At 63.0% G+C, this 57,671-nt stretch carries 34 protein-coding genes (2 of these 34 only partly in view); 23 read left to right on the forward strand and 11 right to left on the reverse strand.

Annotation, left to right across the window (positions count from 1 at the left end):
* From ACYQ2I_RS00850 to ACYQ2I_RS00865, 4 genes are all read left to right on the forward strand, one after another.
* A protein-coding gene (locus tag ACYQ2I_RS00850) for an ExbD/TolR family protein (RefSeq protein ID WP_460165088.1) crosses the window boundary here: on the forward strand, nt 1-310 show its 3' portion. The gene continues 125 nt to the left of window position 1, outside the view; the window shows 310 of its 435 coding nt (coding positions 126-435); its start codon lies beyond the left edge, outside the window; it ends in the stop codon at nt 308-310.
* Between the two features lie 42 nt (nt 311-352).
* Nucleotides 353-4,366 carry a hypothetical protein gene (locus tag ACYQ2I_RS00855; RefSeq protein WP_460165089.1) on the forward strand — a complete coding sequence of 1,338 codons (4,014 nt, stop codon included), beginning with the start codon at nt 353-355 and terminating at the stop codon, nt 4,364-4,366.
* Nucleotides 4,363-6,099: a B12-binding domain-containing radical SAM protein gene (locus ACYQ2I_RS00860; RefSeq protein WP_460165090.1), complete on the forward strand. Its 1,737-nt coding sequence runs from the start codon at nt 4,363-4,365 to the stop codon at nt 6,097-6,099. Before ACYQ2I_RS00855 ends, ACYQ2I_RS00860 begins: the two co-directional genes overlap by 4 nt.
* Nucleotides 6,100-6,546: 447 nt before the next feature.
* Entirely contained in the window at nt 6,547-6,753 is a 207-nt protein-coding gene (locus ACYQ2I_RS00865) for a hypothetical protein (RefSeq protein WP_460165091.1), read from the forward strand.
* A gap of 144 nt (nt 6,754-6,897) precedes the next feature.
* On the opposite strand, the gene ACYQ2I_RS00870 is transcribed toward ACYQ2I_RS00865, so the two are convergent.
* Together ACYQ2I_RS00870 and ACYQ2I_RS00875 are read right to left on the reverse strand one after the other, a co-directional pair.
* On the reverse strand, nt 6,898-8,262 hold the full coding sequence (locus ACYQ2I_RS00870; RefSeq protein ID WP_460165092.1) for a Gfo/Idh/MocA family oxidoreductase: 1,365 nt from the start codon (nt 8,260-8,262) through the stop codon (nt 6,898-6,900).
* A 290-nt stretch (nt 8,263-8,552) separates the two neighbouring features.
* Nucleotides 8,553-9,047 (reverse strand): CBS domain-containing protein, encoded by a 495-nt coding sequence (locus ACYQ2I_RS00875; RefSeq protein WP_460165093.1) that lies wholly within the window; start codon nt 9,045-9,047, stop codon nt 8,553-8,555.
* A gap of 238 nt (nt 9,048-9,285) precedes the next feature.
* Between ACYQ2I_RS00875 and ACYQ2I_RS00880 the strand changes: the two genes are divergently transcribed.
* Nucleotides 9,286-9,969: an ABC transporter ATP-binding protein gene (locus tag ACYQ2I_RS00880; protein WP_460165094.1), complete on the forward strand. Its 684-nt coding sequence runs from the start codon at nt 9,286-9,288 to the stop codon at nt 9,967-9,969.
* Between the two features lie 50 nt (nt 9,970-10,019).
* The gene (locus ACYQ2I_RS00885; protein WP_460165095.1) at nt 10,020-13,427 is read left to right on the forward strand and encodes an FtsX-like permease family protein; all 3,408 of its coding nucleotides are present in this window, start codon (nt 10,020-10,022) and stop codon (nt 13,425-13,427) included.
* Nucleotides 13,428-13,506: 79 nt separating this feature from the next.
* Here ACYQ2I_RS00885 and ACYQ2I_RS00890 read toward each other — a convergent pair whose 3' ends face one another.
* Nucleotides 13,507-15,930, reverse strand: a complete 2,424-nt coding sequence (locus tag ACYQ2I_RS00890) for a glycosyl hydrolase family 95 catalytic domain-containing protein (protein ID WP_460165096.1) — start codon at nt 15,928-15,930, stop codon at nt 13,507-13,509.
* A 526-nt stretch (nt 15,931-16,456) separates the two neighbouring features.
* Here ACYQ2I_RS00890 and ACYQ2I_RS00895 point away from each other — a divergent pair.
* Together ACYQ2I_RS00895 and ACYQ2I_RS00900 are read left to right on the forward strand one after the other, a co-directional pair.
* Entirely contained in the window at nt 16,457-17,389 is a 933-nt protein-coding gene (locus ACYQ2I_RS00895) for a radical SAM protein (RefSeq protein ID WP_460165097.1), read from the forward strand.
* A 215-nt stretch (nt 17,390-17,604) separates the two neighbouring features.
* Nucleotides 17,605-19,644, forward strand: coding sequence for a DUF2325 domain-containing protein (locus ACYQ2I_RS00900; RefSeq protein WP_460165098.1), 2,040 nt, complete (start codon nt 17,605-17,607; stop codon nt 19,642-19,644).
* A gap of 109 nt (nt 19,645-19,753) precedes the next feature.
* Here ACYQ2I_RS00900 and ACYQ2I_RS00905 read toward each other — a convergent pair whose 3' ends face one another.
* The 6 genes from ACYQ2I_RS00905 to ACYQ2I_RS00930 all read right to left on the reverse strand — a co-directional run bounded on the left by ACYQ2I_RS00905 (nt 19,754) and on the right by ACYQ2I_RS00930 (nt 27,444).
* Nucleotides 19,754-20,680: a ThuA domain-containing protein gene (locus ACYQ2I_RS00905; protein ID WP_460165099.1), complete on the reverse strand. Its 927-nt coding sequence runs from the start codon at nt 20,678-20,680 to the stop codon at nt 19,754-19,756.
* Nucleotides 20,681-20,887: 207 nt separating this feature from the next.
* Nucleotides 20,888-21,619 carry a hypothetical protein gene (locus ACYQ2I_RS00910; RefSeq protein WP_460165100.1) on the reverse strand — a complete coding sequence of 244 codons (732 nt, stop codon included), beginning with the start codon at nt 21,617-21,619 and terminating at the stop codon, nt 20,888-20,890.
* A 200-nt stretch (nt 21,620-21,819) separates the two neighbouring features.
* Nucleotides 21,820-22,887: an aldo/keto reductase gene (locus ACYQ2I_RS00915; protein ID WP_460165101.1), complete on the reverse strand. Its 1,068-nt coding sequence runs from the start codon at nt 22,885-22,887 to the stop codon at nt 21,820-21,822.
* 299 nt (nt 22,888-23,186) lie between these two features.
* Complete coding sequence (gene rimI, locus ACYQ2I_RS00920; protein WP_460165102.1) at nt 23,187-23,708, reverse strand: ribosomal protein S18-alanine N-acetyltransferase; 522 nt, start codon at nt 23,706-23,708, stop codon at nt 23,187-23,189.
* 647 nt (nt 23,709-24,355) lie between these two features.
* Nucleotides 24,356-26,248, reverse strand: coding sequence for an ASKHA domain-containing protein (locus ACYQ2I_RS00925; RefSeq protein ID WP_460165103.1), 1,893 nt, complete (start codon nt 26,246-26,248; stop codon nt 24,356-24,358).
* Nucleotides 26,224-27,444, reverse strand: a complete 1,221-nt coding sequence (locus tag ACYQ2I_RS00930) for a LysR family transcriptional regulator (RefSeq protein ID WP_460165104.1) — start codon at nt 27,442-27,444, stop codon at nt 26,224-26,226. Before ACYQ2I_RS00930 ends, ACYQ2I_RS00925 begins: the two co-directional genes overlap by 25 nt.
* Nucleotides 27,445-27,634: 190 nt before the next feature.
* Between ACYQ2I_RS00930 and ACYQ2I_RS00935 the strand changes: the two genes are divergently transcribed.
* The 12 genes from ACYQ2I_RS00935 to ACYQ2I_RS00990 all read left to right on the forward strand — a co-directional run bounded on the left by ACYQ2I_RS00935 (nt 27,635) and on the right by ACYQ2I_RS00990 (nt 44,433).
* The gene (locus ACYQ2I_RS00935; RefSeq protein WP_460165105.1) at nt 27,635-28,303 is read left to right on the forward strand and encodes an OmpH/Skp family outer membrane protein; all 669 of its coding nucleotides are present in this window, start codon (nt 27,635-27,637) and stop codon (nt 28,301-28,303) included.
* A 187-nt stretch (nt 28,304-28,490) separates the two neighbouring features.
* Nucleotides 28,491-29,366, forward strand: a complete 876-nt coding sequence (gene lpxC / locus ACYQ2I_RS00940; protein WP_460165106.1) for a UDP-3-O-acyl-N-acetylglucosamine deacetylase — start codon at nt 28,491-28,493, stop codon at nt 29,364-29,366.
* 94 nt (nt 29,367-29,460) lie between these two features.
* Nucleotides 29,461-30,279, forward strand: coding sequence for an acyl-ACP--UDP-N-acetylglucosamine O-acyltransferase (lpxA, locus tag ACYQ2I_RS00945; RefSeq protein ID WP_460165107.1), 819 nt, complete (start codon nt 29,461-29,463; stop codon nt 30,277-30,279).
* Nucleotides 30,280-30,328: 49 nt separating this feature from the next.
* Nucleotides 30,329-31,462, forward strand: coding sequence for a Gfo/Idh/MocA family protein (locus ACYQ2I_RS00950; protein ID WP_460165108.1), 1,134 nt, complete (start codon nt 30,329-30,331; stop codon nt 31,460-31,462).
* 604 nt (nt 31,463-32,066) lie between these two features.
* Nucleotides 32,067-32,726, forward strand: a complete 660-nt coding sequence (locus tag ACYQ2I_RS00955) for a hypothetical protein (RefSeq protein WP_460165109.1) — start codon at nt 32,067-32,069, stop codon at nt 32,724-32,726.
* Between the two features lie 241 nt (nt 32,727-32,967).
* Nucleotides 32,968-34,314: a trypsin-like peptidase domain-containing protein gene (locus ACYQ2I_RS00960; protein ID WP_460165110.1), complete on the forward strand. Its 1,347-nt coding sequence runs from the start codon at nt 32,968-32,970 to the stop codon at nt 34,312-34,314.
* A gap of 279 nt (nt 34,315-34,593) precedes the next feature.
* Entirely contained in the window at nt 34,594-35,928 is a 1,335-nt protein-coding gene (locus ACYQ2I_RS00965; protein ID WP_460165111.1) for a Gfo/Idh/MocA family protein, read from the forward strand.
* Between the two features lie 280 nt (nt 35,929-36,208).
* The gene (locus ACYQ2I_RS00970) at nt 36,209-38,977 is read left to right on the forward strand and encodes a PD-(D/E)XK nuclease family protein (RefSeq protein WP_460165112.1); all 2,769 of its coding nucleotides are present in this window, start codon (nt 36,209-36,211) and stop codon (nt 38,975-38,977) included.
* A 170-nt stretch (nt 38,978-39,147) separates the two neighbouring features.
* Nucleotides 39,148-39,846: an SOS response-associated peptidase gene (locus ACYQ2I_RS00975; protein WP_460165113.1), complete on the forward strand. Its 699-nt coding sequence runs from the start codon at nt 39,148-39,150 to the stop codon at nt 39,844-39,846.
* Nucleotides 39,847-40,002: 156 nt separating this feature from the next.
* Nucleotides 40,003-40,995, forward strand: coding sequence for an NADPH:quinone reductase (locus tag ACYQ2I_RS00980; RefSeq protein WP_460165114.1), 993 nt, complete (start codon nt 40,003-40,005; stop codon nt 40,993-40,995).
* A 343-nt stretch (nt 40,996-41,338) separates the two neighbouring features.
* Nucleotides 41,339-43,201, forward strand: coding sequence for a DUF5060 domain-containing protein (locus ACYQ2I_RS00985; protein ID WP_460165115.1), 1,863 nt, complete (start codon nt 41,339-41,341; stop codon nt 43,199-43,201).
* Nucleotides 43,202-43,362: 161 nt separating this feature from the next.
* Nucleotides 43,363-44,433 carry a mannonate dehydratase gene (locus tag ACYQ2I_RS00990; RefSeq protein ID WP_460165116.1) on the forward strand — a complete coding sequence of 357 codons (1,071 nt, stop codon included), beginning with the start codon at nt 43,363-43,365 and terminating at the stop codon, nt 44,431-44,433.
* 15 nt (nt 44,434-44,448) lie between these two features.
* Here the strand turns inward: ACYQ2I_RS00990 and ACYQ2I_RS00995 are convergent, their stop codons facing one another.
* Together ACYQ2I_RS00995 and ACYQ2I_RS01000 are read right to left on the reverse strand one after the other, a co-directional pair.
* Nucleotides 44,449-46,059, reverse strand: coding sequence for a glycoside hydrolase (locus ACYQ2I_RS00995; protein ID WP_460165117.1), 1,611 nt, complete (start codon nt 46,057-46,059; stop codon nt 44,449-44,451).
* A gap of 175 nt (nt 46,060-46,234) precedes the next feature.
* Nucleotides 46,235-48,928, reverse strand: coding sequence for a glycosyl hydrolase (locus ACYQ2I_RS01000; RefSeq protein WP_460165118.1), 2,694 nt, complete (start codon nt 48,926-48,928; stop codon nt 46,235-46,237).
* Nucleotides 48,929-49,416: 488 nt separating this feature from the next.
* On the opposite strand from ACYQ2I_RS01000, the gene ACYQ2I_RS01005 reads away from it, so the two are divergent.
* The 3 genes from ACYQ2I_RS01005 to fliD form a co-directional block, all read left to right on the forward strand.
* Nucleotides 49,417-51,729, forward strand: a complete 2,313-nt coding sequence (locus ACYQ2I_RS01005) for a beta-galactosidase (protein ID WP_460165119.1) — start codon at nt 49,417-49,419, stop codon at nt 51,727-51,729.
* Nucleotides 51,730-52,122: 393 nt separating this feature from the next.
* Nucleotides 52,123-55,275, forward strand: a complete 3,153-nt coding sequence (locus tag ACYQ2I_RS01010) for a flagellin N-terminal helical domain-containing protein (RefSeq protein WP_460165120.1) — start codon at nt 52,123-52,125, stop codon at nt 55,273-55,275.
* A gap of 312 nt (nt 55,276-55,587) precedes the next feature.
* Nucleotides 55,588-57,671, forward strand: partial view of a flagellar filament capping protein FliD gene (gene fliD / locus ACYQ2I_RS01015; RefSeq protein WP_460165121.1) — the 5' portion only. It continues 676 nt past the right edge of the window; the window shows 2,084 of its 2,760 coding nt (coding positions 1-2,084); its start codon is at nt 55,588-55,590; its stop codon lies beyond the right edge, outside the window.

Genomic DNA, 57,671 nt, shown 5'->3' on the forward strand with positions numbered 1-57,671 from the left:
ACTGCCCGTCAATCTGCCCGACGCCAGCGAGGCCCAACCGCTGATCGCCAAGCCGCGAGAACTGTTCGTCAACATCGACGAACACGGCCGGTACTTCGTATCGGGAAAGGTGCTTTCGCTCGCCGAATTGGAGACCGTCTTCCGTGAGGCCTGGGCGAGCAACCCGGGCAACACGTCGGTGATTCTGCGGGCGGACGAACGTTGTCGCTTGCAGGCCGTCGTCGCCGCCATCAATGCTTGCAAAAAAGCGAACATCGACGATTACCGGCTGGCCGCACAAAAACCGACGTCCACCGAGGGCGGACCGTAACCGAACGCCGTCCGGGGCGCCGGACGATCGAACCGAAACGCCATGTCGTCTCCCAACCCCCGAAATCCCGAAAAGAGTCGCAAGCGGCAGGTGATCCGCCGGAGTGAGCCGGTAAACCTGGCCGACTTCGACGAACAGCTCTGGCCGATCAACCTGGCCGTGCTCGTGTTGGCCGGGTTGGTCGCGGGGGTCGTCTACGCCACCACCGACGACTTCTTCGATCCGCGAATTCTCCACAACGGAGTGTTCCGGTTGTCGATCGTCGCGTTGTTGGTGGCCTTGGTCTTTTGGGCGACGGCCTTCTTCCGCACGCGGACCGCGCGTCGCGTTCAGTTCTGCGTGATTCTCAGCCTGGTCATTCACCTGTTGTTGGTCGTGTTCTTGCGCGAGCAATATCTCGAGCTGGTCGAACGGTGGAAAGACGACCAAGTCGCCGCCGTCGAAACGGACGAGCCGTTGACCGTGCCCGAGTATTTTTCGGAAACGCTCGAAAATCCCGAGGCCGTTCCCGACTTCGCGAAGCCGGTCGAAACGGCGACTCCCGAGGCCGACGCGCAGCGATACGAAGTCGCTCCCGAGGCGGTCGAGCAACCGCCGACGGTCCCGCAGCCCGAGGCGACCGAGCGAACGCCCGCCCCCGAACCGGTGCCCGCCGTGTTGCCGCGTGCCGAGCTTTCCGCCCCGCGCCGCGTCGAGACGCCGACCAATCCGCCCAAGCGCCAGGTTTGGCAGCACTTGCCGCAGCCTGAAGAACCGCAATTGACGCCCGAGACGCCGGTTACTCGATCGCGCCCGGCCCGCGAACTGTCGCCCCGCGCCGAGGCCGAACGCCGCGAGACGGTGCCGCGTTTGCGTCCTCAACCCGAGTTGACCGAGACGACGCCCTCGGCACTTCAGCCGCAACGTGCGGAACTGGCGCGCCCTGCACCGCGCGAACCGGAGCCCGTTCAGCCGACGACGCCGACGCCTACCCGCAAGCTCTCGGCGCCGACGCCTCTCAACGCGCCGACTGCTGCCGAAATGGCCGCGGTGACGCCTTCACGATCGCAACCCGCACGATCGGTCGACGCCGCCCAAGCCGCACCCGAGCGACGTGAGACGTTGCCTGCGCCGTCGGCAACCCTGGCCGCCTCGCCAAGGCTGCCGCAACCGGCCGTCGAAGCGGCCGTCGGCCCCCGGCGGACGACGGGTGAAGATCGCGGGACCGCCCCCTTGAGTCGCGGTATCGCGACCGGTTCGCGTCAAGCCGCAGCAGGCACCGTCGCGGCAGCTTCCCCGGCATTGTCCAATCTGCCGCCGGCAGCGGGGAACGCCGGCGGCGCGACGCGGGCGCTCGAGGCCTCTCAGGTCGCCGTCCAACGCCGCGCATCGATCGGTTTGCCCAATACCGAAGGCGCGGGAACGGAAAGCGGCGCGGAAAGCCTCAGCGGACTACTCGCCGGAAACGCCCCGGCGATGACGCGCCGCACGACCGGTGAGCCGGGCGCCGAACTGATCGGCGCCGCCGGTGCTCGCGCAGCAACCCAACCGACCGGGCGACGCGGCCTGCCCGCCCCCAACCCCGGCATGATCGCCGCCGCCGCTCCGATGACCCAGCCGGTCGGACGCGGCACGGGCGCCCTGCGGGGTGCACAGCCGCGCTACGAACCGCGATCCGGCGGTGTCGCCCGCGAGGAAGCACGCGTCGGGGCGGGAACGCTCGTCGGCGGTTCCGGCGGCGCAGGTAGCGGCGAAAGCGGTACCGGCGCGGGAAACATCCTGGCCGCAGGTTTGGGACCGGCCGCTTCGGGTTCCGGCAGCGGAACGGCGCTGCGGGCGGAATCGGGCGAAGGTGACGCCGCGTCTCTGGCGGGCATCGGGCGCATCGGATCGTCCGGAAGACGCCGCGCCGCAGCCTCGATGGGACTCCCCGGCGCCGAACTGCTCGCCGCCGCCGAATCGGGAACCGGAGTCGGCGCCGGATCGGGTAGCGGCGCCGCCGAAGGAGAAGAAAGCGGCAGCAGCGATCACGGCAGCGCCGCCGGCAACGCACCGCAAGGTCCGAACGCCTCGGCCTTGGCCCTCGCCGGACCGGCCGGAGGCAATCTGCCTGCACTCCCCTTGGGATCTCCCCAAGGACAAGGCGACGTCGTCGGCCTAGGCACGATCGGCGGCAGCCTCGGCGACGGCGGCACCGGCATCGGGAATCGAGCCGCAGGAGAAATCGGCGACGCGACGGCGGCCGTCGCCGCACTCGGCGGAACCGGCGGCACCGCACGGCGGCGCGGTGCGGTCGGCGCGGGCAATCTGCCGGGCTTGATCGCACAGGCCCGACCCGTCACGCAACCCGGAGCGAGCGAAGCGTCGGGAACCGGCGGCGAATCGGGTTCGGCCGCGACGGGTGCACTCGACGGAAACGGGACCGCGACACTTGCCGGACCGCGCACAACCTCGCCCGACGTGCCGATCGCAGGAAGTGAAGGCGGCGGATCACCCGGTCCGTCGTTGCTCGCCGGCGTCCAAGCAGGGCCTCGCCGTTTGACGGGCGAAGGTACGGCACAACCGATCGCCGCAACGACCGGCGGCGGGCCGATCCGGCGACGTAGCATCCCGGGTATGCTGCCGGGAATGGACACCTCGGCCGATCTCGTCGGCGCGCGGGCGACCACATCCGGCGGAAGCGCCCCCTCGGGTGCGGGTCGAACGCCCGGTGCGCGGGACATCGGCCCGCAACGTCGCGAAGGCGGCCTGACGGTCTCCCTCACCGCCGAAACGGGAATCGCAGGCATCAGCGGACCGGCGGGTTTGACGCCGGGATTGACCGGTCGCCTCGCCCGAAGCGAAAGCGACATCATTTCACCGCTTCGCAGCCGCGCGATGATTACCCGTCGCGCCGCCGGACTCCCCGGATTGGCCCTCTCGACGAAGGCCGTTCCGTTGGAAGCCTACCGGCAGCGCATGCCGAGCGAACGTCTCGCGCGGGCGAACGAACTGGGCGGCGGTCCCGAAACTGAACGCGCCGTCGAACTCGGACTCGACTTCCTCGCCCGCATCCAGTTCCCCGACGGCCATTGGAGCCTGAACGCCGTTCCCGAGGAGTCCGGCATCGATCCCGATACGTTCCACACCGGGAACATGCAGGGCGACACGGCCGCAACCGGAACGGCTCTATTGGCGTTCTTGGGTGCCGGGTACACGCACTTGGAAGGGAAACACGCCGACACCGTCAAACGGGCGCTCGCCTGGCTGCTTGCAAACCAGGGCGACAACGGACAACTCTTCCGCGGTGCGAGCGACGCCAACCCCTTCACGCGAATGTACGGCCAGGGGATCGCCACGATCGCTTTATGCGAGGCCTACGGGTTGTCGCAAGATCCCGCCCTGCGGGAGCCGGCCGAAAAGGCGATCGGCTACATCCTCGCGGCACAACATCCCGACCTGGGCGGATGGCGGTACCAGCCCCGCCGTGAAAGCGATACTTCGGTGACCGGCTGGCAATTGATGGCCCTCAAGAGCGCGCAGATGACCGGCATCGACGTGCCCGAAGCTGCTTTCCGCCGTGTGGGGCACTGGCTCGATCTCGCTCAGGCGGAAGACGGCGCCCGCTACCGTTACAATCCCTACGCCGCCGACACCGACGCCCAACGCCACGGCCGCGTTCCCAACCGCGCGATGACCGCCGAAGGTCTCTTGATGCGGATTTACCTGGGTTGGCAGCGGGATCACGAACCGCTGCGCCGCGGTGCCGAGTTCTTGCGGGCGAACCTGCCCGCGATGGGGTCTTCCTCGCAACCGCTGCGCGACGTGTACTACTGGTATTACGCCACCCAGGTGATGTTCCAAATGCAGGGCGAATACTGGGAGGAATGGAACGGCCGCATGCGCCCCCTCTTGGTCGACACGCAAATCACCGAGGGGCCCTTGGCGGGGAGTTGGGATCCGCGGCAACCGGTCGAAGACCCGTGGGCCGATGCCGCCGGACGCTTGTACGTGACCTCGCTCCAATTGCTCACGCTCGAAGTTTACTATCGCTACCTGAAACTGTTCGATACCCTGCAAGAAGAATCCCGACCGTGAGCGCGTTCTCATCTCGAAGCGCCGGCACCGAGCAAGCCGTCGCCCCCGAAATTCGCGTTCTCTTCGCCGCCTGGGGCTGGCCCAGCGGAACATTGGACGTCGGCTCGTGGATCGCTCGACGGAACCTCGCAACGGTGCGGATCGTTCAGCTTCCCGACCCCGAAGACGCCGGCGCTCCCTTCACCGGCAACACCCCCGTTGCCGACGAAGACGTCCTCGGTCCCGAGATGTGCCGGCAACTGGCGACCTTCCGGCCGCACGTGGTCGGTTTTCGGTTGATGGCCGGATATCTTCCTGCGCTCGAGCGGGCGGTAGCCGCCGTCCGCAAACGAAGCGACGCGGAAATCGTCGTCGGCGGCCCGACGGCCACGAGTCATCCCGCAGAGGTTCTCGAAGCGGTCGGGTGCGACTACGTGTTCGCCGGCGAGGCCGAAGAGACCTTCTCCCAGTTCCTCGAGTTCGCCCGGCGTCCCGGCTCCCGCGACCTCGTACCCGCGATTCCCGGGTTGGCTTATCGGTACGGGGGACGCGTGTACCACAACACGCTGCCCCGCGACGGATATGGTCGTTCGAGCCTCGATGTTCCGGTCATGAACCGTCGATCGGCGGATCGCGACGATGTGCCGCCCCTGTCGCGGGCGTGCCTGCAGAACGTGCTGCGTCCTGTGGCTTCGCGCGAAACGGTGCAGGCCAATCGGCTCGACTTCGGATTGCTCGTCGGCTTTCGGCGGCCGTTCGACAGTCTCTTTTTTACCGGCGGGCGCGGTTGTCCCGGCCGGTGTGCCTTCTGTGCGAATCTGCACGGGCGCGAGGTTCGCGCGAAGACGGCCGAACAACTGATCGACGAAATCGCCGCAGCCGATCGCGCCGTCCAAGAAGGCCGGTTACAGCTCGAACGCCACCGCCTGTTCGAATTCTGTCGCGGCTCGAAAAGGCAAAACGACCTGCTCGCCTGGGCGGCGATCTACGACGAGGATTTCTTTCTCGCGCGACGCCGCGCGATTCGGTTTTTCGAACTGTGGGCCGAAAGCGAGCTCGCCGCGCGCTACCGGGTGAGCGTGCAGACGAACCCTTGCAGCCTGCTCGACGCGCGAGGCCGTGTCGATCCGGCCGTTCGCCGAATCGTGGAAACGGTACACCCGATGATCCAGCTCGGGGCCGAGTCCTTTCATCCCGCACTCCTCGCCCGCTGGCAAAAACGGCACACCGCTTCGCAGTTGGAAAACGTCCTCGATGCACTCGAAACCTGCGGCTGTGATTACACGATCTTTCACCTGTTGACCGACTTCGAAAGCACGGCCGAAGAGGTCCTCGACGCGTTGTACCTTCTTGTGCGGGCGGCGGGACGATACCGAAACATGCGAATCGCCTCGAACCCGTTCACGCTGCCGTTGTTCGATTCGGCAACGCGGCGTCGCTTGGAGTTCCGCAGCGACTGGGATTCTTCGCGCGTGCGATCGTTCGCCGACTATGAACGCGAACATCCCGAATGGATGGACCCCTTGGCCGCGGGCTTGGCCGAGACGACGTCCGCCGATCTGCATTGGGCGCTCTACCCGCCGCTTCGGAACAATGCCTTGGCCGATGCCTGCGCCGCGGCACTGGCATATCTGCGTGAACAAGCCGCACGTCGTGGTACGACAACCCGCAAGGCGCAGCGCCTCCTCGCACAAGCCGAATGGCTGGTCGATCGCGCTACGGAACTACGCTTTGCCGGCGGCGTCTTCGGTTGAAGCGATTCGTCCCACGTCGCAGTGTTTGTGTTTTCTCCCTCGTCCCGATCGGCCGGGGGCAGCCCTTCACCCTTTGAGCAGGGTGTAGGGTTTCAGTCTTCCGCGCAGGGGGTGACAAACGTCACCGTTATTCCGTTTATTCCGCACAAAAAGTGGTTCGAAAACGCCGTTGCGTAATACTCACCACAAAGCAGTAATAACCGTGGTGTTTCAAGGAATTTGCATGTCGGAAAGAAGCGGCTCTTGATTAAACTGAAAGTCACACGCGGCGGCGAACGCGATCTTTTCCGGTGCGTTTTCCGGCCGGTCGGCGTTCGTCGACTCTTTCGGCACGGTGGTGAGAAAGGCGTTCCCGACGACACGCGCGCCCTGGTCGGGGCCGGCGAAGTCGTCACTCGAATACGATCCCTTGAACGATAGAATGTGCCGAAATTTGTGAGGTGCGTGATGAAGTACGTCGTCGGTATTCTCGGTGCGGTGCTCGTTGCCGTGTTGATCAGCCTGCCTCAAACGTCGGCGGTCGCCGGCGGTGATGCGCCGGCAATTCGCTCCGCCGATGCGCAAGCCGTTCAAGTCGCGTCGCGGTATCATTATCGCGGTCGCACGACGGGCTTCTTCCATCGCGGCGGTTCGGGTCGCTTCCTTTGCGGTTGAGCTTTTTTCTGACCGACACGCCCAAGCGCCCGACCGGGGCGACCTTGTGCGAAGACAAGCAACGGCCGAGCTTCCCGTATGGAAACTCGGCCGTCTTGCGTTTCTTACCGCGGCGGACACGTTCCACCGATCACGCGACAACGATCAATACTCCCGATCCTTCTTGATGCCGGGCATCGGTTGCGGATAGAGACCGTTCTCTTCCAGGTGGATCGGCGCTTCCGAGTCGAAGGTGAACTTGTCGACGTCGGGGGCCATTTCGTGCGGGCAGTTGAGGATCGCGTCGCGCGTGATGATCTGCCCGGTGTGCGCCGCCATTCGGCCCATCGAGGTCACCAGGCTGGCTTCGACGCCGCGCGGAACCTCGTTGTATTCCTTGTCGTTGATGACGGCGTCGACCAGGTCGTCCCATTCCCAATCGTAGGGACTGCGCTCAGGCTGCGGATACGCCCAGATCAGATTCTCATCGGCAATCACGTGCCCTTTGAACGTGCGGACGCGGCCCGGCGTATGGGCGTTTGTCGAGATGATGCCCGTCCCCTTGCTGCCCAACGCGTAACTGGCAAACTCGTTGTGACACCCGGCCATGTTCCGGCCGTAGTAGAACAACTTCGTGCCGTCGGGGAAGGTGTACTCGACCGAGTACGTATCGAAGTTTTGATCGACCGAATCGCCGCGATAGTGACGTCCGCCGAGGGCTTGCGCCTGGATCGGCCACTGGCCTTTCATCCAAGAGCACTCGTCGATCTGGTGGATGTAGAAGTCGCTGTACACGCCGCCGCTGGCCCAAATGAAGCTATGGAACTGGCGGATCTGGTACATCAGTTCGGACATATCGGGCGGGCACTTGCGGGCATTGGCCGCGGGACCGCCCATCCGGTACGCCCGCATCGCGATGATATCGCCGATTTCACCGTCGCGGATGCGCTTCAGCAATTCTTGTCGGCCGCGGCAGTGACGGACCATCAGGCCCACGCCGACCTTGAGGTTCTTTGCCGAGGCCTTTTCGGCCAGGTCGAACATCCGCTTCGAGGTCGGCCCGTCGACGGTGACGGGCTTTTCCATGAACACATTCACGCCCCGCTCGATCGCGTAGGTGAAATGGACCCAACGAAAGGCCGGCGGCGTGGCGAAGATGGCGATGTCGACGCCCGGTCGCAGGCAATCCATCGCCTTCTTGTACCCGTCGAAACCGATGAACTTGCGGTCGTCGGGAACGTCGACCTGATCGGGCCGACGATCGCTCAGGGCCTTGAAGCTACGGTCGAGTCGATCTTGGAAGACGTCGGCCATGGCGACCAACTTCACCGGCGCCGCCTTCACTTGGAAGGCGTTCATCACCGCCCCGGTGCCGCGTCCGCCGCAACCGATCAACGCGATCCGAACGGTGTTGTCTTCAGCGGCGTGAACGCGCGGAATCGCCGTGCCGACCAGCGTCGACACGGCAGCCGCCGTACCGGCGGTCTTCAAGAAACGACGACGCGACGTGCCCGATTGCTTCTCACTCATGAACAAACTCCTTGTGGAACGGGACCGAACCGACCGACGGCGCCCGAGGGGGCGCAGCCTGGAACGTCGACCAGGAACAGGGCTACGAATTCAGGGCGAGACGACCGGGGTGGAAGGCATGAACGAAAGGAAGGACAAAAAAACGTCGCAGCGTTCAACCGTCGATGCTCCGGCCGCCGCCGGAACCGTCTATTGTGGTCGGCGCCGCAAGCATGTCAACGATCGACGCTTCTGAAGCAAGCGACCGCACAACGGCGAATTCTACGCACGTCGCCGCAAACCGGCAGGCGTCAGCTTTGAATGTAGTCTTTCATGAACTTGTTTTCGACGGCCAGGCGATCGTGCTGCACCTTCACGATATCGCCGATCGAGACGATGCCCACCAGCTTGCCGTCGGCCATGACCGGCACGTGACGAATTCGATTCTGGGTCATCAACCCCATGACCTTTTCGACCGGATCGGAGGGTTGGGCGGTGACGACGACGCGGGTCATCTTGTCTTCCACCCGCATCTCGTCGAGTTTGCGACGCGCGGTCGCACAGGTCCGCAAGATGTCGCGCTCGGTAATGATCCCCAGGATTTGTTCGCCCTCGTCGGGATCGCGTCGCACGACCAACAACGAACCGATGTTGTGCTGCACGAGCTCACCGACGGCGTCCTGAAGCGTGGCGTCGGGCGCGATCACGTACACGTGGCTGCCCTTGGCCAACAAAATGTCTTTGACGGTCATGACGTGCCCTCTGCTTCGCGAGTCGGCCTGATTTTTGACGTTATCGGTTGTCATTATTTTATACCTTCCTTCGAAATACCGCTCAAACCCAATGTCGGTCTACGATTTCGGCCGACTCCCACCGCAGAGGCTTCCCGACGTTGCGTCTTTCCTTGTATCGGCCTGCGAATCTTTCCACAATGATAGGCGCAAGGAATGGGCGAGCCTACCTTGCTTCTTCTTTTTGCCGCTACGAACCTCTGCCCGAAGCGGTTCGCAGCCCGACGTTTCTCTTTGTTTGCGGGAGGCTGCCATGGCCGTCTTGGAAGTCGAACACGTCGTGAAAGAATACCGATCGGGATCGCGCGTGTTGCGGGTACTGGACGATATTTCTTTCTCCCTGAATTCGGGAGGCAACCTGGCGATCGTCGGGCCCAGCGGCTCGGGAAAGAGTACGTTGCTGAACATCATCGGCGGACTCGATCGGCCCACGCAGGGCGCCGTCCGCCTCGACGACGATACACCGGCAACGATGCACCCCGAAGCGCTGGCCCGCTTTCGCAATCGGCGGGTGGGTTTCGTCTTTCAGGAACATCACTTGTTGCCCCAGTGCACGGTGCTCGAAAACGTCCTCGTGCCGACGTTGGCCGACGGGGCCCCGACGAGTGAAGACGTGCGACTAGCCGAAGAATTACTCGAACGCGTCGGACTGCAAGATCGCACAGCCCACTTGCCCGGCGAGCTTTCCGGCGGCGAGCGTCAACGGACGGCGATCGCCCGCGCCTTGATCCGCAAGCCCGATTTGCTCCTGGCCGACGAGCCGACCGGTAACCTCGACCGTTCCACGGCCGACCAGGTCGCCGACTTGTTGCTGGAGCTTCATCGATCGCAACAAGCGATTTTGATCGTCGTCACGCACAGCCTGCGCTTGGCCGAGAAGATGCAGCGCACCGCCGAGTTGGACGCCGGCAAGCTGAACATTTCCGTCCCCTCATAACCGCGTGCGGCGCGCGTTTCTTTCCCGCCGCTCGAACGGAGACAACCCCGATGAATGCATCGCGCTGGTCGTTGGGTCGGTTCGTGATCGCCTCGTTGCGTACCGACGGCATGCGGCATCTGGCCGTTGCCGCAGGGGCCGCCGTCGCTTGTGCCGTGCTGGTCGGTGCGTTGATCGTGGGCGATTCGATGCGCGAAAGCCTTCGTCGTCTTGCGATCGATCGTCTCGGGAAGATCGATACCGTCGTCACGCCGGGTCGTTTCTTCCGCGCCGAACTTGCCGACGAATGGACGCAGACCGACCCGGTGCAACGCTTTTTCGAGGCCGCCACCCCGGCGATCATGATCGACGTGGGCATCGACAACGCCGAAGTCGATCCGCCGCGACGGGCGAACCACGTGCGACTGGTCGGCTGCCGGCCGCAGTTCTACGCGGCCTTTCCACAACAACCGCACACGCTTCCCGGCGGGCGAGACATCGTGTTGAACGAAGAAACCGCCCGCCTGCTGCACGTCGAAGTAGGCGATCGCGTCATCCTCCGGTTACCGCGCGTGCGATCGATTCCTGCCGAAAGCGGATTGGGGCGGCGAACCGAACTCGTCCGTGCGACGCCCGTCACCGTCGTCGACATCATCCCCGACGAGGGGTTGGGTCGCTTCGGAATCGAGCCGTCGCAAACTGTTCCCCGGTTGGCCTTTGCCGATCTGGATTGGCTCGCCGATCACCTGGAACAACCCGGCAAGGCGAACACGTTGATTCTCGTCGGCCGGAATGCCGAGCAACCGGCGAGTGTCGACGCCCGCGGGCTGGCCGCCGAGGCACTCTCTCCGCTTCCGCTCGATTACGGCTTGCGCATCACCGAGGACGATCGCGGCTTTTTCCAGATATCGTCGGACCGTTTGATTCTCGACGGTCGCCTGGATGCGGCCGTCCGCGATAGGCTCTCACAACACGAAGTACGTCCCGTCTTCGTCTACCTCGCGAACGCGATTCGCTGCGGCGACAAAGAAGTGCCGTACTCCATCGTCGCCGCCATGCAGTTGGACATCGATCCGCCCTTGGGGCCGTTTCTCGATCCGGCCGGTAAGCCGGTTTCGACGCCCGGCGACGACGAAATCGTGTTGAACGATTGGGCGGCGCGCGAACTCGGCGCCGCGATCGGCGATGAGGTCGAGTTGACGTGGTTCGCTCCCGAGACGAAAGACGGACGCTACCTCGAAGAGCATGCAACCTTGACCGTCTCCGGCATCGTCGCCTTGAAGGGAGCCGCCGCCGATCCGACGCTGACGCCCGAAGTGCCCGATATCACCGACCGCGATTCGATCGCCGACTGGGATCCGCCGTTTCCCTTCGATGCCTCGAAGATCCGCGATCAAGACGAAGCCTACTGGGACGCGCACCGGGCCACCCCCAAGGCGTTCGTCTCACCGGCGACGGGTAAACGCTTGTGGGCGAACCGTTTCGGCGAGGCGACCTCGCTGCGCGTCGTCCCCAGTCGGCCGATGACCGCCGATCAATTGGCCGCCGAAATGCGGCTCATCCCGCAGGCACACGGCTTTCTGCTGCGTCCTGTGAAACGCGAGGCGCTGGCGGCGTCGGTCGGTACGACATCGTTCTCCGGCCTGTTCCTGGGCTTCAACATGTTCGTCATGGCCGCCGGGCTGATCTTGCTGGGGCTGCTCTTTCGGCTGGCGGTCGAGCGCCGCGCAAAACAACTGGGAATCGTTGCGGCAACCGGCTGGCCGCCCCGCCGAATCGCCCAATGGCTCGCCGCCGAAGGCGTCGTCGTTGCGGGAGCGGGCAGCGTCGTCGGCGCGATCGCCGGCATCCTGTATGCGAAATGGATGGTTTGGGGCCTCACGCATCTGTGGACCGGCGCCATCGTAACGCCCTTCCTGCGCTATCACGCGAAGCCGGTGTCGATCGTCGGCGGTGCGCTTGCCGGGTTCCTCGTCGCGATGAGCGTGATCCTTTGGCAGGTTCGCGCCGCCTCGCGCCGATCGCCCAAAGCGCTGCTTTCGGGAGAATGGGGCGGTGTTTCGCTTCGCCGTGGACGGCCCCTCTTTCGCCGAGGCGTGGCGATCCTTTTCTTCATGGCGGCCGTCGCCTTGGGCTTCATTGCGATGGGAACCGGCAACGAACAAGAGCAAGCCGGTGCGTTCTTCGGCGCCGGAATGCTCGTACTGGTCGCGTGGTTGGTTTGGTTTCACGCGAGTCTCCTCGGCGGGGCCCGCGCGGCGACACGTTTCCGCTCGTTGGCCGCCCTGGCCGCACGCAACGTCGCCCGCCGTCGAGGTCGTTCCGTCGCGACCGCCGCCTTGGTCGCCTCGGCCTGTTTTCTGATCACGGCGATCAGTGCCTTTCATCTCGATCCCGAGGGAGAGCTGGGATTCGACGGCGGTGCAGGCGGATTCCGCTACTACGGCGAAACCGATCTGCCCCTGTACTTCGATTTGAACGTGCCTGAAAACCGCACGCGGCTCGGCTTTTCGAAGGCCGACTCGCAAGCCCTCGCCGCCGCCGAGTTCTATCAACTGCGGATGCGTGCCGGACAACAGGCAAGCTGCCTCAACCTGTACAAACCGACCGAACCGCGCGTGCTCGGTGTGCCCGATCGCATGATCGGTCGCGGGGGCTTCCGCTTTACGAAGACGGCTGCCGACTCGCCCGCCGAGCGCGAAAACCCGTGGCTGCTCTTGCAACGCCCCGCCGTCACCGACGCCGAAGGCGTCCTGCATGTACCCGCGATCGTCGACGATGCGACGGCGAAGTATTCCTACCACCTTTGGAAAGGCGTCGGCGAGCATATCGACGTGGTCGATACCAACGGACGCATCGTTCGCCTGGAAATCGTCGGACTGCTGGCCAACAGCATCTTTCAGGGTGATGTGCTGATCGGCGAACCGAATTTCAAGGCGGCGTTTCCCGGTGTCGGCGGATACCGCGTGATCGTCGTCGAGTGTTCCGAGGCCGACGCCCCGCTCGTGCAACAAACATGCGAGCGCGTACTGGGCGATTACGGCCTGGCGTTCCAATCGTGCCGCGACCGCCTGGCCGCCTTCTTCGCCGTGCAAAATACGTATCTCCTCACCTTCCAAATGATCGGCGGATTGGGCCTGCTGCTGGGCACGTTCGGCTTGATCGCCGTTCAATTGCGGAACGTGCTCGAACGACGCGGTGAGCTGGCCATGATGCGCGCCGTCGGGTTTTCGCCCAAACGCTTGGCGCGGATGGTTCTCTGGGAAAACACGCGGTTGCTGTTCGCCGGGTTGATCGGCGGCATCGTCGCGGCGATCGTCGCGGTCGCGCCGCACCTGGTCGACGGTCGCGCCGAACTCGCCTTCGGCGCCGTCGTGCCGTCGCTGGCGGGCGTCGTCGTGGTAGGCCTGGTCGCCGGTTGGATCGCCGTGCGGGCGGTGACGTCGATCGATCTGCAAACGGCCCTGCGACGCGAATAGCCGCTTGCCGTTCATCAGGCGGGCCTGCGCCTTTTGTCGGCGCAGGCCCGGCGTCTGCTTCGTGTTCGACCGCCGCCGATTATTCCAAGTCGCCGTCGACGGCCAGCGTATCGCCCGCCTTCAATTGCACGCTTCGGCTTTTCTCACCGTAGCGTAGTGTGAACGCCGTGTCGCGTGTGGCGTGCAACACGGCCCGCACGAGCTTGCCCTGTTCCCAGGTGATATCGACCTTGCAACCGCAGCGGGTGTACAAGCCCCGGATGGAACCCGAAGGCCATGCGGCCGGCAGGGCGGGCAGAAGATCCAAGCGATCCGTCCGCGAGAACGCAAGCATCAAGGCCACGATTTGCGGAATGCCGCCGTTGCCGTCGGTGTTGTAGATTTTCGCGTGCGGCTCGTGCGATGTGATCAGGCTGTGATACATCGACTGCTTGACGCCCATCACTTCGAGTCGGCTGTACGCCTCTTCGGCCAACCCCAGGTAGGCCGCCGAGATGCCCGCCTGAACGCGTCCGAACGACGACTGCTCGCCGCCGCCGTCGGCACCGGCAATCTTGGCTTTCACGCTCAATTGGGCGGCTTTTCGCAATTCGGGCGAGGTTTCGAAGATCGGGTCGAACGTCTGGTAGCAGCCGACCAGTTGCGAATGGTGACGATGCCCCGGAGTCAATCGTCCGTCGGGCCATTCGGCCAGTTGCCCCTGATCGTTGATCGGATACGGCGGCAGCTTCGCCAGCAGCGATTCCCAACGCGGGACGTTTTCTTGTTCGATGTTCGACTCGCGGCACACGGCGATCAGCTTGCTCAGCACGAAGCGGGCCAAGGCGATGTCCATCGTGGCATTGATGCCGCAGCCCGTCTCGGGGTTGTACGACGGGTTGAACACGACGTGCCCGTTCTCGTCGACCTCGGTGAGGAAGTCTTCATAGAACGCGGCGATTTCCGCCAAAAGCGGCACGCAACGCTTTTCGAGAAACTCCCGATCACCGGTGTATTCGGCATAGTCGACGAAGAAGACGGCAAGCCACGGCGCACCGCCGGTCCAGAAGATGCCTTGCCAGGTTCCCCAGTGCAGTTGCAGGCAGCAGTTCGACGCCCGCGAATTGCTGAAGAAACCGTCGCATCCGTAGATCGCCTTCGCGTTCGTTCGCCAATCGGGATAGAAGCTTTCGATCAGTCGGAAGTAGCCTTCCATCAAGTCGGGCATGTCGCAGCTCAGCACACCCGACATGGCCGCTTGGATGTTCGTATCGAGGGTGAAGTCGCCCGACCAGTTCGGTTTCCACGTGCCGGTCCAAATGCCTTGCAGGTTCGGCGCCAACTCGCCCAACGAGCACAACACCATGTACCGGCCCGCGTCGAACATTTTTTCGGCCAAGGCGGGCGGAAGCTTTCTCTCCGAAGCGGCTTGGGCAAACAAGTCTTCGACCGGCAACCGCCGCGTATCACCGCACCCCAGATCGAACGTCACGCGATCGAAGAGGGCCGCTTGCGCCTTCGCGTGCGGATCGAACAATCGATCGTAATCCATCGACACCTCGGCCAGCGACGCTTTCACCTGCGGCAACAGGGCCGTTGCCTGTTCGGTCGTGCGATAGGCCACTACCGAACTGTCGGCCAACGGCGGATTCGGCCGGTACCGGCCCAAATTCTCGACCGCAAAATCGGGATTCTCGGGCGAGTAGTTCCAGGCCTCGCTCTGTTCTTTCGGCAGCGGCGTCTTCCACGGTACGATGCGGGCAATCAGAGTGACGGCGTCGGCATCGTCGACGTGCAACACGTTGTCTTCGACCGAAGTCTTGCCGTCGGTCGCGATGCGGACGACCGTATCATATCCGCCTTTGCCGCGGGTATAGACGTTGTGATACGTCACGTACGCGGGCGAGACCTGCTGCGTCGAGTCGATCCCGTCTACCTCGATCCGATCGAAGACCAGATCGCAGCGACCGGGCCCCTTGAGCCTTGCCACGATCAGGTTGTCCGTCCGCGACACGAACATGCGGTACTCGGTGCGGCCCTGCGGCGTTTTCCAAGCGACGACGACCTCGCCGGTGCGGAAGTCCTCCGTGCGACGGTAGTCGGTCACGTCGCCTTCGATCGTCCGCCGAATGCGGATGAACGCGCCGGGATGGTATGGATCGGTCCATATCAAACCGGGAAAGCCTTGTTCTTTCCCTTTTTCCATCAAGAACGCGATCGCCTCGCGGAACTTGCGATTGCGGACCATTTCGCGGACTTGGGGTACATACTGCGCCAACCGCGGCACGATCTCACGACTGCCCAGCGGCAGGAACAAGCGGCAATGGTTCAAGATCAACGTTTCGTCGCCGGGTTTGCCGTAGATCAACGCGCCCATCCGGCCGTTGCCCGCAACAAAACCGTCCTGCCATTTCTCTCCCGGCAGACGGCTGTACGCGCCTCGCTCGGGTATCGTGCCGGCCCGGGCCGACGCGGCGACACACACGGCCGAAACGACGGCGACGACGACGTGACGACAGCTCATGGCAGAACCTCTTCTTGTTCGAAACATGAAGTGGAAGGATAGAAACCCGAAAACCGTGAGGCGATCATCGATCGATCACAGCAGCGCTGGGCGGGGGGAAACACACTCCGAGTGGAGGGCCGCGTCCCATTCTGACGTCGGCGCTTCCCGCGTGCCAGCGCGTAGGCGTATGCCTTCGTCGAAAAGATGCACATCCGGCAGCGCCGCTTTCAAATTGCGGCACGGCACATCGACCGCATGCAGGCGACCTCGGTGAACCGAAGCCTTCTTTGGTGCCCCTGTTTCCGAGGGAAGATGTCTAGTTCTCGCGAAGGAGCGAATGATCTCACTCCCATTTTCTTCAACCGGTGCTGTTGATAAACTTGGTGCCGGGCACAAGGTCTCGTCAAAACCGGCGCGTTCGATACGTTGACACTCCGGTTTCGGGGGCAGACGGTTCCGATTTGCAAGTTCGTGCTTGGGATGGGTGATTCGCTCCTGTGAATCGCTCGTGTGAATCGCCGCGTGCCGAGGAAGCGTCTGTCGGATGGCTGTTGAGGATCTCGTCTGGGAACCTTCCTATCGCCGCCTTTGGGCGTCGGCTGAACTACGTCGCCGAGTCGAAACTGCCCGCGAAGCCTTGCGCGCTTGCAGCTTGTGCGGCAGGCAATGCGGTGCCGACCGGCTGGACGATACCAGGCGATGGGGATTCTGTCGCACCGGCGCTCGCGCGTTGGTGGCGAACCATTTTCCGCATCACGGCGAGGAACGCTGTATCAGCGGTACCCGCGGCTCGGGAACGATCTTTTTCGCGAATTGCAATCTGCGTTGCATCTTCTGCCAGAACTTCGACATCAGTTGGTTTCCGGCCGGCTTGCCGGTCGATGCGGAACGTCTTGCCCGCATCATGCTCCAACTGCAAGAACAGGGCTGTCACAACATCAACCTGGTGTCGCCGTCGCACGTGATTCCGGAGATTCTCGAAGCCGTCGAGATTGCCGCGGGCGAAGGCCTGAAGTTGCCGCTGGTGTACAACACCGGCGGCTACGATGCGCCGGAGGGTCTCGAACTGCTCGACGGAGTAATCGACATCTACATGCCCGACATCAAGTTCGTCGATCCACAAATTGCGCATACCTTGGCAACCGCCGAGGACTATTGGGATGTGTGTCGACGCGCCGTTACCATCATGCACCGGCAAGTGGGCGATCTGGTGTTGGATCTCGACGGGATCGCCCTCCGCGGACTGCTCGTTCGGCATCTCGTGCTGCCCGGCGACAAGGCCGGAACCCGCACGGTGATGGAATTTCTCGCCCGGGAAATCTCGCCGAATACCTACGTGAACGTGATGCCGCAATATCGTCCCGAGGGACGTGCCGGCGAGGTGGAAGGCATGTCGCGCCGCCTGCGCCGTGAGGAATACCTGCAAGCGATGGAAGCCGCCCGCGAGGCCGGACTCAAACGGCTTTGCCTGCGCTAGTCCACGGCGTCCCCGTCTACTTGGATCGGTGCCCACGATCCTCGCATGATGCTTCAACGAAGCCGCCTTGTCACATCGTGCGGGGCTCGTGCGTAGTACGAAACGACATCTGCCGTGCGGATGCTCCGACGCTCGGTTTCTTTTGTGCCCATAGCGACGTTGTCGACTATAATCGGCTGCGACGGGGTAGAACTTTTCTCATGCAGGAGGTTCGCATGGGCTCGACGATCTCCAACGGACGAACGGTCGACGAGTCACGTCGATGGTTTCGCATCGATCTCGAAAAGATCACCGATCTACAAAAACAAGCGAAGGAACTTCGCCGCGAGTGGAACGCGTTCGCTGCCAAGGTCGATTCGGCATTCAAGGCGTTCAAAGAACAAGGCAGCCCTCTTCCCGCAGATTTTTGGCAGCGCTACACTTCGCTCGACGAAAAGCGCCGCCGACTGATCGCCGCGATGCGTGCCGCCGTTTCCGAACTTCCGCCCGAACCCTGGAAATTCGAAGACGACGAAGCATCGCTCGATACCATCGACGCGGCACTTGAATCGTTGAAAACGAAGATCCGCGAAAGCCACGCGACGTTGCGGTCGCATTTTCTCGATCTGGTCGATCGCTTGCGGGAAGTTTCGCGCCTCGATACCGACCTTTCGAACGGCGACGAGATGCTTGCCCGACCGAAGGCCGACCTCGTATGGCTCGACGAACTTGTCGAAAGGAACGACTACGAATCGTTGTTCTCGGACGAGGCCACCCGCAAGATCGCTTCTCTCGAATCGTTGTCGGGGCTGATCCGCGCGTCGGCCGATCCTGCCGACGATGCACACACGTCGGCGACCGGAACGACCGACTTCGACACGCTCCAGCAACTGTTCGAGCAGGTGGCCGATGCCTATTCGCTTCGCACCGCGTTGGCTTGTTCGCGCGGCCGCGTGTGGCTTCGTAACGACGAGAACGCCGGCGCGGAGCACGGACGCGCCACCGTGGAACAAATCCAAGCCCTCAGTGCGAAGTTTTCCAAACCCTTATCGGCGTCGGCGACCATCGCTTCGTCGGCCCCTAAACCGAAACCCTCGGCGCCGAGCGATGCGTCCACCGGTGCCGACCGGCCGCCCGTCGACACGGCAAAGCTGCGCGAACTTGCCAAGAGAGTGCGAATTCGAAGTGAAGAAATCGACGGCGAAGCGGCCGCCATGCGCAATGGCAACGGCGAACCCGGTAGTATCGAAACGGCCGTGTACGAGAACCTGGCCCGATGCTGCGAACTGGTCGCCGAAATCTTCGAGCGACGCGGTGACGACCGTACCGCCCTACGTGAGGAGCTGGTTCAAGGGCTGCATCTCCTGGCGGAAGCCCAGAATGCCGTCCGCGTGTTCGGTGAGATGAGCGACACGGAAAAACCGATTCCGGAACAAGAACCGATCTTCAAGTGGCTGCGCAACGTGGTGAGCGAAGACGTCGAGGCGGTCCGGATCGATCGGTACATGCGATGGGAAGACCGCGCCGATCCCTACGCCTTCAAAGACTTGGCGACACGGATCCACGGGCTCGAGCAACAATTGGCGAAGGCGCAACGGGCGAAAGAACTCCTCGACGAAATCGCCGACGTGAGCCGGCAATGGACCGAACAGTCCGATCCGCACGTGTGGAAGACCTTGAATCGCAAAGTCGAAGAATTCGTCCGGTGCGGGCGTAAGACCAGCGATCCGCAGCTACGCGATGCGCTTCTTCCCGAGGCCGAGGCACTGCTCGGACCGCGTCCCGAGGAATGCGAGCCTTCGCCCGAACTGAATGAGGCACTCCGTTTTCTGGAAGAATCCCTGCGGCAAAGCGAGGAAGAAGACGACTTCGACAGCGACGAAGGGCGCGAATCGCCGGAAGTCGCTCAAGCGGCAAGCTGGCTGCGCGGCAAGAAAATGGTGGTCGTAGGAGGCATCGGAAAGCCGGAGGCGTCCAAGCGTCTACAAGAAGCCTTCGAACTGGCCGCGCTCGACTGGGTACCGTCGTCTTCCGGCGATCGCCGAAGCGACCTGCGCAACAGCGTGCGCGGTGCGGATCTTGTCGTATTGATCACCAAGATCATCGGGCACGGCCAGGCCGAAGAGATTCGCAACGCTTGCAAGGAATACGATATCCCCTACGTGCAGACGAAAGTCAATGCCGGCTACGGCGTGAACCAGATCGCCGCCTGCATCGTCGAACAAGCCAGCGATCGCTTGTCGCACAGGGCTGCACCGAACGAACCTGATGCGTGACGGCTAGGTACGCGCGCCGTTCGTCGAGTAAAAACGCCCCGCTGCGGTCGGCATCGGGGCGTTGCACTTGACGGCATCGTCATCCGGCGAATTCCGTCTCATCGCCGGTTCAAGCGGCTTCGTCTTTCTTTTCGGCCAACTTGTCGAGCAGAATGTCGGCGTCGGGCGTAACCTTTTCGAAGTTGGCCGGCAAGTCGGGGTCGACGTTCTTGACCGCCCAATTCAGCCCGGCGGTGACGAACGCGGCAAAGAACGGGCTGGTCCACACGTCTTCGGTGTGACCCATCGAGGTGAAGAACACGTTGCCCTTGCCCTGTCGCCGCGCCCACGTGCAGGGGAACGGCGGCCGGCGGTAGCAATCGCCTTCCAGGTACCGCGTTTCTTGGATCAGGATCACGTGCATGTCGTGATTGAAGTTCTTCATGCAGTACCATTCGTCGAAGAAGGCGACCCCCTCGGCCAACCCCAACGAAGAAATCGGCGGTAGGCGGTGCGACGAAATCGACAACGACGCCTCCTGCTGCGGACCGTGCACGATGAACTCGCCGCCGAGCATTCGCAGGAACGGATCGACCTTTTCGGGCGGTGCGTTGACGTACTTTTCGCCGGGCGTCCGCCAGCAGGCACACGTCGAGTGAAAGCCGAAAAAGCCTTTGCCGTCTTCGATCGCGGCCATCAAGCGGGCCTTCCCTTCGGGCGACATGGGCGGCTCGTTCAGTTCGTTCGGCTGCGTGAGGTCGTTGTTGCAGTAAAAGGCGAAGGCGTCGTACTGGGCGAGGTCCTGATCGAACACACGACCGTCCTTCGTGCAGACGACCTCGATGCCCATCTCGTCGCCGATCTCGACAAGACGACGCTCACCGAAGCTCAGCTCTTCGCCGTCTTTGCGCTTCACGATGTCGTGGTAATAGCCCACGTTCCGCGTGAAAAAGAGCACCTTTTTCTTTTTCTCTTGCGCGTACAGTCGGGGCATGTGTCCGGCCGCAAGGGCCAAGAATGAACCCGAGACCAGCTTGAGCATGTCGCGTCGTTGCATGGTGATTTCTCCCAAATCGTGCCTGGATGAAAACCGCCGGTTCGCCGATCGCTCGACCGTCGTGCAGCTCGGATCGAGTCGATTCCCCCCGGAACCTGCGTGTCATGCTGCGAAGGTAATTCGCCCGACGACGCAACGCAATCGCCGGGCGAGAATCGGTCGACCGAATTGCGGAAAACGGCAACAGGGGCGTTGCCGAATGCCGCGTTATTTGAAATTCCCTTCGCCGTGGACGATCGCGTGTTTGCCGTGGCAGTCGGTGCAGGGCGAGTCGACCGTCACGTAACGACCGTTTTCACGACGTTGGCTGAGGTGTTCCTTGCGGTAGGCCTCCACCTTGTCGGGATGCTTGTGTTTGGGATGGCATTGTTGGCAGAAGGGTTCGATTTCGGCGCGTCCCCAAATGACGTCGGGGCGAATGATGTTGTATTCGTCGCCGCGATGCGTCAACGAATCGCCGTGACAGGCCATGCACGTGATTCCCGCATCGAGATGGACCGAGGCGATCAATTCGTCCTCGAAGTCGATATGGCACACCATGCACGACTGGTTGTCGGTTTCGTAGCCGGAATCAAACAGCAGAGGATCGTCGGCGTTGTACTTGGGGTTCTTGACGAGGATCATCTCGGAATCGCCGGCGGCGGCTCCGCCCGATTCCCAGGGCATGGGCCCCAACGGCACTTCGCCGGCACCTTCCGACGAACCGGCCGCTTCTTCGGCGGGCTTTTCGGATTCGGAGTCGGCGGCCTCTTCGGCGGCCGGTTGAGATTCCTTCGTCGCGGCATCGCCGGCCTGCGGCGCTTCGGCCTGCTCGACGGTCTTGTCGTTTTGGTCGGCTTGCGGCGACTCACCCGAGGTTGTCGCCTCGATCGAGAGCCCCAACACGATCAACAGCAAAACAGCCAAAGTCGAAAAGATGAAATGTCTCTGCTCACCCATGGTGAAGATACTCCCAGTGCGGCGGCGGTGAGTCGGACGAAGATGAAAGAAACGATCGGCAAACACGACGGACACCGAATGCGTCGAGACGGGGGACGGACGTGCGACCGCCCCCCTCCAAGGCAACCATAGATCGACGTGTCGGACAACGCAAGCGTCGACCGCCCGCGCGGCCCACGCGACGTCGCAGGATGTTCAGCTCACACCCACTCCCAGCGACGGAGCCACTCGTAGTCTTTCGGCAGGTTCTGCCACATGTGGTCGGCGATCTCTTGGACCTCGGCCTGTTCGCTTTCGGCCAGGTCTTCCGCCCGCCGTTCCAAAATCGCCGCCGCGGCGTTCTTCACCTGGTCGACGGTGATCAACCCGGGAATCGCGGCGGTCAATTGCGGACAGCTCAGCACGTACCGCAACACCAGGCGGGCACGGCGATCGTCTTCTTCCTTGGTCGCCGAGTTCGGTTCGCCGCGCGACTTGAACACGGCACCGCTGGCAAACGGCTTGATGCCGATGAAGCCCACGTCGTACTTCTCGAAGGCGTCGAACATGCTGCCCCGCGGCGCCCGCTTACTGCCGGCGGTGTACGGCGTGACGATCACTTCCAACTGCGGATACTTCGCCACGGCCTCGGCGATCCAGTTTCGGTCGTGACTGGAAACACCGGTGAAGCGTGCACGACCGGTCTTTTTGGCCCACTCGAGGGCTTCCATGGCGATCTCGATTTCGGCCTCGGTATTCCGGCGGCTGGTTTGCTCGTGCATGGTGATCCGCCACAGGTCGACGTATTCGAGGCCGCCGGCCTTCAGGCCCATGTCGAGACTTTCTTTCATCTTTTCCAGCGAGCCGCCCCAATTCGGGAACCGGCTTTCGTGCCCGCCGAAAGAATACCCGAAGTAGATCTCCTCCCGGCGTTCCTTGACGGCCTCGCCGTAGGTGATGACTTCGTGATCCCAGCAGGCGTCGATGTAGTTGATGCCGTGATCCATGGCCGCGTAGATGACCTCGCGGCGGTTCTTCTTGAACTCGGGCGTGCCGTATCCGTAAGGAATCCGCTTCCAATGGCCACCCATGCTCACCGCCGAAATCCACAACCCCGTGCGGCCCAGGCGACGGTACTCCATGTTTTCGTTGTAGCTGCGGGTCTTGGTCGGATCACCGGCGTCGGGAGCCGCCGCTGCCTCCGCGGCCCGACCGGCAGCCGTCGCCGCCGCAGCCGCGGCAGCCGTACCTTGGACGAATTGGCGACGATTCAAATTGGCATCGCTCATCAGAAAAGCTCCTACGCTTGTGTGCAAGAAAAACGAAAAAGGGGAACGCGGCCGATCCTGCGAGCAAAATCGGACGGGAGCGAAAACGGAAGGATACGGCGCCCCTTTACACGTCGTTTCAATACCCCTATTAGAATCACCGCAACCGGGGCAAGCAAGGATATTGTCGACAAAACAAAAGATGCGCCGCTACTTTTTACCGATTTTTGCCGGTCGACACCCCAGAACACCCCCCCTCCGGGGAGTCCGCCCGGTGAGCGATTTCGAAATCTGATGCGCGCGCCGCAGCCGGTACCGACTCAGCCTGCCAAACGATGCCGAATGCGATTCGCCGGTGTGAAGACCTCCTGACGGCTTTGGTACCGGTATACCATCCGGTAGGCGTCTTCGGGCGTATCGGTGTAGTGATTGCGCAGCAGGGCCGTCGCTCGGAACCCCATTTCTCGGAAGAAGAGTTGGGCGGGCAGGTTCGTCTCGCGAACCTCCAACACGATCCGCGTTCGACGCTGCGCCGACAGCTTGCCGATCAGCTTGAGGATCATTTGCGTGCCCACCCCGCGACGTCGCCAACCCGGCGCCACCGCAAAGTTGAGCAGCCGGATTTGCGACCGGTGCAACTCGTACAGCATGTAGCCGACGACTTCGTTCTCGAACTCGGCGACCATGCCCACGACGTTGCGGCTGAAAAGCATCGTTTTGAATTCGTCGTAGGTCCACGGGAATTCGAACGAGGCTTCCTCGATGGGAAGCACGTCGGGAAGGTCGCGCAGACTCATCCAACGCACCAGGACACGAACCGTCGTTTCTTGCCTGGACTCCATGAGGGCCTCCTTCCTTGTCGGCCGGGAAGCAGTTTCGCCGGGAATCGAGCCGCAAACAGCCCGCGGGATCACGCGGGTAGATTCCCAATCGCCGAATCGGCTTCCCCGTGGAATCGAATGCGGGAAACGCAAAACACAACGGCCTCTCACATGCCCCGGTGGGCGACGCTCGGCTGCGGCTCCTTCGGTTCTATCGGCATTCGTTCCGGTAGAACTAGGCCGAAACCCGAAAGTTCCCCCACTCTTTGGAGCGGCTTGCCGTGCCGATCGCCCCGAAAGCCCCGGGGCTCGGTTCCGCGATTTCGACGCGCAGGCAGAATGAGCACGCGACCGGGAGCGGCCCGGTCCAACATCCCTGTTGTTGACTTCCAGCCGAATCGCGGCGTTCGCCTTCGTTAGTGACCGGTTCGCGGCACCCCGCCGCAAACGGTTCGCTGAAGGCCGAACAGCGGGTAACTTATCACAAGTGCCGAAAACGGCCAACCCAAACTTGGGGCATGCGAAACCCGCCGCTTGCCGGGAGTTCTTTCGGGAGCGGCCGTCCCCTTGCCGAAGACAAGATTTCGTGGCACGCCGTTCCAAAAGGCACAACAGATCGGATGAACGTCTACCGAAATTGCAATCGGTGCCGCCGAATCCCGCGTGAATCAGTCGCCCACGTCCGCGGAATCGGGAGTCTCGGCCGAAGGCTCGGGAAAGATCATCGCCTCGGCAAAGGCCCAACGAAAATCGGCGATCGTCGAAAGATCGACGTGCATCGCCTGCCGGGCGATCTCCTCGGCCCGCTTGCGCACTTGCAGCGAGAACGCGGCCAGCATGGCGCCGGCGAGCGAGGTGTTCCCGCAATAGCGAATGCGGTCGCGCGGAACATTGCTCGGCAGCAGGCCGATCCGTTGCGCGTTGCGACGGCGGATGTAGTTGCCGAACCCGCCCGCCAGATAGACCGAGCAGAGTTGTTCCGGTCGAATACCGGCGTATTCCAACAAGGTGACGATTCCCGCCCGAATCGCTCCCGACGCCAATTGAAGCTGACGCACGTCGCGCTGCGTGAGCACGATGTCGCGACCGTCGGCGGTTTCGGCGGCCGGAACGAGCACGAACGCCCGCTGATTCTCGAGCTGCGTCACGCGGTTGCGGATATCCGAAGGCCAATCTTTTGACACCTCGTCGGGCCCGCACATGCGCCCGTCGGGATGAAGGACGCCCAGCTCGAGCAACTCGGCCGCGGCGTCGATCAAGGCCGAACCGCAAATTCCGCGGGGCTTTTGACCGCCGATCACCTGGTAGTGCCAACGGCCGTCTTCGGTCCAAAAGCGTTCGACGGCGCCGTCGGCCGCCCGCATGCCGAACCGTATTCGGGCACCTTCGAACGCCGGTCCCGCGGCGGTCGCGGCGGTCACCAGCCGATCACCGGTATGCAACACGATTTCGCCGTTGGTCCCGATATCGGCAAGCACCGAGACGCCCGGCTCGTCGAGCATATCGGTCGCCAACACACCGGCCACGATGTCGCCGCCGACGAATCCGCCCATGCACGGGAAAACGTAGGCCTGCGCGTGCGGATGGATACGAATCCCGATATCGCTCGCCGGCAGCGTCAGCCCGCGCGAAACGGCCGGCGTGAAGGGGCTTTCTCCCAAGTACCGCGGATTCAATCCGCACAGCAAATGCTGCATCGTCGTATTGCCGGCGAAGCATGCGTGGTAGATTTGTTCGGGCGCAATGCCCGCCTCGTGGCACAGCGTTTCGATCGATTCATTGATTGCCGCGACCAATTTGCCGTGCAGTCGGGCGACGCCGTCGGCGTTTTCGCGGGCATATTGGATGCGGGAGATGACATCGTCGCCGAACTGCGTCTGCGGATTCAATCGGGCAGAAACCAGCGGCTTGGCGCGACTGCACGTATCCAACAAAGAGACGACCAGCGTCGTCGTTCCCAGGTCGACCGCGAGCGCAAAACACCCCGCATTGGTGTGTCCGGCGCGAATGTCGAGCAGTCGTTTACCCGAAAGGACGGCCGTCACGCGTCCGTCTGCGGCGCGGACGGCTTCGGGCAATGCCCGCAACGCCCCCACTTCAGGCTCGACCGGCCCCAACACGTCTTCCAGCCGTTTCAAATCGGCGAGGGCTTCGGATCGGTCGGGCGAACCGATTTCGACCAACCGCGGTGCGATCGGCCGATCGCTCAGATCGACCTCGCCTTGCCCCAGCGAGCAACTGGTCAAAATTTGATGGGACACCGTTTGGAGCGAGCCGGCCGGAATCTCGATCGTCAACGATCGATCGACCACGATCTGGCACGCCAGCCGTTCACCACGGGCTTTGGCCTCGGCGTCGAGCACGGCTTCTTCGGTGGACGACAACGGCGGCGCCCCGTCGGTTAGAATGACGCGACACTTGCCGCACACGCCTTCGCCCCCGCAAGGCAAGTCGAGCACGATACCCGCCGCGGTCAACACGTCGACCAACCGCGATCCGCGCGTCGCTTGCAGCGTGATCCCGTGCGGTTGAACGCTTATTTCACATGGCTTGGCGGGCATGCCGAATCCTCGCTAACGGCGGAGTCGCCTTCGGGCGGTTCCTGATCGGCCTGCATCTCCCGCAGCAAGTCGATGAACTTGGCGGCGGTCGGTGCAAACACCTTCTTGCGGCGGTGGATGATCCCGATCGGCCGCTTCAATTTCGGCGTGATCAATTCGACGGCCTTCAGCGATCCCGCCTCGACTTCGCGGCGGACGGTCGGTTCGGGTAGAATGCTCACTCCCGCCCCGATCTCGATCGCCTGCTTGATCGTCTCGATATTGTCGAACTCCATCGCGATTTGAACCGAAACCGCCCGCTGACGCAACGATCGATCGATCTCTTTTCGGATCATCAAGTCGGGATCGAAGGCCACAAACTTGTGTCCTTGCAGATGTTCGAGCGTCACGGCCGAATGCTCGGCCAGCGGATGATCCGGCGGGCAGACCAGCACCATCGGCTCGTACCGCAACGGAATGACGACGATTTCCTGCGTCCGTCGCGGATACGAAACCAGCCCCAAGTCGACTTCCGCCGAGGCGACCGCCTCGTACACGCGCTGCGGATGCTCGAACGTCAATCGCACGTTCGCCTTCGGATGCCGCCGCATGAACTCTTGCATGCAGCGGCTCATGTCGTGCAATCCGATCGAGTAGATCGCCGCCACGCGGACGACTCCGGCAATGTCCATCCGCACCGATCGAATGCGGGCTTCGAGGTCTTCGAACAGTTCGAACATCTGCCGAAGCCCCTCGAAACACACTTGGCCTTCGGCCGTCAGCGTGAAGGGGCGCCGCGAGCGATCGATCAATTGCACGCCGAAGTGCTCCTCGACCCGGTGGACGGCCTGCGTCACCGCCGATTGACTGATGCCTGCCGCGCGGGCTGCTTTGGAGAAGCTGCGCTGTTTGACGACTTCACAGAAAAGCTGCAACGTGTCGAGATTCATGTTTCGCTCGTCGATTGCCCCTTCGGATACGTGTCGTTCGGCCGATTGATCGCCATACGTCACCGGACGTTCGTCGACCTCGCGTTCGCGGTTCCCCCCGAGCGTGCGGCGTCTGCGGCCCGACCATCGCCGGACAAAAACGTCTTTCGGATAGTATAAGCAGTGCTTATATTTTGTCCACGAATTACCGTCCGGTATCGCCTTCCAACGCACGACGAAGCGGCGTGTCGCGATCGCAAGTTCTCGAATGGTAGGGGATTGTGTCACGGAGGCGTCCGTCGGTGAAAAACGTGGAAATCGGTCTTTACCCGATGCCGGGGAATCGTCAGAATACCGCCACGTGACGATGCCCCGGCAGGCAGTCGTGCGCGATTTGCCGCGCGACTGGATCGGTCTGGGGGTATCCGCCGTGGGTGGCAAGGACGTCTGACCCGGATTCAACAAAGGAGTGTTGCACGTGAACAAGAGAACGCGAATTCTCGTCTCGTTGGGGGGAGTCGCTGCGCTGGCGGTCGCCGTGATGGCCGTTCGAGCACAGCAGGGCACAACCACGGCGCCCCGCATCCCCACCATCCGTAACGTGGCCGTCGTCGACATCGGCTACATTCTCGAGAACCATCTGCGGTTCCAGAACGAACAGAAGGCCCTGACCGAAGAAGAAAAGCAGGCCGACCAGGCGGCCCAGGATCAGCAAAAGGCGATCCGCGCGATGGTCGAGGAGTTGAAGACGCTCGAACCCGGCAGCGTCGCCTACACGCAGTTGGAAGACCGCATCATCCAGCAGCAGAAGGCCTTCGAGGCGAATGTCCTGAAGCTGCGCCGCGACTTCCTCACCCGTCGGATGAAGCTGGTCTACAACACCTACCAAGAGATCGCCACCGAGATCGCCTACTACGCCCAAAGCAACGGGATCGTGATGGTCTTCCGTTTCAACGGCGACAAGGTCGATCCGAACGTGCCGGACGACGTGAATCGTTACATCAACCAGGCGATCGTGTTCCACGACCGCAACCTGGACATCACGCCCGCAATCTTGCAGCGGTTGAACGCTCGGGCGCAAACGGCGACCAGCGGCAATGCACCCGCCGCCGGTTATCAACGTTTGCCGACCCCGAATTACCGCTGATCGGCCTCGGTAGTGATTCGCGTTCGGGGGAACGATTCGGGCAAGTCCGCCTACGGCAGCAGAAGCGGCAGGTCGGCCGGGTCGGCCTGCCGCGGGCGTCCCCGCCGAATCGTCCGCCGCCGAATCCCGTCGTGTATGTCGGCACAAGTAGCCCCACGAAACCGCCAGGGATGATTGGCATCGTTTGATGTATCGACTTCGCAAACAACGCACGATCGCGCGGTCGACCGTCGTTTCCGGCTTCGGATACTGGAGCGGCCGGGACGTCGACGTGGAATTTCGACCGGCAGAAGCAAATACGGGCGTGGTGTTCGTGCGCGGCGATCTTCCCCATCGCCCGCACATTCCGGCCCATGTCGATTACCGCGTCGAGATCCCACGACGCACTTGCCTGGAGCGCGACGGCGCCCGGGTCGAAATGGTGGAACACATTATGGCCGCCTTGGCGGGCCTTCACATCGACAATTGCGAAATTCACGTGAACGCCCCCGAAATGCCCGGCTGCGACGGATCCAGCCTACCGTTCGTCGAGGCCTTGCAGGCGGTCGGCACGGTGGAACAACCGGCATGGCGGCCGCTGCGGGTGGTGACCCGCGTCTTCCGCGTCGAAGAAAAAGACGCCTGGTTCGAAGCGCGACCCGCTTCGGGCGGCGAATTGTTCTTACGCTACCTGCTCGATTACGGTGCCGAAGGCCCCATCGGCAGGCAAAGCTTCGGGCTCTGCTTCGACAGCGAAAACTTTTGCCGCGAGCTGGCCCCTTGCCGCACCTTCATGCTCCAATCCGAGGCCGACAAATTGTTGGCGATGGGCCTGGGAACACGAACGACGACCAGAGACTTGCTCGTCTTCGGTGAAAACGGTCCCATCGACAACACGCTTCGTTTTCCCGACGAATGCGTACGGCACAAGTTGATGGACATGGTCGGCGACCTGGCCTTGGCCGGGTGCGACTTCATCGGGCGTTTCTGCGCCTATCGCAGCGGACATCGGCTGAACGCCGAATTGACCAAAACGATCCTGCGGGAAACCGAGTCCCTGGAAACCGTTCGGCGCTGCGCCTGACCGAAACGTAATGAGGAACGAACGCCGAGGGGGACGAGAGCCTGTTCTCCGCTCTCGGCCCCTTCGCGTGTTCACCCTCGAACGAGGCCACATCATGGGAACGAAGATCGCTCCGAACGCCCACATCGACCCTCGCGCCGAACTCGACCACGACGTCGAGATCGGCCCCTTTTGTTTCATCGGCCCGAACGTGAAAATCGGACGCGGCACCAAACTGCTCAACCACGTCACGCTGCTGCGCGACGTCGAACTGGGACGCGACAACCTCGTCTACCCGTACGCCGTCCTCGGCGGCGACCCGCAAGACATCGCCTATGCCGGAAGCCCGACGCGCGTCGTCGTCGGCGACCGCAACGTCATCCGCGAGTCGGTCACCATCAATCGCGCTTCCGAGAAAGAGGCCGGCGTCACCCGCATCGGGTGCGACAACTACTTGATGGCCGGAGCACACGTCGCCCACGACTGCCTGGTAGGAAACCACGTCATCATCAGCAACGCGACGTTGTTGGGCGGACACGTCCACGTGGCCGACCACGTCACCATCTCCGGCGGCGTCGCCGTCCATCATTACGTGACCGTCGGCGAATACAGCTACATCGCGGGCTTGAGTCTCGTCCGGCAAGACGTACCTCCTTACTTGCTGGTCGAAGGGCACCCCGCCCGGCCGCGATGCCTCAACTTGATCGGCATGCAGCGCAAAGGGTTCTCGAAGATCATCATCGACCCGATCGCCGACGCCTTCCGGCTCATCTACCAGGAACGAAAACGGCTGGACGAAGCCGAACGCCTATTGAAACAACACAATCATTTCACGCCCGAGGTGCAGGCGCTGCTCGAGTTTCTCCGCCGCCAGCAAAGCGGGCGCCACGGGCGCGAACGTGACGGGCGATTCGTCCGCGAAAGCGCCGCGTAAAACGAACGCCCGGCGCGAACGAACGCGAATTCAACCGGAGGTACGGACCGTGAGAAAACTGCGAATCGGAGTGGTCGGATGCGGACGACTCGGCGGCTTCCACGCCCAAAAACTCGCCGCCATGAAAGACGTCGATTTGGTCGGTGTGGTCGACCCCGTCCCACAACGGGCGGCGAAACTGGCCGACGAATGCGACACGATCGCCCTCTCCGAACCGCAGGCACTGATCGGCAAGGTCGATGCCGTCGTGATCGCCGCCTCCACCTCGGCACATCACGCGCTCGCCCGTGCGTTCCTCGATGCCGGGATCCACGTGTTCGTCGAAAAGCCGATCACCGTCACCGACGAGGAAGCCCAAGAGCTGATCCGTCTGGCCGAAGCGAACGGTCTCGTCCTGCAAGTCGGACACGTCGAGCGATTCAATCCCGCCTTCCAAGCCGTGCTGCCGTATGCCGATTCACCGAAGTTCATCGAGGCCTCTCGGTGCGGACCGTTCACCTTCCGCTCGATGGACGTCGGCGTCGTGCTCGATTTGATGATCCACGATATCGACCTCGTGCTGTCGCTGGTCCGCAGTCGGCCCGTCCAGGTCGACGCGCTGGGCGTCTCCGTCCTCGGCGGCGAAGAAGACGTCGCCCATGCCGTGATCCGCTTCGAATCGGGGTGTACTGCGGTACTGAAGGCGTCGCGGGTAGCCTACGAGCCGGTACGGGCCATGTCGATCTGGACGCCCCGCTCGTGGGCGAAGATCGATTTCGCCGCGCGGACCGCCGAGGTCGTCGAGCCGAGCGAAACTTTGCTGGCGCGCCGTCTCGATGTCCGCAACCTGAGCCCCGACGAACTCGAATACTACAAAGAAAACCTCTATCCTGAGCACTTGCCGCGGACGCGGATCGTCACCGAGCCGGCCGACGCGATCCGGCGCGAGCTGCGGGATTTCGTAGACAGCATCCGCACGCCCCGTCGGCCGCTGGTCACCGGCTACGACGGCGCGGCGGCGTTGTCGCTGGCCCACGCGATTCTCGATTCGCTGGCCGAACATCGCTGGGACGAAAAAGCCGACGGCCTGGCCGGCCCGCACGCGTTGCCGCGGCCGGCGGTCGTCCCCGCTCCGCATTTCCGCGTCGTGAACCCGGCGGAAACGCCCGGCGAAAAACCCTTCCGACGCCGCGAAGCCGGGTGATCGAGGCCGAAACCGCCTTCGCCCGTCTGCGACGTCGATCTTTCTTTCGCGAATCGCCCAACCGCGCGGCGCTTGCGGCCGTCGTGTTCTCTTACGGCATCTCGGTACCGTGTGGATAGTGCGTTCGGTCGTGTCGCGCCGAATCACCCGCGCTGCATGGTGATCGCACAGTTCTCTCGGCTTTTCGGCCTTCCATCGATCGCTACCGAGGCGGCCGTCCACCGGCACGAAGGTCTCGCACCGTTCTCAATCACATGCTGGGCAAGTTGCGCCGTTTGGGCAACCACTATGGATTATTCCTAATTTTCTGGCTGTATCGAGCCGATTTAGAGGCAAAGCCCGACCGAGGGCTTGATGTTCCTCGATCGGCCTTGGGAATCCTGTGTTGTCGTCGAGCCGTCGGGCCGATCCGGCGCCGACGGTTCGGCGGCTGCCTAGCGCCGCGAAAGGGATCCGATCTCGACCGCCACGGCGGTGTTCCGGCATCCCTGCTGCGCAAGGAGCGCGCCCCGGCCGTGTTCGTTCGGCTGCACAGTGCGCCGGTTCGGTGCAAAGCGAAGGGCGTCCCCGGTCGAATTCATTTCACAACCGAAGGGGGTGTATCGTGGCACACTGGAAGACGGTGCTGCTTCTGGTCGCAGCGACCGCCTCGACCAGCCTCGGCTGCTGTTATGTGCGGCCGATGCACGGCCTGATCCTACGCGGAGACTGGTCGCTGGAGGTGAACAGGGTTCCTTGGATCAATCAACGGACGGTGAATTCGAACGACGCCGCGTACACGTGCGGATCGGCGGTCGTCTCGGAATCGGCCGTATCTCCCACGCCCGTCGAAAGCGAAGCGACGGCGATCGTCGCCCCGACCGCCTATCATGCCCGCCGTTGCCTGCGATGTGCCGGCGGCGTGCAACCGGCGGTGGCCGCCGAACCGGCGGGAGTCGCCGCAGCGGCCGAACCTGCCAAGTTCCATCCGGTTCCCACGGCACCGGTATTCCATCCCGAGCGTTCCTCTTCCGGCGGAGAAAACAACGCTTCCGCCGATGCGCCCGCCTCTTCCAACCCCGAGCCCGCTCCGCCGAGCAAGCCGGAAGTGATTCCGACCCCGGCCCCGATGCCGCCGTCGCAGTCTTCCGGCTGGAAGGCACGCGGCAACGTGTCGACCGCCGCGTCGAAGAAGCCGACCAGTTGGGTGTTCCGCGCGGTGCCGGTCGATCCGACCGAGCCGACACCGACATTGGCTCGAGCGGGTGCGTCGGTCCGACGTTAGGTTCTCGTTGCGCGGTGGGCGGTCGCCCGATTCGTTCGGAAACACCCCACCACGCCCCGAGGCTGCAAAGATAGGCAGACTTTGCCGGTTAAACCCCCTGTCGTCAAGGAAGATGATGTTGTCGCCGATGAATCAAGGGTGAACGGGGAGGACAACAGGGTACCTTTCTACCCACCTCCGATCACGCCCTTCGCCCTGATCATATCCCACTATCGCTCACTGCCGTAGGACCTGCCGAGACATGCACGAAATCGCAACCGGTCGAACGCTGCTGTTGAGTTGCCTGTGCACCGCCGCCGTCATGTTGGGAACCGTGAGGGCGGTCCCGGCGTCGGAGCTACGCGAAACCCCTATCGTTCGGGCCGTCAAGGCGGCGCGGCCGGCCGTGGTCAACATTCGCGGTGAAAAGACGCTCATCACCACGGCGGGCACCAACGGCCAGATCGATGCGGCACGACGCGTCAACGGCATGGGAACCGGCGTCATCATCGACTCCCGAGGCTATATCATCACGAACCACCACGTGGTCGACGGCGTCCGGGAAATTCAGATCACCCTGGCCGACGGCCGCCAGTTCATCGCCGAACTCGTCGCCCGCGACCCCGAAACCGACCTCGCGATCATCAAGATCGACGTCCCGGAACCCCTGACGGTCATCAACATCGGCACGTCGTCCGACCTGATGCCCGGCGAGTCGGTCGTCGCCGTCGGAAACGCCTACGGATACGAGCACACCGCGACGCGCGGGATCGTCAGCGCCTTGCATCGTGCCGTCCAAGTCAGCGATGCCCAGTTCTACGACGACCTGATCCAGACCGACGCCAGCATCAACCCCGGCAACTCGGGTGGTCCGCTGTTGAACATCGACGGCGAGATGATCGGGATCAACGTGGCGGTTCGGGCGGGCGCCCAGGGCATCGGCTTTGCGATTCCCGTCGACAAGGTCGTTCGCGTGACCACCGAACTGTTCGCCCAGCTCAACGAAAAGCACGTGCGGCACGGTCTCGAATTCGCCGCCACGTCGCCTTTGGAACATCGCCTGGTCGTCGCCGAAGTCGAACCGGAAAGCCCCGCTGCCGAGGCGGGAATCGAACCCGGCGATGTGATCGTCCGCGTCGACGACATCCCCGTTCGCAGCGAACTCGACTTCCAACGGGCGATTCTCGACAAGAAGCCCGAGGACGAGCTGGACATCGTCGTCTCCCGCAGCGGCGAGGAAGTCTCGGCCGACCTGGCCCTCGCCGCCCCCGCCGTCTCCAAGCTCGATCACGATGCGACCTGGGAGCTGTTGGGTTTGCGGCTCGAACCGATGCCCTCCGACGAGTTCAACCGCCGCTTCCACACACATTATCGCGGCGGATTGCTCATCACCGAGGTCCGACCCGGCAGCCCGGCTGCGGCGCAGGGATTGCGGGCGGGTGACGTGCTCGTCGGCATGCACATTTGGGAAACGGTCAACCTGGAAAACGTCCGCTACATCATGAACCGGCCCGACCTCGCCTCGCTGTTGCCGTTGAAGTTCTACATTTTGCGAGGCAACGATACCTACTACGGGTATCTCTCGGTGGCGATGCACCAAGATCCGTAGGCCGACCGTCCGTCGCTTTTCCCGACGCCTTCGGCAATGCGTCGTGACGGCCTGCATTGGTAAAAGGTTCTCGATTTTCCGCCCCGCCCGCCGATATTTTCTTGTTTCGCGCGAAGGGAGGCCGGCCGCTTCCATCGCTTGCAACCCGCACACACGGCGATCATAGTAGGGTGCGCGCATCCCCATCCGCGTCCGAAGGATCGACATCCCCTCCACACTCGGGCGCAGCGTGTTTCAACCCGTCATTGTTCATACCGTCATCACTCGAGGAGGTCCGTCATGGCGTTCAAAACCAGTCGTCGTCGTTTCGTTCAGACCACGGCCGCGGTGGGCATCGGTTATTGGGTGGCCGGCGGCGTCAAGGCAAAAGAAAGCACCTCGCCCAACGAGCAACTGCAATTCGCGTCGATCGGCGTGGGCGGCAAGGGCCAGAGCGACTCGGCCGACGCGGGCAAACACGGCAAGATGGTCGCGATCTGCGACGTCGATGAACGCACCCTCGAAGGCGCCGCCAAACGATTCCCCGACGCCAAGAAGTACTTCGACTTCCGCAAGATGTTCGAGGAAATGGGCGACCAGATCGACGCGGTTACCGTCAGCACGCCCGACCACTGCCACGCTGCCGCCTCGCTGATGGCGATGCGGATGGGCATCCACTGCTTCACCCAAAAGCCCGCCACCCGCACGATCTACGAAGCCCGCCTGCTGGCCAAAGTCGCCGCCGAAACCGGCGTGCAAACCCAAATGGGCAACCAAGGCACGGCCAGTGAAGGGCTCCGCAAGGGGGCCGCTCTGCTGCGCAAGGGTGTGGTCGGCAAGGTGAAAGAAGTCCATGTGTGGACGAATCGCCCGATTTGGCCGCAAGGAGGACAACGCCAGCCGGAACAACCCGTCCCGCCGTATCTGCACTGGCAAGAGTGGATCGGTCCGGGACGTTTTCGTCCCTACGCACCGGGGTATCATCCGTTTTCGTGGCGGGGATGGTGGGACTTCGGCACCGGGGCCCTGGGCGACATGGGCTGCCACGTGATCAATCTGCCGTTCGCCGGATTGGAATTGCACAATCCCGTTTCCGTCCAGGCCGAAACGTCGGGCCACAATCGCGACAGCTACCCCAAGTGGTCGATCATCACCTATGAATTTCCGGCCAACGAGTGGCGTGACGGCTTGAAGATGATCTGGTACGACGGCGGAAAGACCCCGCCGTTGGAACTGTTCGAAGGTTTCCAGGATCCGCTTCCCCCCGGTTCGACCGGCAGCTTGATCGTGGGCGACAAGGGACGCTTCTACTCGCTCCATCGCCGCGGCGAAGAGTTCTGGGTGCTCGGCGAAAACGCCGACATGGACGCCGAATTCGAGGCCTCGCCCGGTCACTTCACCGAATGGGTCGAAGCGATCAAGGGCGGCAAACCGGCCATGTCGAACTTCCCGAACTACGCCGGGCCGCTCACCGAGGTCGTCCTCCTCGGCAACCTGGCCGTCTGGGTGGCGAACGAACCGGGCCCGGGCGAAAAGGTCGAGTGGGATGCCGAAAACCTGAAGGTCAAGAACATCGACGGGCTCGAACCGCTGATCAAGCCCGAATATCGCGACGGGTACGTCCTCGACGCGTGACACACGTCGGGCGATTTCCCGCACCTCCATAACCCGACCGGGCGGCGCGCCGTGCACGTCGCCCGGTTTTCTTCGGCAACACCCCTGTTGCCCGAATGCCGCCGCTGCCGGTGCAACATGACGGCACTTTCACACGACGCAATCGCTCGGCTTCATCCCGCCCCTGGAAAACGGGTTCCTCCATCTGGTAGAACGACCGAAAGGAGGCCCGCACGGTGCGGTCCCGACAAACGAATACGGCGACGCGCGGCAATCGAAACATCTTCCCGGGGCACTTGATATGAAACGGCATTTTTTGGGCTGGAACCGGCCTGTTCTCGACACGGCGGTCGAATTTCTCTTGCAATTCGGTCGTCGCGGACGTCGCTATCTCGGCGACGACGTGCTGGATCTTTCCGACGTCGTGATCGCCGTTCCCGGCGGTCGATTCCAACGACGGCTCGAACAACACCTGGCCGAAACGGCCGAAGCACGCGAGTTGGTCTTGCTGCCGCCGCGGATCCTCACGATCGGGCGGCTGCCCGAACTTCTGTACCGAGCCGCCCGCCCCTTCGCCGACAACTTTACGCAGCTTTCAGCCTGGGCCAAGGCGATCGGCGACATGCCCAAGTCACGGCTGCAACACCTGACGGCGAAGGTTCCCGAAACGCTGCACGATCGCATCGAGTTGGCGAAGATCCTTGCCGCCTTGCATCGGGAACTGGCGGCCGACGCCCTCGATTGCGAAGCCGTGCTTTCCCGAGCCGCCCGCGCAACCGCCGCGCAGGACGACGACTTTCCGCGTTTCGACCGTCGCGAAATCGAACGCTGGGAAACGCTGCGCGACTTGCAGCACGCGTATTTGCGCGTACTCGATTCGCTCGAACTATGGGATCGCCAAACGGCACGACTCGTCGCGATCGAAAAGAAAGAATGCAGCTTCGAAGGGCGCATCGTGTTGCTGGGGACGGTCGACATGAACGTCGTCGTCCGCCGCATGCTCGATCAGGTCGCCGACCGTGCGACCGTCTTGATCGCCGCGCCCGAAGCCCTGCAAGACGCCTTCGACGACCACGGCTGCCTGGTAGTCGAGCAGTGGCAACATCCTCCCGAAAACCTCGCGCCCGATCACATCCGCGTGGTCGAAGAACCGACCGACCAGGCGGCCGCCGTGCTGGAAACGCTCGCCGAATGGGGCACGCGGTTTCCTGCGGAAGATATCGTCATCGGTGTCCCCGATCAACGCGTGATCCCCTACGTGCAGCAGGCGTTGGAGCAGCACTCTCTTGCGGGTCGCTACGGTGTCGGACGGCCCGTCTCACGCACCGAGCCGTACCGCATTCTCGCCGACTTTGCGGCGTTCATTTCAGAAGGAAAGGCGTCGGCGTTTTCCTCGCTGATCCGCTATCCGCAAATCGGCGAATACATCGACCGCCGCGTCGAATCCGCGTGGTTACCGGCCGTTCAAAAACTGTTGCTCGATCGGCTTCCGGCAACGATTCCGCGCGATTGGTGCAGCGATTTCCCCGTTTGCGACGTGATCTCGGCGGTTTACGAACTGCGCGACATTCTCGCGCCGCCGGAAGGCCCCGCCACGTTTCTGCCGTCGGCGTGGGGCGATCGCATCGCGGCCTTCTTGGCCCACGTGTACGGCGAGCGGTCGCTCGACGAGAACGATCGGCAAGATCGGCGTTTGATCGCCGCCGCTCGCGCACTGGTCGCCGCGGAACAAGAGATCGCCTCGATTCCCGACGCGGTGGCCGAACCGATCGACGCGGCGACGTTCGTAAAATGGGTCTTGGAGGCGGCGGCCGCACAGCCGATCCCCGAACCGCCGATGCAGGGTGCCATCGAGATGCTCGGCTGGTTGGAGCTTCCCTGGGACGACGTGCCGGCGATGGTCGTCACCGGCATGAACGAGGGGATCGTTCCGTCCTCGGTCGAGGGCGATCCGTTCTTACCGAACCGCCTGCGCGCCGCCTTGGGATTGGACAACAACGCCCGTCGCCTTGCCCGCGACGCCTACGCCCTTGCGGTCATCACGCATACCCGCAGTGAATGGCGATTGATCGCCGGTCGGCGTTACCAGGACGAGGCGCTTCTGCCCGGCCGATTGCTCTTTTCGCGCGACGACGCGACCGCGGCGCTACAGGCGGTCGAGTACTTCGGCGAAACGTTCCCGAAGTCGCCGTATGTGCTGTTTCCTTCGTCGGTCGAAGACCGGCACTGGACGTTGCCCGCCCCGCGAAAGTTGAAACGCCGTTTCGAGTCGATGCGGGTGACCGCCTTTCGCGATTACCTGGCCGATCCGTACTGGTTCTACCTGGTGCACGTGTTGGGCCTGGAGTCGGTTGCGCGACGGGCGGAGGAGCTGACCGGCGGCGCTTTCGGCACCCTCGCCCACTCGATCCTCGACCGATTCGGCAGGGAGATTCCCGACGAAACCGACACCGACGCCATCGAAGCCTACTTGCACGCCCAGGCCGACAAGTTGTACCACGGTCTGTTCGGCGACAACGCTCCGGCCACGGTGGCCGTGCAATTCGAGCAGCTCAAGCAGCGGCTGAGCCGCTTCGCCCAGTGGCAATCCCGACGACGTCGCGACGGTTGGGAAATCGTCGAATGCGAGTTTCAGCCGCCCGATCGCGGGGCGTTCCTCGAAGTCGACGGACAGAAAATGTATCTTCGCGGGCGCATCGACCGCATCGACCGGCGCGACGACGAATGGGTCGTCTTCGATTACAAGACATCGGACGACGTCGACCCGCCGAGCAGATCGCATCGCAACCGCAGCGGCGAATGGATCGACCTGCAATTGCCGCTGTATCGACATCTGCTCCGTGCGCACCGGCTGTTTGCCGACACGGAGAATGTTCGCGTGCAACTCGGTTACATCTGCCTGTCGAGCGATCTCGACGCGATCGGTGAGCAACTGGCCGACTGGAGCGATGCCGACCTGGCCTCGGCCGACGAGACCGCCCGCAACGTCGTGCGCTCGATTTGGGCCGAAGATTTCGAACTCAAGAACCCCGACGCCTTCGGCGACTGGTTGGGCTACGTGCGGCCTTGAGGCATCGGACGTGCCCGGACCGCGTTCTTTCCCGCGGTCGCAGCGAGCGTGCGTTCCGCTCGCCCGGTACGCGTCGCGCCCCTTGTCGCGCCGGAGCCATCGTCCACAATGAACGAAACGGCAGGCGATCGTCGGCTTCGGTGCCCGAACTGAGCGAGGAGGAAGGACCCGTGTGCGGCCGATTCACCTTGCGTGCGCGACCTGCGGCGGTGGTCGAGCATTTCGCGTTGTTTCCGCCGGATATTCTCGACGGACTGCGCCTTTCGCCGCGGTTCAACATCGCCCCGGGCCAACCGGTGTTGTCGATTCGGCGCGACAAGGAAGGCGCCCGCGTGCCCGCCGTGGTGCGCTGGGGCCTCGTGCCGCACTGGGCCAAAGACCCGGCAATCGGCAATCGCATGATCAATGCCCGCGCCGAAACACTTGCCGAAAAACCGGCCTATCGGACGGCGTTCCGGCGTCGGCGCTGTCTCATTCCGGCCGACGGCTTTTACGAATGGCACAAGAAAGACGCCGCGAAGCAGCCTTACTTCTTTCACAAGAAGGACGACGGTCTGTTCGCCTTTGCCGGTTTGTGGGAACGCTGGGAGGGGGCCGATCATTCCTACCTCGAAACGTTCACGATCGTGACGACGACCGCCGGCGAGGTCGTGCGCCCATATCACGATCGCATGCCGGTGATACTCGATCCCCAGGATTATGACACGTGGCTCGATCCCGAGGCCGATACGGCGTCATTGCAGTCGCTGTTGCGTCCCGCTCCCGACGATTGGCTCGAAGCGTATCCGGTTTCGACACTGGTGAATCGCCCGATCCACGACTCGCCGCGCTGCATCGAACCGGTCGATCGACAGGGCACGTTGTTTTGAAATCGGCGTGCGAAGGCTGCGCGTGGGCGTTCTCGCTGCACCATAGCCCGATCGCGGGATTGCCTTTGGAGGGGGCGAGCGCTACCGTTCTCTGCGGATAACCCCATGTTTTGGCCGTGCGGCCGCATCGTCTCGCAAAGGAGGAATGTTCCCACCATGAAAGCCGCCTACATCGAACGAACCGGACCACCGGAAGTCATCCAGTACGGTGATCTGCCCGACCCGACGCCCGGCGACGATCAAGTGCTCGTCCGTGTCGAAGCCGTATCGCTGAACCCGGTCGACACGTACATTCGCGCGGGCACGATTCCGTTCGACCTGCCGAAGCCGTTCGTCGTGGGTTGCGACTTGGCCGGCACGGTCGAAGCGGTCGGGAAAAACGTCACCCGCTTCAAGCCGGGCGACCGCGTGTGGGGCTCGAATCAAGGACTATTGGGCCGACAAGGCACCTTCTCGGAATTGGCCGCCGTCGACGAGTGCTGGCTCTATCCGATTCCCGAGGGCGTTTCGGCCCAGGATGCCGCGGCCGTCTCGCTGGTGGGCATCACGGCGCACTTGGGGTTGTTCCGCGATGCCCAATTGAAGCCGGGCGAAATCCTGTACGTCCACGGCGGAACCGGCGGTGTCGGGTCTTGCGTGGTCCAAATGGGCAAAGCGGCAGGGGCGGTCGTCGTCACCAGCGCCGGCTCACCCGAAAAAGCCGCCCGCTGCCGTGAATTGGGCGCCGATCACGTCATCCTCTACAAGGAAGAAAACGAAGCCGAAGCGCTCGAACGGATCGCACCCGAGGGCGTCGATGTGTGGTACGAAACCCTGCGCGAGCAAGACTTCGACCTGATCGTGTCGCACCTGCGTCCGCGGGGCAGGATCGTCGTCATGGCCGGCCGCGACGCGCGACCGCCTTTCCCGATCGGCCCGTTCTACGTCAAAGACTGCAAGATGTTCGGCTTCGCCATGTTCAACGCTCCGCCCGAAGAACAAGAGCGCTGCGCCCTCGACATCAACCGCTGGATGGTCGAAGGCAAGCTCAAGCCGATGATCGGCCGCGTAATGAAACTGTCGGAAACGGCTGAAGCCCATCGCCTGCAAGAAGACAACACCCTGAACAAAGCCGGAACCTTGCAGGGCAAGATCGTCCTCGTGCCGTAACCGACGGCACCGAGACTAGGCAACAAACGCTTTCCTCTCCCGCCCCGATCGTCTTGTGGCGTACGAAAGCAGGACGAGCTGGGGTTTTGCGTGCGCCCGGGGCAAAAGTGTGCATGGATCGAACGCAAACCGGTAGTGTTTTCGAACGGGCGGTTGTGCGATTTTATCAATCGGCCGATCCTCCCCGTAACGCTTGATCGGCCGTGGACGCCAAGTATACTCCGCTTGTCCCCTAGTTCACCGGAACCCGTCGCGTCTGCTCATCGCCTTCCTTCGAGGCCGGTTTGCTTCCGGAAACGTGCAGTTTCTATTGTCCGCAATATCAACTACGGAGCAGGGTGTCATGACAGCAAGAGCAGCGGTGTGGAGTACGGCCTTGGCGATGGTGTTGGTCGCACCGTGTTGGGCGGGGCAGGCCGCGATCGAGGGCGAATTGAAGACCTGGCACAAGGTCACGCTTTCGTGGCGGGGACCGCAGGCAAGCGAAACCGGCGATCCGAACCCCTTCGCCGACTACCGGTTGACGGTCACCTTTACCCATCCCGAAAGCGGCACGACGTTGGTCGTTCCCGGCTACTTCGCGGCCGACGGCAAGGCGGCCGATACGTCGGCCGAAGCGGGCAACGTGTGGCGGGCGCATCTTGCGCCGCCCAAGGCCGGACGCTGGACTTACCGCGTCGACTTCCGTACCGGTAAAGACGTCGCCGTCGCCGACGATCCCGAAGCAGGCAAGAGCGCCGGGTTCTTCGACGGGGATACCGGCGAATTCACCATCGCCCCCACCGACAAAACCGGACGCGATCATCGCGCCAAGGGGCTGTTGGAATACGTCGGCAAGCATCATCTGCGGTTCGCAGGAAACGGTGAATGGTTTCTCAAGGCTGGTGCCGACGCACCCGAAAACCTGTTCGCCTACGATGACTTCGACGGGACGCCGAACGTGAACAACCGCCGGAAAAGCTGGCAACCGCACGCAAAAGATTTCGACGCCGCCGACGCCGGCCGGTACACGTGGGCGAACGGAAAAGGCACCGAGCTGTTGGGTGCGATCAAGTATTTGCACGACGAAGGCTTGAACGCCTTTTCGTTCCTGACCTTCAGCCTCGACGGGGACGACGACAACGTCTTCCCGCATCGTTTGGTCGAAGACGAAGCCGCCTACGAGGCGCTCCCCGACAACCGCCGCTGGGAACAAGGCGGTGTCTATCACGACCGTTTCGACGTCTCGAAGCTGGCCCAATGGGAGCGCATCTACGAGTACGGCGACAAGCTCGGCATGTTCCTCCACTTCAAGACGATGGAGACGGAAAACGAGCTGAAGATGGACGGCGGCGACCTGGGCCGCGAACGCAAACTGTATTACCGCGAACTCGTCGCCCGCTTCGGCCATCACCTGGCGTTGAACTGGAACCTGGGCGAAGAAATCAACAACGCGACGACGGCCCAAAAGCAGGCCTGGGCGGCGTATCTCCACGAAATCGACCCCTACAAGCATCACATCGTGATCCACAACGGGGCGCCGCACTACGATCTGATGGGACCGTATGATCCCGAAAAGGGAACCGGTTCCGAGTTGACCGGCTTCTCGCTGCAAACGAACAAGCCCGACTTCGTCAACGTCTTCCCGATGACGCTCAATTACCTTCGGCGTTCCGACGCGGCGGGTAAGCCGTGGGTGGTCGCTTGCGACGAACCGGGCGACGCCAGCCACGCGCTGCGCCCCGCCGGCGACGAAGGCAATAGCTGGGAAGACGGCCGCAAGAACGCCTTGTGGGGCAACCTGATGGCCGGCGGCATGGGCGTCGAGTTCTACTTCGGCTACAAGCACGCGCACTCCGATCTCACCTGCCAAGATTGGCGCAGCCGCGACGGCTTTTGGGACTATTGCCGCTATGCCTTGCAGTTCTTCAAGAACAACGACGTGCCCTTCCAAGACATGGCCAACCATAACGAGCTGGTCGGCGACCAAGCGTGGTGCTTGGCGAAACCGGGCGCGGTATACGTCGTCTATCTGCGTAACGGCGGCACGGCCGAACTCGACTTGAGCGACGCCGAAGGGACGTTTACCGTCCGCTGGTACGACCCGCGTAGCGGCGGGGCGTTGCAAACCGGCGCGGTCGAAAGCGTCCCGGGCGGCAAGAAGGTCGTCCTGGGCAAGGCCCCTCACGACGGCGACCAGGATTGGGTCGTCCTCGTTCGCAAGTGAAAGCACGCTGTTGCCGAAAACGGGATCGCCGGGCACCCTTTCCGGATTCGCCCGGCCGCGTAGAATGAGCTGAAGGATGAATCGGCCGACGTTCGCCGCTGCGGCGGACTCGGCCGATCGTCGTTGACACACGAAGCTCGAGACGGGGGTTGGATGCCATCATGAAGCTGGGGTTCGGACTGTACCGACATCAGTTGACGCGCGAGAACTTTCGCTTTGCCCGCCAATGCGGCGCGACGCACCTGGTGATCCACCTGGTCGATTACTTTCGCAAGCGGCAAGGCTCCGCAGCGGTCGACAATCAGCCGGTCGATACCGGCGACGGGTGGGGCGTGACGGGTGATCCCAACGATCCCGTGTGGTCCCGCGAAAACCTCTGCCGGCTGCAAGAAACGGCCGCCGAAGAAGGCCTGACCATCTACGCGATCGAAAACTTCGATCCGTCGATGTGGCATCACATTCTGCTCGACGGTCCGAAAAAGGAAGAGCAAGCCCGGCGAATCGAACAGTTGTTGCGGGATGCCGCCGCGGCCGGAATCCGCGTATTCGGCTACAACTTCTCGCTGGCGGGGGTGTGCGGACGCACGACGCGACCCGTCGCCCGCGGCAAGGCCGAAACCGTCGTCATCGACGGCCCCGACGATCGGCCCCTGCCGCCGGGGATGGTCTGGAACATGTGGTATTCGCTCGAAGGCGAGGCGGTCGGCACGGCCGAGATCTCGCACGACGAATTGTGGCGACGACTCGAATGGTTCTTGAAGCGTCTGGTTCCCGTCGCCGAGGAGGCGGGCATCCGTCTGGCGGCGCACCCCGACGACCCGCCGTTTCCGCGGCTGCGGAATACGCCCCGGCTGGTCTATCAGCCGCACATGTACCGGCGGCTCTTGGAAATCGTGCCCAGCCCGGCGAACGCCTTGGAGTTCTGCCTGGGAACGCTGGCCGAGATGACCGAAGACGATCTCTACGACATCACCCGCGAATTCGCCGAAGGCGGCCACCTCGCCTACGTCCACTTCCGTAACATTCGCGGCAAAGTGCCGTACTATGAAGAAACCTTCCTCGACGAAGGCGATATCGACATGCCGCGGGTATTGAAGATTCTCGCCGAATGCAACTATGACGGGGTCCTGATCCCCGATCATACGCCGCTGATGACCTGCGACGCGCCCTGGCATGCGGGCATGGCCTACGCCTGCGGCTACATGCAGGCCCTGCTGCAAACGCTCGGTTGAGTACCTCGCCGCTGTTTACCGCATTCCGTACACGACGGTCACGACCGAACGCGGCGGCAGCTCGATCGCGTCGGCCCGCCCTTCCGACGGCGCCAGATCGCGTGCGGCATCGGTCGTATACAGCCGAACGCCGGGAACCGCGCGCGGGGAAGCGACCAAGCCCGTCAGCCGCACCGTATGCGGTTTGCCGGAAAGATTCGTGAGAACGACGACCGTCTCCGGTGGTCGCGCGCGACGATAGGCCGAAGCCAGTACGCCGTTTTCGATCGACTGCGCGGGCGAGACCTCGCAGCCCACGCGGACCATCCCCGGACGCACGAACCGGGAATAGTTTCCCAACGTCCACAACAGCTTGCTGGTGCGGACGGCGCCGTCGCGCTTGAGGCTCTCCACCCGCGGACCCATGCGGCCGGTGTCGCCGCGGGAACCGTCGTCCAAATACACCAGGCCGTCCTTGTAGTCGCACTGGGTGACGGCGGTCCACCATTGCCACGATCGGGCACCGGCCACCGTCAGATCGTTGTGGATGATGCGGGCGACGTAGAGGGCCGTATCCATCGACAAATCACGCCGCGCCCCGCTGGTGATCTCGTCGTTCTTTTCGAGGATGCAGTATTCGCTCATCCAATAGCCGACGGGCGGTCGGAAGGCGTCCAACGCTTCCCGCAGCGCACGGCGCAAGGCCACCTGCCGTTCGAGCGGCCACACGGTGAAGTAGCTATGCCCCGAAAGAATGCGGGCGACGTTCGGCAAGCTACCCAGGTAGTAAGGCGATCGCGGATCGAAAAACGCCTTGGCCTGGTCGTCTCTTTCATTCGACGTGCCGCCGGGGCCCATCCGCTTGAACAGGTATTCGATCGACCCCGCCTCGCCGACGACGATCTTCGTCTCCAACCGTCGCGCCTGCAACTCGTGCGAAAGGGCGCGCGTCAAAGCGCTGATGTCGGCATTCGTGGCGGGCGTGCCTTCTTGCCGACCTTCGTCCCATCCCCACTGCGGTTCGTTCACCGGGCTGACGTAATCGAAGGGCAACCGCCTTCGTGCGAAGTACGCGAGCACCTCGGCAATATAGCGGGCATAGTCGTCGAAACGGTCTGGGGGTAAATTCATCCGCTTCGTGCCGGGATCGGCATAGCCCTTGCCGTTGGCGCTGAGATGCACCGGCGGGGCATTGCAAAAGAGCAAGAACCGCTCGACGCCGCGTTCCTTCGCCAACTGCAAAAAGCGCTGTTGCCCTTCGAGCTTCGACCAGTCGTAGGTGCCGTCGGGATTCAAAAAGCATTCGCCCCGGCGCCACACGTTGCCGATCCCTGAAGCTTCACCCTGTTCGGCCGTTCCCGCCGACAGGTTGAATCGCCACAGCGACAGCCCGATACCCAAGGGGCGGCCTTGGGCGTCCGTCTCACGACTGAAAAGCAAGTCGGCGATGCGGCGTTGCTTTTCTGCGGGCCAGTATTTGCCGACGAACTGAATTCGCCACGCATCCGAGGCGCCGAATCCGTCGATCGGCTGATAAACCGCCCGCGGTTCGACGCGCACTTCGAGCGTCTCACCCGCGCACGCCGCAGTATGCACCGCAACCACGGCGGCGACCAACGATAAAAGCAAAACGGCGGGTCCCTTCACGAGATGTCGACTCCTTGGTTGCGTCGTCAGGCAGGACGATCGCGTGCGGCGATCGGTCGTCACGTGTTCTTGAATTGTAACACCCGGCAACGAATCGACACCGTCGCGGCGAAAGGGGCTCTTCGTATCGCACCGCGTCGCGATTGCAGGCGGCGGGCGCCGACCGTAATCGACGCTACTTCTGCGACGCCGATCCGATCGGGTCCAGCGGAACGGCCGCACGAAGCACGACCGGCCCCAACAGCCCCGACGGCACGACCGGCCATTGCGAGGCGTCCAGCGGATGGTAATCGTGATCGACGATGTTGATGTCGTAGAACTTCTTCCACGCGACGCCGCGTCGATCCAGGTCCCGAATTCGATTCGCCGAAAGGTTCGTGACCTCGATCGTCAATTCATTCTTGCCGTCGTGCACGAGTCCCGTGACCTCGACGCGAAACGGATGCGCGACCGCAACGCCGGCCGGTTTTCCGTCGATCCACACGCGGGCGCTTTCCCGCACGTCGCCGAGATCGAGAAACCAGCTTCGGCCCGACACGTTCTTCAGCTCGACCGCGATCGTGTATCGCGCGGCACCGGCGAAGCGTTCGGCCTCGGGATCGCCGAACTCCGTCCACGAACGCAATGCGTCGGTTTGCTGCGGATGCGGCAACGTGGGGCCGCCTTCGACGAACCGGACGTGCCAACTACCTTCGACGGGAATCGGCGGATCGACGCACCGGACGAGCGGGAACGGCGTTCCCTCGACGCGTCGGTCGGGATATGCCCGCACGATCCGCGTTTCGCCCGGCAACAACTGGAGGAAGATCTCCGTCCGGCCGTCTCGTTCCCGCATCGTGCCGACGCCGGTTTTCCCGTGCATCGGGTCCATGAGGACCGCCGATTGAAACCGATCCCGCAGCGGCACCCACGCATCGACCGTCTCGGCCGAATGATTCGCAATGAAGTACACGACGTGCGTGCGGCAGCGCCGGCGGATGAACTTCAAGCCGTGATCGACCATTGCTTCCCGGCGAACGCCCGCGGCCTGCAACATGGCCTCGAGGTCCGAACCGATGCCGATGCGGCCCTCACCGACCGGGTGCAGCGCGCCGTCGGCGGGGGGAAGCTGCGCCGCCTGTTTTTGCAGCGATTCCCGGCGTGCGGCGTAATCGGCGAAGCCGGGTACATCCTGCGGCGGACGATGCCGAAACAGGACGATCGCCCCGCGGCGGGCAAGGTCCGCCAGGCGGCTCAAGGTCGCCGTTTTCATATAGCGGGCTTCGGGCACGACGATCACGCGATACGTCGCGCCCCCCGGCGTCACGAGCGATTTTCCGTCGCACCGTGTCGATTGCAACTGGGCGTCGGAAACGAAATCGAACGTGAACCCGCGGCGAAGGAACAAACTTGCGAGCTCGCCGCAGGGCGTCCCCTCGATCCAGTCGGGATCGTGCACGGTGAAACGGCGTTCTTTGCCGCCGGGCTCCATCCACAAGTCGTAGATCGGCCAGTAGAGCAGGATGTCATTGTCGCAACGGCCCTGTTGCAAAACGCTCTGGCAGCGGGTGATGTACGCGTTGACGACAGGGAGATCCCGGAAGATCGAATTCCGGCAGTTCGCCTGCGTCGAGGCGTAGAACAACCAACCGGGCCAGGCAGTCCCACGTGGTGCGAAGCAGATTCCGTGGTAATAGATGCCGTTGATCCCGTTCAGCAGCAGGTTGTCGGCCTCGGCCTTGATGTGCGACGGCGCGACGTGGAAATGCTCCCGCAACCACGTGAAGCTTTCCGAGATCACCAACGGCCTGCCCGCGACGTGTGCCGCCGAAGACGCAAAGCGATTCACCAGGTCGCTTTGTCGATCGGGCCGAATCCATCGCGGATCGCGCCGGAAGCCGGGAATATCGAACTTCGTCGCGCCGAAGACTTCCGTCTCGGGAATTCCGGCTGCGGCGTACATGTCCAACAGGTTCGCCGGGGCGCCGTGCGCCTGCACGCGCAACAGGCTGCCCCGCGCCTCGCACCAGGCGACGATCTCCCGAATGCGTTCGATGAGTAGTTCCGAGAGCGTTTCGCGGTAGTCGCACACGATGCGACGGCTTTCGTCGGTCTTGCCCGCTTGGGCCAAGTCTGCGGCGTGATCGTCCAGCCGGTATCCCCGCAAACGGGCAAACGCGTCGAGGAACTCGGCGCACCAGTTTCCGGGATTCTCGAACGAATCGTAGTAGAACGCCCGGGGCGAAAGGCCCTCGCCTTCTGCGAACCGCTGCGCCAACCAGTCGAAATGATAGGCCACCGCCGATTGCGAATACGGATTGACGGCCAGGCCCTCGCCGCCGGGACCGGCGCGCTTGACCTTGGCGGCAACCGGACGGGCGACGATGCGGCCGTCTTCGACAGTGAACGTCTGCTCGCCGAACGCCGGCGTGATGTGCGGACCGCCGAGACGCCAACCCGAGCCGGGCGTCAGGTCGATGTTCATCCCCAACCGGTTCGCCTCGCGGACCGCGTGATTGAACAGGGCGAACCAGCGGCGACTGAAAATGTCGACGAAACGATCCTCTTCGCCCCGCACCCCGTAAATGCCGATCACGCCCAAGTTGCCCCAACCGGCGCGGCGATAGGTTTCGAGGTTCCAGGTGAGATCCTGTTCGGAGACGGCGTTTCCCGGCCACCACCAGTAGGCGCCCGGTCGCGCTTCGGCGGTTGCAGGCGGCCACTCGAGCGGCCCGTCGCCTTCCGCGGTCTGAAGAAACGCCTCGGGGAGCGTCCAGTCGGGTGTGTCGGCGATGATCCGGCCGGCCGTCTCTTCGGCCCCGAGCACACTCGCCCACCAAACTCCGACGAGCACCGCACCCCACAGAACACACAAACGCCCAAACATCATGGGTTCGCCTCGCTTCCTGCCGTTCACCAAGGGCAATCGTCACTCTTCTTTTCGAAGCCGGACGATCCGGCACCGTATCCCGGCATCGAAAGAACTCGACGCGTCGTACCCTCGCGATGGGGCGCGCATCGGTGTGCGACGCGGTACGAAACGTGCCCGTCGCCGGCCCATCCCCCGTCTTATCGTGCGGCTGCGATTATAGCATCGCCCGGCGGTCGTCGGAAACGATCGCTTCCCCCCGCTGCATTGCTTGTTCTCGACCGCACGGTTCGCGCGCTTTGCAAGGGTGCTACCGGCATCACACGCTCTCGGGTATAAAATGGAGCGTTCCCGCCCCTCGAAAGGATCTTCGTTCGGTCCGCACCGTTACGTAACCCAGTCGGCAACGTCTTTACTCGGCGTCTTTCCGCGAAAACGCAAAACAATTATGTCGTTTTGCCGCGGCCGAACAACTTTGCTACGCGCATCGGAACACTCGGAGGCCTCGCATGCTGTCGCGCCTTGTGTCGATTCTATTGGCGATTGCGTTTTTCTTCGTCGGAGCTTTTCCGATTCAAGCGGAGGGCATCACGCTCACGCCGGAACAAGAATCCCTCTTGGCATCGGCCGGCGAAAAAGCCGCCCGTCTGAAAGCCTACGTCGATTCCCGGCCTACAATGACCTACAACAAGCGGTTGGCCCTCACCGCCCTGCTGACGGCCGAATACACGTTCGTTTATCTCGAACAAGATATTGCGGGCAAAAGCAAAATCGACGAAGCGATCACCGATCAGACGAACGACGAATGGGAGCGTGAAATCGATCACGGTTGGTTGGCGAATTATCCCCAAGGATGTCTGGAGCATCTGCACCGCGTGTTGGACGAAACGCTTGCGGCAATCGCCGATCCCGCCGGTGATCGCGGTGAGGTGTTCGATCCGATCGCCGCCGAAATGGATCGAGCCGTGCCGCACGGGAACCACGTGCGCTTGGGCGATCGGCCCGTCTTTCCCTACGGCATGTGCTTTTTTACCAGCCCCAAGGCGGTCGATGCGAAGTACGGTGATCGGTCGTGCAAGATCTTCGACGTGATGGGCGGTACGGCGGCCGTACCGGGCAACTTGCAGCCCAGCACCTCGCACACACTGAATCCGGCCAAGACCCGTGATGTTGCCGAGCGCATACAACGCGCCGACGCACTCGACCTGTTCTTCTCGCCGTGGATCGGCCAAAAGGGAACCGGCTGGATCGGCAAACAATTCCCCGAGTTCCTCGTCTCCCGCACGATGATCGAGTACGACATTTCCCATCCGGCCGGTATGGCGCTGGTCGAGGGCTTCTTTTACGGACTCGGCAGGGCGCACGCCGCCGCGAACACCGGCGGAATTCCCCGCGTCTACATCATGTTCAACGAGCCGCACTACTCGATCGAAAAAGACAGTTGGAACGGCGCCCCGATCTCACCGTCGGGAATGGATCAATTCCGCGACTGGCTTCAGGCGAAATACGGCACCATCGACAAACTGAACGCGTCGTGGAATTCCGACTGGAAGGCGTTCTCTCAAGTCGAGATCGACACACCGATCGATACCGCCTTACGCGGCACACCCGTTTGGTACGACGCAATGCGGTTCAACATGGACCGCTTCACGGATTTCTTCCGCACCGAGCGCGACATGATCCGCGCGGGCGATCCCGGCGCGCTGACGACCATCAAGCTGATGGGGCATTGTTTCTGGGGCGACGGACGAAACCACGGACTGGATCACGAGGCGCTGTGTCACATTCAGGACGTGTTGGGCGCCGATCTGACGTTCAAGAGCTACCTGGCCGAACCGCCCTGGCGACGCAAGAAGATGGATCCTCGCTACATCGACTCGAACTGGGCGGGACAGGCCATGTTCTACGCGTTTTGTCGGTCGATCTGTCCCGACAAGGCGTTTTTCGACAGCGAATTTCACGGACTGCCCTCGGCCTTGGACGCCCATCCCACAAAGCCCGAAGAATGGGTACGCTCGGGGCTGTGGGCGATGCACATCGCGGGAGTCGACATCGTCAATGCGTGGTGCTACCTGCGCGACGCCGAAGGCCGCGTCAATCCGAACTGGGAATTGCACTCCGAATTCTCGAACGATCCGGCCGCCTTGTTCACCTTCGCCAAGACGATGCACGAGATCAACGACCTGGCAGGCTTAGTCGTGGCATTTCAAAACATCGAACCCGACGTGTACCTGTACTACAGCGAAGACTCGGCCATCCAAGACCCCGAATACATGCCGCGCATGTTGAACGCCTACACGACACTGTACTACAACGGCATCGAGTCGGGCTTCGTTACGGCAAACATGCTGCGCGAGGGATTCCGGCCGCAAGGCCTCCTCATCGTCCCGCAACCGACGTTTCTTTCGGACGACGAAGCAGCCGTCCTCCTGCGGGCGATGCGGTCGGTCGACACGATCTATTTGGGCGGCGATCCGGGTGAACACGATGCAGAAGGCCACCCCCGCACCCAGCCGCCGACACTGCCCCAATCGGTCGTGCGGCAAGAATCGCTCGATCTCGCGCCGGTCCGGGCGCTGCCGTCGGTGCGGGCGAAGACGGCCGTAACGGTCGAAGCCGAATCCGACGTGCCGGGCTTGCTCCGGCGAAGTGTGCGCTATCACGACAGGGAATACATCTTCTGCCTGAACATGCTGAGCGTGCCTGCCGTGGTGACGGTGCACGCCGCGTCGATCCGTGAGTTCACCGACGGCCGCGTGGTCCCTTGTGCGACGCGATTCGAACTTCGGCCCGGCTGCATGAAACTGCTGCGGGTCGACTGAAAACCCCTCCCGTGGAAGGGGATAGACCGACTCGGTGACACAGCTCGGCGGCGCGGCTCGAGGCTCGCGTTCTCGCGTTTCCGATCGTTTCTTGACTGGTTTTTCGGCCCGTCGTCAATCTGCGCAAGACACATGCGATGATGCGCGAGATACACAGGACAGCCATTTTTAGGGAGATGCACAATCAAGGAGAACAAAATCGCATATTGCGAATGTCTTGAATTCTTCGACAGTCCGGTTCGATACAGACCGCAGGACCCGTACTTTCGGAATCCTCTGTATTTTCGTTCCGCAAGGAAGCGGTGACGGGAGTTTCGAAGGGTAACCTGCAAGCCCGGAAACGGCCGACCGGGCAATCCGGCGGCGGATGATGTTAAGGAGGACGCGTCCGGTATGACCCGCATCAACACAAACGTCAGTTCACTCAACGCGCAGAAGACGCTTGCCCGATCCAACGCCCAGTTGCAACAGGCCCTGACGCGGCTGAGTACCGGTCTGCGGATCAACGTCGGCAAGGACGACCCGGCCGGTTTGATCGCCAGCGAGGTCTTGCGGAGCGACATCGTCAGCATCGAGCGTGCGATCACCAACAGTGAGCGCGCCAGCCAGATGATCGCCACCGCCGACAGCGCCTTGGGCGAAGTGAGCAATCTGCTCAACGACATTCGGGGACTGGTTTCCGAGGCGGCCAACACCGGGGCCATGAGCGCCGAGCAGATCGCCGCCAACCAGTTGCAGCTCGACTCGTCGCTGGAGGCCATCGACCGCATCGCCCAAGTCACCCAGTTCCAAGGCCGGCGGCTGTTGGACGGTTCGCTCGACTTCGTGACCGCCGACGTCGACAACACCGTCCTCACCGACTTGCAGATCGACCAGGCGAACTTCGGCACGAACAACGAGATCGGCGTGAATGTGAACGTCGTCCACCAGGCCACTCGCGCCGAACTTTTCTACGACAAGGGTGCCGTCGCCGACGACGTCGTCCTCGAAATCGGCGGGAAGAACGGCTTCGAGGCATTCAGTTTCGCCGCGGGCAGTACGGTCGAAGACATGGCCCAGGCGATCAACCTCGTCTCCGATGCGATCGGCGTCGTGGCCGAAGTCCAGCAAGAAGCCACCCAAGGATCGATCGTCGCCTCGAGCTTCGGCGCCGAAAACGACATCACGATCACCGCCAACCAGGCCGGTGAAGAGGCCGGCGACATCCGCGTCAAGTACGTGAAAGGTTCCAGCGCAAGCACGACGGCGACTTTCACGCCCGCCACGGGAACGAACCCGTCCCTGTTGGAAGTGCAACTCGGCACGCAGCAATGGGTCAGGGCGGCCGGTGAAGTCGACGACCCGGGCGACGTGAACAACGCCATCCGCATCGAGGCCGATATTGCCGGTGAAGAGTTCAACGGCGTGACCATCAACGTCACCGACACCGGTGGTGCGATCAGCCTGTCGTACGACCACGACACGAAGACGTTGAACATCGGAATCAACGACGGGGTGACGACCGCCGCCGCCTTGGTGGCCGCGATCAACTCCGATGCGCGGGTATCTTCGTTGTTTACAGCCTCGAACGTCGGCGAGTCGGACGGCTCCGGCGTGCTCACCGTGGCCGGAATGAACGGGGCCGGATTCACGACCTCCGGCGGTGTGGACGGGGGTGACGTGATCGCCACCGCCAACGACGTCGTCGCCGCCATCAATTCGGCCGCCGGTACCTATGTGACCGCCGCCTTGGCGAACGACAACAACGGTTACGGCACGGTCGGCGAGTTCCAGGAATACGCCTATTACGGCGACGCCGAGGCGAACAACCGCCTGCAATTCCTCGGGCCGCAAGGTTCCAAGAACATTCGCTTCGTCTCGAACCCCGGCGAGTCGCTGAGCGTCGATCTGGCGACCGACCCCGAGGTCACGGCCTTCTCGTCGGCCACGATCCAGGGCGTGAACGCGAACAGCACGATCGAGATTCGCGCCCGTTCGAAAGGCTCCGAATACGACGACGTCCAAATCGTCTTCAACGACGACACGTCGAATACCGTCGTATGGGACAAAGAGAACAAAACGCTCACCTTCAACATCGACATCACCGGCGGTATCACGGCCGATCAGGTGGTGAACCTGTTGAACAACGACGACTACGCCGGGAAATACTTCCGAGCCGACAACTACGGCACCAGCGACGGGTCGGGCAACATCCACGCAAGTATGACCGGCACCGTGGCGACGACCTCCGGCGGCGTGACCAGCGAAGGCACGATCATCGTCCATCTCGAAACGACCGCCGACGGCGTGGTCACGACCACCGCCCAGGACCTGATCGACTATTTCGACGATCCGGCGAACGCGGCGACCTTGCAAGACTTGGGCATCAGCGTGAGCAATGCGGAAGGGAGCGACGGTAGCGGTTTGCTCGCCCCCACCACCGACGACCTCGTCTTCGCCACCTCGGGCACGCAGCTCGAAGACGCCCAGGCCTCGGGTACGACCTTCGCCGTCAACGGTATCAACGCCCGCGTCAAACTGACGGCCATCGAACCGGGCACCGACTACGACGGCGTACAACTGGTGTTCGAAGATACCGTCACCGCCGGTAACGAAACGGTCGACTGGGACGCCGCCACCAAGACGTTGACCATCGGCATCGAAGACGGCGTAACGACCGCCGACCAGGTCATCGCCGCCATCAATGCCGATTCGGTGGCGAGCGCGTTGTTCTTGGCCGAACGCGGAGCAGGAGGCGACGGCTCGGGCGCGGTCACCATCTCCGACGTCGCCACCTTGAGCGGCGGACAGGTCGACAACGGATCGGTCCAAGGCGCCGCCTTGCTCGGCAACTCCGACGCCGCCACCACCGGTTTGACCTTCAAGGCCGTCGAATACGGCTCGGATGCCTTCGTCTCCGTCCAGGCCCTCAACGGCACCACCTTCGACGTGACCGACGCCGAAGGCAACGTCTCCACCCGCGTCGCCGGACGCGACATCGACGTCCTCATCAACGGTATCCAAGCCGTCGGAAAAGGCCTGAACGCCTCGATCAACACCTCGGCCTTGGACCTGTCGTTCACGGTCTCCGAAACGCTGACCGACGGGCAGACGACCAGCTTCCGCATCGTCGGCGGCGGTGCCCGCTTCCAACTCGGACCCGACGTCGTCTCGAACCAGCAGGCCAGCTTGGGCATCCAAAGCGTGAACACCGCCAAGTTGGGCGGCGTTTCGGGCCGATTGTTCGAGTTGCGGTCCGGCGGATCGAAGTCGTTGACCAACGACGTCAGCGGTGCCGCGGCCGTCGTCGAAGAGGTCATCACCCAAATCACCACCCTGCGAGGTCGGTTGGGGGCGTTCCAACGCACCACCTTGGAGACGAACATCAAGTCGCTCAACGACGCCTTGGAAAACCTCACCCAGGCCGAGAGCGCCATCCGCGATGCCGACTTCGCGGCCGAAAGCGCCGCGTTGACGCGGGCGCAGATTCTCGTCCAGTCGGGTGTTTCCGTCCTGTCGATCGCCAACAACAATCCGCAAGCCGTGTTGTCGCTGTTGCGAGGTTAAGACCCGCCTCTCGCCGGCACGGCAGCACACGGCGATCCATTGGGCGTTGCATGAACCGAGCCGTTCGATGCTGCGACGTCGAACGGCTCCGGTCGTATGGGTTCTGCACGATGTGCCGATTCGGTGCGTCGACCGGCGCGTAAGAGCGGTCGAAACCTCCCGGCGCGCGTCCTACGGCGGGCGCAACCCCCTCGGAAAGCCGGGTTCCGCCCGAACGGTCTATGAAACCGCTAAATTTTCTCACTTTCCCACGTCGATCCAATTGGTAGGGGAACGTGCGCTGTGAACAAACTCCAACGGTGACCCGAAGCCATGGGACGAATCCAAACCGATGTCGGCTTGATGACCGGTGTCCCCATCACCGACACCGTCGACAAGTTGATGGCGATCAACGCGCGCCCGCGCGACAACTTGGTCGAGGCCACCAAGGAGATCGACGCCGAGCGGACGGCGATCACCGAGCTTTCCGCCTTGCTGGTGGCCGTCCAATTCGTCGGAAAGAACCTCGGTAAAGAGGATCTTTTCGAGGCCATGGCCGCTTCGACCAGCAACGAATCGGTCATGACCGCCAGTGTGACCGGCAACCCGATCGCCGGAACCTACCAGTTCACGCCGCTGCAAACCGTCCAATCGCAGCAATGGCTTTCGGAAGGCGTTCGGTCCGATCATGATCCGTTGGGGGCCGGCAGCATCACGTTCCGCTTCGGACCGCACGTCGAGCGCGCCGTGTCGCTCGACACGATCAACGGGGGAAACGGCTTCCAACGCGGCGCGATCCGCATCACCGACCGTAGCGGTGCTTCGGCCGAAATCGACCTCACCGCCGCGCAGACGATCGAAGACGTCGTCCACGCGATTTCGTCCGACAGCCGCATCAACGTCACCGCCGTCAGCGAGGGCGACCACATCCGGCTGATCGACAACACCGGCTCCGCCGTGACCAACCTGCGCGTGCAAGAGGTCAACGGCGGTTCGACGGCGGCCTCGCTCGGGTTGGCCGGAATCGACGTCGCTTCGTCGATCGCCGACGGCGCCGACATCCTCTACCTGACCGAAGAAACCGAGTTGTCGTATCTCAACGAGAACCTCGGCGTCGGGTTCAGCGACACGCTCCCCGACATCGAATACACCCTCCGCGACGGCACGACCGGCGTCATCGACTTCGCCAAGATCATCCCCAACTCGAACGACAACGAGTGGGAATTGACGATCGGCGACGTGCTCACCACGATCAACGAAACCGCGCCGGGCAAGTTGCAGGCCGAGATCGCTCCCGACGGCAAGCGCCTGATCATCCGCGACCTGACCACCGGCAGCGGCGAATTCAAGCTCGAATCGCTGTACGATTCGACCGCCCTGCACGACTTGGGACTGGACCAGGCCGCGGTCGACGGGGTCATCGAGGGCGGACGCCTCTTCGGCGGTCTCCAATCGGCCCTCCTTTCGCGACTCGACGGCGGAAACGGCATCGGCGATCTCGGATCGCTCTCGCTCACCGACCGGGCCGGCAACACGGCTGTTGTCGATTTGTCGAACGCCGAAACGCTTCAAGACGTCGTCCGCTCGATCAATGCGGCAGGCATCGGCATCGAAGCCCGCGTGAACGACGCACGCAACGGGTTGCTCATCACCGATACTTCGGGCGGAACGGGCAACCTTACGATCGCCTCGGCCGACGACAAACAATCGGCCGAAAAACTCCACATCGCCTTCGACGACGCAAAATCGAGCGTCAACAGCGGCGATTTGCACCTGCAAATCGTCTCGATGAACACGAAACTCAGCGAGTGGAACGGCGGCCAAGGCGTCGCCCGCGGCAAGTTCACGATCACCGACAGCGCCGGCAAACAGGGCATCGTCGATCTCTCCGGCGGCGACATCCAAACGATCGGCGACGTCATCAAGGCGATCAACCGTTCGTCGGCCAAGGTCTACGCCTCGCTCAACGCGACCGGCGACGGCATCATGATCCGCGACCTGGCAGGCAAAGACGGCCTGCTTTCCATCCGTGACAACGATTCGACCACCGCGTCCGATCTGCTGCTCACCCGCAAGGCCGAAACCCGCGACTTCGCCGGCGAAGAAGCCCAAGTGATCGACGGCTCGGCGACCTTCAAGGTCGAATTGACCGACGAAGACACGCTCGAAACGCTGCGGGTGCGCATCAACGCGATGGACGCCGGCGTGTATGCCTCGACGTTCATCGACGGATCGAGCCGCCCCTTCCGCCTCTCGTTGACCAGCACGCAGGCGGGCAAACGCGGCGAGCTGGTCATCGACACTTCGAACTTCGCCCTCGACATGCAAGAGACCGTCGAAGGACGCGACGCCCTGCTATTGCTGGGCCAACCGGGCCGCCCCGGCGGTACGCTCATCTCGAGCGCGACGAACCGCTT

The sequence above is a fragment of the Thermostilla marina genome, assembly GCF_054657455.1.

Coding starts and splice junctions, on each gene's coding strand:
- ACYQ2I_RS00910 (WP_460165100.1), bottom strand. CDS start 21,619: ATGGGTGAGCAGAGACATTTCATCTTTTCGACTTTGGCTGTTTTGCTG.
- ACYQ2I_RS00960 (WP_460165110.1), top strand. CDS start 32,968: ATGCACGAAATCGCAACCGGTCGAACGCTGCTGTTGAGTTGCCTGTGC.
- rimI (WP_460165102.1), bottom strand. CDS start 23,708: ATGGAGTCCAGGCAAGAAACGACGGTTCGTGTCCTGGTGCGTTGGATG.
- ACYQ2I_RS00855 (WP_460165089.1), top strand. CDS start 353: ATGTCGTCTCCCAACCCCCGAAATCCCGAAAAGAGTCGCAAGCGGCAG.
- ACYQ2I_RS00880 (WP_460165094.1), top strand. CDS start 9,286: ATGGCCGTCTTGGAAGTCGAACACGTCGTGAAAGAATACCGATCGGGA.
- ACYQ2I_RS00925 (WP_460165103.1), bottom strand. CDS start 26,248: ATGCCCGCCAAGCCATGTGAAATAAGCGTTCAACCGCACGGGATCACG.
- ACYQ2I_RS00990 (WP_460165116.1), top strand. CDS start 43,363: ATGAAGCTGGGGTTCGGACTGTACCGACATCAGTTGACGCGCGAGAAC.
- lpxA (WP_460165107.1), top strand. CDS start 29,461: ATGGGAACGAAGATCGCTCCGAACGCCCACATCGACCCTCGCGCCGAA.
- ACYQ2I_RS00885 (WP_460165095.1), top strand. CDS start 10,020: ATGAATGCATCGCGCTGGTCGTTGGGTCGGTTCGTGATCGCCTCGTTG.
- ACYQ2I_RS00905 (WP_460165099.1), bottom strand. CDS start 20,680: ATGCAACGACGCGACATGCTCAAGCTGGTCTCGGGTTCATTCTTGGCC.
- ACYQ2I_RS00895 (WP_460165097.1), top strand. CDS start 16,457: ATGGCTGTTGAGGATCTCGTCTGGGAACCTTCCTATCGCCGCCTTTGG.
- ACYQ2I_RS00875 (WP_460165093.1), bottom strand. CDS start 9,047: ATGACAACCGATAACGTCAAAAATCAGGCCGACTCGCGAAGCAGAGGG.
- ACYQ2I_RS00865 (WP_460165091.1), top strand. CDS start 6,547: ATGAAGTACGTCGTCGGTATTCTCGGTGCGGTGCTCGTTGCCGTGTTG.
- ACYQ2I_RS00900 (WP_460165098.1), top strand. CDS start 17,605: ATGGGCTCGACGATCTCCAACGGACGAACGGTCGACGAGTCACGTCGA.
- ACYQ2I_RS01005 (WP_460165119.1), top strand. CDS start 49,417: ATGCTGTCGCGCCTTGTGTCGATTCTATTGGCGATTGCGTTTTTCTTC.
- ACYQ2I_RS00980 (WP_460165114.1), top strand. CDS start 40,003: ATGAAAGCCGCCTACATCGAACGAACCGGACCACCGGAAGTCATCCAG.
- lpxC (WP_460165106.1), top strand. CDS start 28,491: ATGTATCGACTTCGCAAACAACGCACGATCGCGCGGTCGACCGTCGTT.
- ACYQ2I_RS01010 (WP_460165120.1), top strand. CDS start 52,123: ATGACCCGCATCAACACAAACGTCAGTTCACTCAACGCGCAGAAGACG.
- ACYQ2I_RS00965 (WP_460165111.1), top strand. CDS start 34,594: ATGGCGTTCAAAACCAGTCGTCGTCGTTTCGTTCAGACCACGGCCGCG.
- ACYQ2I_RS00915 (WP_460165101.1), bottom strand. CDS start 22,887: ATGAGCGATGCCAATTTGAATCGTCGCCAATTCGTCCAAGGTACGGCT.
- ACYQ2I_RS00970 (WP_460165112.1), top strand. CDS start 36,209: ATGAAACGGCATTTTTTGGGCTGGAACCGGCCTGTTCTCGACACGGCG.
- ACYQ2I_RS01000 (WP_460165118.1), bottom strand. CDS start 48,928: ATGATGTTTGGGCGTTTGTGTGTTCTGTGGGGTGCGGTGCTCGTCGGA.
- ACYQ2I_RS00890 (WP_460165096.1), bottom strand. CDS start 15,930: ATGAGCTGTCGTCACGTCGTCGTCGCCGTCGTTTCGGCCGTGTGTGTC.
- ACYQ2I_RS00985 (WP_460165115.1), top strand. CDS start 41,339: ATGACAGCAAGAGCAGCGGTGTGGAGTACGGCCTTGGCGATGGTGTTG.
- ACYQ2I_RS00870 (WP_460165092.1), bottom strand. CDS start 8,262: ATGAGTGAGAAGCAATCGGGCACGTCGCGTCGTCGTTTCTTGAAGACC.